Below are 57,671 nucleotides of genomic sequence, written 5' to 3'. Positions count from 1 at the left end.
CAACGGCACGCTGCTGTTCATGGTCATGGCCAGCCGTGTCGGCTACGGCCTTGCAGAAGCGGGACTTCTGCCCCGTGCTTTCGGCCGTGTGCTGCCGAAGCGACGCACTCCGGTGGTCTCGATCCTCGTCGTCGCCGGGTTGACCATCGGGCTGACCCTCCTGGGGGATGTCTCGACACTGGCCGAGACCACCGTGCTCCTGCTGCTCCTGGTGTTCCTGTCGGCCAACGTGAGCGTGCTCGTGCTCAAGACGGACATCGTGGAGCACGCCCACTTCAAGGTGCCGCGCTTCGTGCCGGTGCTCGCGATCATCGCCAGCATAGGCTTGCTGACCCAGCAGACCGGAGTCGTCTGGCTCGGTGCCCTCGCCTACGTGGCGGTCGGATCGGTGCTGTTCCTGCTTGCACGGGTCGGGCGCAAGCGCGAGGAGCGCGTCTCGAGCTAGCGGGTAAGGGGAATCATTCCCGGGATCGCCGCAGGGTCGCGTCGTCCGTCAGGTTCGGCCTCCAAGCTGACGAGGGTGCCGTACTGCGGCTAAGAGTGGACGGATGGCTTGTGGGAGGCGCCCCTACTGGACGGAATGTCAGCAGGAGCGCTTCGCCCGGGTCGCGGCTGACGCTCCGTCCACGCGTCCATAGTGCTCGCATGCTGGACATCGGGCATTGTTACTTGCGCGTAGGCGATTGTTACATGCAATAATTCGACACGTGAACACCAACTCACCCGCATCTGCAGCCGCAGTTCCCTCCCAGGACTCCATGTCCCGGATGGACCTCCGCTGTTATCGAATGCACGCGTAACGGTTTTACCCAAACCTTCCTTACGCACTCCAAGCCCAACGGCGGGCATCCTTCTTCATCCCGACCGGGCACATCCCGCATTCGAGCCGCGATGACGGCACACTTCACGGAGTTGTTTCCATGTCAGTAAATTCAGGCTACGTCCATATCTCCCTCCGCTCGCCCCAGGGCCGCCAGGCCCGGCAGCAGTTCGCTCCCGCCTTCGGCCATGACCCGCAGGCGTCCCACCCGCATCGCCTCCAGGTCGTGGCCGGCAGGGATGCGCAACCGCTGACCGCCCCTGTTCCCGTCGTCGCTCCCAATGGAGTTCCCGGTCCGCAGGCCGTCACGGGCGACACGACAGCGCGCGGCTTCGTGCTCTACGTCGCGTTGGACGAGGCCACGGCCGCCGAGGCCGGCACCACCTTCTCGAAGCTCGCACAGGACGTCCGTGCGTATGTCCGGTCGCTCGTTCCGACGGCGGAGAGCCATGCGGCTGTGGCACTGGCCCCGGCCGACGCTCCCGGCTCGGACATCGACGTCGTCCGTGCCGCGCTCGGCGACCCTACGGTCGCACGACGTTCCCGTGCTGATGCCGTATCCATGCAGGCGCAGGCCCAGCCCGCGCGGCCTACCGGTGTACTCATCGACCTGTCCCGGCGGGAGGTCCACCTCGACGGCGAGACGCTGAACCTCACGTTCAAGGAATTCGAGCTCCTCAACTACCTCGTCGAGAACGCGACCCGCACCGTCGGCCGCGAGGAGCTCCTCAGCGGACTGTGGCGGAACGCGGACGAAGTTCCGAACGAGCGCACCATCGATGTCCACATCAGGCGGTTGAGGTCGAAGCTGGGACGCCTGGCGAATACGGTACGGACCGTGCGCGGCCAGGGCTACCGTTTCTACGACCACCCGGAGGTCGTCGTGTGGGCAGCTCCGGAGTACTCCATCTAGCCTGCCGGCGGACTTGTGGAAGGCCATAGACTTCGGGGATGGCCTCCCACCACCTGAAGAAACTCATGCTCCTGCGCCATGCGAAGGCGGAGTTCCAGGAGGGCGTACCGGACCATGAGCGGTCGCTGAGCTCGCGCGGTCACGCTGATGCCCCGCTGGCCGGCCGCTGGATGCTCGAGCATGACGTCGTGCCCGACTTCATCCTCGTCTCCACGGCGCTCCGCACCCGGCAGACGTGTACCTGGATCTGCAAGGAACTGGGAGACAAGGCACCGACACCCAAGCTGGAGGACGACCTCTATGCCGCCCACTCCACCGAGATACTCACGCTCATCAACCACGTACCGCCGACCGTCACGAGCCTCCTGGTGATCGCGCACAACCCTGGTATCCAGGAGTTGGCCATGCGCCTCGCCTCCGTTCGGTCCAGCGAGCCTGCCGTGATGGACCTCGCCACGGACTACCCGACGGCGGGCTTGACCGTGATGACGTACGACGGCGAATGGGCGTCGCTCGACGGCCGCGATGCCGATGTCACCGATTTCGTCGTGCGCCGAGCCTCCAGCCTGCGGTAACGGCCGCCGGCAGGGCCTACATGCCGTATTTCTCGAGCAGCCGCAACCACACCTCGCTGACGGTTGGGTACGCGGGAACCGCATGCCACAGGCGGTGCATCGGTACCTCGCCGACGACGGCGATGGTCGCGGAGTGCAGCATCTCCGAGACTTCGGGCCCGGCAAATGTCACGCCGACGAGTACCTTGCGGTCCTCGTCCACCACGATCTGCGCCCAACCCTTGTAGTCGTCCCCATGGAGGGCGGAGCCACCGACGGCGATCGGCAGGGACGTTTCCGACGCGTTGACGCCGTCCTTCCGCGCCTGCTCGAGCGTCCGGCCGACCATTGCAATCTCCGGGTCGGTGAAGACCACCTGCGGGACGGCAACATCGTCTGCCGTCGCAGCGTAGGGGCTCCAGTCCTCCGCGGAGTCACCGAGGGTGCCGTTGGCGCGGGCAGCGATCGCGTCACCGGTCATGCGTGCCTCGTACTTGCCCTGGTGTGTCAGCTGTACCCTGCCTCCGGCGTCTCCGACGGCGTAGAGCCAGCCCCCGGCGTCGGGCACGCGTCCCGTCGCGTCGCTGACGATCTTCCTGACGTCCAGTCCGAGGTCTTCGAGGCCGAGGCCGTCCGTGTGGGGGTGGCGTCCGGTGGAGACCAGCAGGCGCTCGGCGGTTACGGTCCGGCCGTCCCCGACGTCGAGCAGGAACATGCCGTCCTTCTTCCGGACCGCGCTGGTGGCGGTGTCCGTCAGGATGGTGATGCCTTCGGCGCGCAATGCCTCGAGGACGAGATCAGTGGCTTCCTTCGGGTAGTTCCCGAGGATGCCGCTGCGGGCAATGACGGTGACCTCCGAGCCGAGCCGGGAGTAGGCCTGGGCGAGCTCCACCCCGGCGACGCCCCCGCCGAGGACCGCCAGACTGGCCGGTACGGCGGCGGCGGAGGTGGCTTCCCGGGTGGTCCAGTAGTCGAGATCCGCGAGCCCGTCGATCGGCGGAACGGTCGGCGTCGAGCCGGTGGCCAGGACGACCGCGTGGGTGGCGCGATAGCGGGTCTTCGTTCCGTCCTTGTGGCTGACAGTCACTTCACGTTCGCCGGAGATGGTCGCCCAACCGCGGTCCAGCGTGATGCCGGCAGAGGCTACCCATTCCTCCTGGGAGGAGTCATCCCAGTCCGAGGTGAAGGAGGTGCGGCGGGCCAGGACCTGCTGGGGATCGAGGGAGCCGGTGATGGCCTCGCGCGCACCGGCCACGGCCCGTGCTGCATTGAGGATGGTGCCGGGTCGGAGCAGTGCCTTGGACGGCATGCAGGCCCAATAGGAGCATTCACCACCCACGAGGTCTGCTTCGACCAGTACTGCCGATAGGCCCTTCTCGGTCACCCTCCCTGCCACGTTCTCACCGACCGCGCCGGCGCCGATGATCAGGACATCCGTAGTCTTCACTTCGCTCATAGGCGAAGCTTTTCACTGACCTGGCAGGGCGGCAAGCCAACGAAGAAAGGCCCCGACCGGAGTCGGAGCCTTTCAGGGGTTCTGGTGAACCGTGGTGCGCGCGAAGGGATTCGAACCCCCAACCTTCTGATCCGTAGTCAGATGCTCTATCCGTTGAGCTACGCACGCATCCGTAGTCCGTCGATCCGCACTGCGAATCCGTCCTACAAGCGGGCCGTTTGGCCGTAGACAACTTTACCGTGGAATCTGCATGTCACCTAATCCAGAGGCGATGCACCGAGGAACTGTACCGGTCTAGGTGACCTTCGTCACACGGCAAGCTTACGTAAGCGCAGGACATCGCCGCCGTTTCGGGCTTTGGAAGGCCGACGGCGGCAACGGCCCGTCCGCACCACCCTTGCATGAAACATCCCACATCTAGCATCGGATCACACCGAGCACCCCAACGAAGGGAAGACTGATGGGCGATCCCGTACGACAGATGACGGCCGACACCACCACGACGAGTCCTGAGGATGACGCACAGTCCTATGGTTCCGCGCAGGCAGCGACGAATCATCAGGCGCTGCTTGCATGGGTCCGCGAGGTCCAGCAGCTGACGCAGCCGGCCCAGGTCGTGTGGGTGGACGGCTCCGAGGCGGAGAATACGCGGCTCAGCGACGAGCTCGTCGCCGCGGGGACGTTCGTCCGCCTGAACCCCGAGCTCTTTCCCAACTCCTTCGCGGCGTTCTCGGACCCCAAGGACGTGGCCCGCGTGGAGGAGCAGACGTTCATCTGCTCGAAGAACGAGCGGGAGGCCGGCTTCACCAACAACTGGATGGACCCGGACGAGATGAAGGTGAAGCTCAACGGCCTCTTCTCGGGTGCCATGCGTGGCCGGACCATGTACGTGATCCCCTTCGTCATGGGCCACCTCGACGCCGAGGACCCGAAATTCGGGGTCGAGATCACCGACAGCGCCTACGTGGTGACGTCCATGCGCATCATGGCGACCATCGGGACGGCTGTCCTGGACCGCATGACCCAACTCGACGCCGGCTTCGTCCCGGCCCTCCATTCTCTCGGAGCGCCGCTCTCCGACGGCGAGGCAGACGTCCCCTGGCCGTGCAACGACGAGAAGTGGATCGTGCACTTCCCGGAGGAGCGGTCCATCTGGTCCTACGGCTCCGGCTACGGCGGCAACGCGTTGCTCGGCAAGAAGTGCTACGCCCTGCGCATCGCGTCCGTGATGGCACGCGACGAGGGGTGGCTGGCCGAACACATGCTGATCCTCAAGCTCACCTCCCCGCAGGAGAAGACCTACTACCTCTCCGCTGCCTTCCCCTCCGCCTGCGGCAAGACCAACCTCGCTCTGCTCGACCCGACGATCGAGGGCTGGAAGGTCGAGACCCTCGGGGACGACATCACGTGGATGCGCTTCGGCAAGGAGGGCGAGCTCAGGGCCGTCAACCCCGAGGCCGGCCTGTTCGGCGTCGCACCCGGAACGGGCTGGCACACCAACCCGAACGCCATGCGTGCCATCGCCAAGGGCAACTCGGTGTTCACCAACGTCGCCCTCACCGACGACGGCGGCGTGTGGTGGGAGGGCATGACCGAGGAGGTGCCCGCGCACCTCATCGACTGGCAGGGCCGGGACTGGACGCCTGACATGGACCACCCTGCCGCCCATCCGAACGCACGGTTCTGCACGCCCATCGACCAGATCGACATGCTTGCCGAGGAGTTCAACCGGCCCGACGGCGTCGAGCTCTCCGCTATCCTCTTCGGCGGACGCCGCAAGACGACCGTCCCGCTGGTCACGCAGTCCCGTAACTGGGCCAACGGCATCTTCATGGGTTCGACGCTGTCCTCCGAGACCACGGCCGCCGCCGCGGGAGAGGTGGGCCGCGTCCGCCGCGATCCGATGGCCATGCTGCCCTTCATCGGGTACGACGCCGGTGATTACCTCCGCCACTGGCTCACGCTGAGTGCCGGTGCGGACCAGGCCCGCCTTCCGAAGATCTTCCTTGTCAACTGGTTCCGCCGCACCGCCGCAGGCGGGTTCGCCTGGCCGGGCTTCGGGGACAACTCACGGGTGCTGAAGTGGGTTATCGAGCGGTTGGAAGGCACCGCCGACGCCGTCGAGACTCCTATCGGATTCGTTCCCACCGGGGATGGGATCGACCTGACCGGACTGGACATGACGCCCGCCGAGGTCGAGGCGGCGGTGCACGTCGATGCCGTCGAGTGGGCCCAGGAACTCGAGGGGATCGAGCAGTGGTATGCCGGCTTCGGGGCGTCCCTGCCCGACGAGCTCAAGGGGCAGTTGGAGGAGTTGAAGGAGCGCTTCAGTAACGCCTGACGCCTCTCTATACAGGAACGGCCCCTCCCGGTGGGAGGGGCCGTTCCTATATCGGCTTCCTACTAACAGCTAGTCGCGGATGACGGCGAGGACACGCTGCACGAGGTCCTCGAGCGTCTGCGGGTCCACGGCCTCCGCATTGAGCCGGAGGTAGGGCTCGGTGTTCGAGGGGCGCAGGTTGAACCACCAGTTCCCGTGGTCCGGCGTGAAGGTGAGGCCGTCGAGGTCGTCCACCGCAACACCTTCCTGTTCGAACTCCGTGCGGGCCCGCGCGATCGATGCCTGGAGGTCCTCCACCTTCGAGTTGACCTCGCCCGAGGAGAAGTAGGGCTCGTATTCCCGGCCGAGCTCGGACAGCGGGCCGTCCTGTTCCCCGAGGGCCGCCAGGACGTGCATGGCGGCCAGCATGCCCGTGTCGGCGTTCCAGAAGTCTCGGAAGTAGTAGTGGGCGGAGTGCTCGCCGCCGAATACCGCTCCCTCCTCGGCCATGACGGCCTTGATGAAGGAGTGGCCTACCCGGGTGCGGACCGGGCGGCCGCCGTCGTTCCTGATCAGTTCCGGCACCGCGCGCGAGGTGATCAGGTTGTGGATGATGGCGGGCTCGGAGGTGCCTGCAGCCTGTGCGCGGGCGATCTCGCGGCGCGCGATCATCGCGGTGATGGCGCTCGGCGAGACGGCCTCGCCCAATTCGTCGATGATGAAGCAGCGGTCGGCGTCGCCGTCGAACGCGATGCCGATGTCCGCACCGTGCTCGACCACTGCGGCCTGCAGGTCGCGGAGGTTCTCCGGCTCGAGCGGGTTGGCGGGGTGGTTCGGGAACGAGCCGTCGAGCTCGAAGTACAGGGGCACGATGTCGAAGGGCAGCGCGGGCAGGAGGCGGTCGCCGAGAACAGCGGGCGTGGTGAGGCCGGCCATGCCGTTGCCGGCGTCGACCACGACCTTGAGCGGGCGCGACGACGATAGGTCCACCTGCGCGCGGAGGAATCGCGAGTACTCCTCCAGGATGTCGCGCACGCTGGTCCTGCCCTGAACGTCCGCGGCCGGGATCACGCCGTCCGCGAGGTACCGCTCGGCACGCTCCTGGACGTCGTTGAGGCCCGTCTCCGAGGACACCGGGACCGCGCCCGGTCGCGTCATCTTCATGCCGTTGTACTGGGCCGGGTTGTGGCTGGCGGTGAAGGTCACGCCGGCAGCGTTCAGCGTCCCGCTCGCGTAGTACAGCTCGTCCGTGGAGATGAGGTCGAGGAGGAGGACGTCCGCACCGCGGAGGGTGGCTCCGTCGGAGAAGGCCTTGGAGAACTCGGGTGATGACGGGCGCATGTCGCCGCCGACGAGGATCGTCTCACCTGCAAGTCCCAGGGAGTCCACGAAGGCTGCTCCAACCGCCCGCACCGAGTCCACCGTGATGGTCTCGCCGACGATGCCTCGCACGTCATAGGCCTTGAAGGATGCGGAAAGATCGAGGAGTGTAGTCACGCTTGGAAGTGTATCGGGTGGTGTCCGACCACCGGTTGCCCACATAACGTGACCTTCCGGGGTGACTGGGGGAGGCGGCTGGAATACTGAGGACATGTCGTCGACCACCACGCTCAACGAGCAAGCAACCTCCATCCTGCACACACTCGTCGGATCGCCGGACGCGCGGTTCCATGATGGACAGTTCGAGGCCATCGAGGCCCTCGTCGAGGGCGGCCGGCGTGCACTCGTGGTGCAACGGACAGGATGGGGGAAGTCGGCTGTGTACTTCGTGGCGAGCCTGCTCCTGCGCACCAGGGGAGCCGGTCCCACCCTCATCGTGTCGCCCCTGCTCGCTCTGATGCGTGACCAGGTTGCGGCCGCGGCGCGGGCGGGCGTCCGGGCTGTAGCCATCAACTCGGCCAACCAGACCGAGTGGCAGGACATCACGGCCAAACTCCAGGCGGACGAGGTAGATGTCCTCCTGGTGTCTCCCGAACGCCTGAACAATCCGTCGTTCCGCGAGCTGTACCTGCCGGAGCTGATGCGGCGGACCGGTCTCCTCGTGATCGACGAGGCTCACTGCATCTCCGACTGGGGACATGATTTCCGCCCCGACTACCGGCGTCTGCGTGAATTGATCCTGGGGTTGCCGCAGGGCGTTCCCGTGCTGGCCACGACGGCAACAGCCAACTCACGCGTCGTGAAGGACGTCGAGGAGCAGCTCGGAGCGGGTGGCACGGATGTCTTCACGCTGCGCGGGGAGCTTGCACGGAAGTCCCTCCGCCTCGGGGTGCTCCGCCTGCCCAGCCCGCGGTCCCGCCTGGCGTGGCTTCTCACGCACCTCTCCGATCTACCCGGCAGCGGCATCATCTACGCCCTCACGGTCTCGGCCGCAGAAGACACCGCGCGCCTGCTGCGCGAGAACGGGCACGCTGTCCGCGCCTACACGGGCCGCACGGACCCTGCGGACCGCGAGGCTGCAGAGGCGGCGCTCAAGAACAACGAGGTGAAGGCGCTGGTCGCCACGAGCGCCCTCGGCATGGGGTTCGACAAGCCCGACCTGGGATTCGTCGTGCACCTCGGGGCGCCCTCCTCGCCCGTCGCCTACTACCAGCAGGTGGGCCGCGCCGGACGTGGGACTCCGAACGCCGACGTCCTCCTGTTGCCCGGAGCGGAGGACCGCGACATCTGGGAGTACTTCGCCACGGCGTCCATGCCGTCGCAGGATGCTGCCCTCCGCGTGCTCGACGCCTTGGAGCCCGGCGTCGTCTTGTCCACCCCGGCGCTCGAGACACGGGTGAACTTGAAGCGCTCGCCCCTAGAGCTCCTCCTCAAGGTGCTCGACGTCGACGGCGCAGTCCGGAAGGTCACCGGCGGCTGGGAGAGCACCGGCACCCCGTGGACCTACGACGCCGAACGCTACCGGCGGATCAGTGAGGCCCGCATCGTCGAGCAGCGGGCCATGCTCGACTACGAGAACAGCACGGACTGCCGCATGGAGTTCCTCGCAAGGTCCCTCGACGATCCGGCGGCAACACCCTGCGGACGGTGCGACAACTGTGCCGGCCCCTGGTACTCGGACGAGGTGGCGCACGAAGCGTCCGACTCCGCCAATCAGGCCCTCAGCAGGGTCGGCGTGGAACTGGAGCCGAGGGGGCAGTGGCCCAGTGGGATGGACAAGCTGGGCGTGCCCCTGAAGGGGAAGCTGAAACCGGGCGAGGTGAGCCTGCCCGGCCGTGCGCTGGCACGCCTCACGGACCTCGGCTGGGGTAACAGGCTCCGTGAACTCATGGCGGACGCGACGCCCGACGCTCCACTCGATCCCGCCGTCGTGGAGGCGGTCGTCCGGGTACTGGCGCAGTGGGGCTGGGACGAGCGGCCCGTCGCTGTCGTCAGCGTCCCGTCACGACGCCGCCCGCAGCTCATCGGGTCCCTGGCCCAGGCGCTCGCCGGGGTGGGACGCATCCCCTACCTCGGGCAGCTGACCACTCCCCACGGCTTCCCGCAGGGGCAGGCGGGCGGCAACAGCGCCTTCCGCCTGGCATCGGTGTGGGACCACTTCGCCGTGCCCGAGCAGGGTGCTGAGTGGTTCGCCGCCAACCCGGGGCCGGTCCTGCTGGTCGACGACTTCGCGGACAGCCGCTGGACGATCACGGAAGCCGGGCGCGCGCTGCGGTCCGCCGGGGCAACAGGGGTACTTCCCTTCGCGCTGGCACTCAAGGCGTAGTCCAGGTCCGTCACCAGGACCACGCAAAGGACCCCCTGTTTCCAGGGGGTCCTATGGCGGAGACGGGGGGATTTGAACCCCCGGTAGGCTTTAGGCCCACACTTCATTAGCAGTGAAGCCCATTCGGCCGCTCTGGCACGTCTCCATCGGCTATCTCTAGCCTCCCAAGGTTACCCAGAAGGGGACGGCAAGAGCAAAACCGCTGCCGGCAGCATCACCGGCGCCTTCGAGGTGCTCAAGGCGCTCGCCCTGGAATCTCCCGGAATCAGAGGGATCCCGTCAGGGCCCGCCATAGGAACTCGAAGCTCATAGCGTGCATCCTCGCGGCCTGTCGGTTGTCGGCCGCGCCGGCATGACCGCCCTCGAGGGCCTCGTGGAACCACACGTTCTGAAGGCCCATCTCCTTCATCCGGGCTGCCATCTTGCGCGCCTGCACGGGTCCCACACGATCGTCGCTCGTCGCCGTCCAGATCAGCGTCTTGGGGTAGGCGACGTCATCGCGGAGGAGGTGGTACGGCGAGAAGGTCTGCACGTACTCCCATTCCTCGGGTTTGTCCGGGTCGCCGTACTCGGCGATCCAGGAGAATCCCGCAGACAACTTGGTGTAGCGGCGCATATCCAGGAGAGGCACGCCGCAGGAGATCGCTCCGAAGAGGTGCGGGTATGTGGTCAGCATGTTGCCGACCAGCAAGCCACCGTTGCTCCGGCCCGTGCACCCCAGCAGGGCCGGCGACGTCACGCCGCGCTCGACGAGGTCACCGGCGATGGCCGCGAAGTCCTCGTAGGCCCGGTGCCGGTTGGCATGCAACGCGGCGTGGTGCCACTGCGGACCGTACTCGCCGCCACCACGGATGTTCGCCAGCACGTAGACGCCGTGACGCCCGCTCTCCGTCGTCCGCTCGAGCCAGCCGCGCCCGATCACCCCGCTGTAGGCAGGCGTCATCGAATGCTCGAAGCCGCCGTACCCGGACAGCAGCGTCGGATTGTCGCCGTCGAGCTTCAGGTCCTTCGCCCCGATCTGGAAGTAGGGGACGCGTGTCCCGTCGCTCGACACGGCGAAGTGCTGCTCGACGGCGAAGCGGTCCTCATCGAAGTAGGACGGCGAGGACTTGATCGCCGTGTGGTCGCCGCCGATGGTTCCGCGATGGAGCGTCGAAGGCGTCAGGAAGCCGGTGGCGATGAGCCAGTAGTCGTTGCCGGCGTCGTCATCCTCGTCGTCGACCGCGTAGGCATCGACGGAGTGCAGGGGCGGACAGGCATCGAGGATGTCCGATTCCCAGTTCCGGGCCGGATCGAGGATCCGGATCTCGGACGAGACGTCGTGCAGCAGGTTGAGGAGGAGGTAGTCGCGCGTCCAGCTCCACGACTGGAGGGACGTCGCGGGATCGGGCTCGAAGACGGACACGAAGGAGCGGTCGCCGGCAAGGAAGGAATCCAGCCGGACGACGAGCAGGGAACCCGCGCCATAGGTGATGCCGTTATCGGTCCAATCCGTGCGGGGGCGGACGATCAGCCATTCCCGGTGGAGCGATACGCTCGCGTCCTCCGGTACCCCGATGAGGCGCCACGCACCGTTCTGGCGGAGGTACGTGCGGCGGGTGTAGAAGTCGATGCTGTCCACGGCGATGTCACGCTCGAACCCCGGGGTGGAGTCGTGCAGCACGAGCGCCGTCATATGGTTCTCATCCACCTCGAAGTACTGCTCCGCCGTGTCGAGGTCGCCTCCGCGCGGGAGTATGCGGACCATCCGGGGGTAGGAGCTGGACGTCAGGGAGCCCGGTCCGAAGTCCGTGCCGACGTAGAGCGTGTCCGGGCCGGCCCAGCTGATCCGGCTCTTCGCCGTCGGGATGTCGAAGCCACCCTCGACGAAAGTAAGGCTTTCGAGGTCGAATTCGCGGTAGCGGGCAGCGTCTCCGCCATCAGGAGAGAGGACGAGGAGGACCCGCTGGTGGGGGTCGCCCTTCTCCGGACGCAGGAAGAGGGCCCCGGACCAGACCCACTCCACGCCCTCGGCGGCGCTGAGGGCATCGACGTCGAGGAGGAGGTCCCACACCGGATCCTCGGAGGCGTAGCTGTCCCACGTGGTACGCCGCCAGATGCCCTGCCGGTGCTCCGCGTCACGCCAGAAGTTGTAGTAGTGCTCGCCGTGCTTGCCCGCCATGGGGATGCGGTCGGTGGAGTCGAGCACCTCGAGGATGCCGCGCTCGCGGCCCTCGAACGCCGAGGTGACGAGTGCGTCCTCCGTCAGGGCGTTCTCGGTGCGCACCCACTCGAGTGGCCTGTCACCGTAGATGTCCTCCAGCCAGAGGAAAGGGTCGTCGGTCGTCGCGGTGGTCTCCATCGGGTGCGTCATCCGCCCATCCTATGCAGGGGTCCTGAGGCGCAGCCATCGCGAATGCAAGCCGTCCGGCGGGAAGCGGCAAGCGTGTTGGATAGTCTTGACGCGTGGAGAACAGGGAGGCGCGGCGGGTGGCCGTCATCGGAGGCGGGCCCCGCGGCACCTCGGTCATGGAGCGGCTTATCGCTTCGCACGCGGCACGAGGCGATGCTGCTCCCGAGCTCGTGATCCACGTCATAGAGCCCTTCACGCCGGGACCCGGACACATCTGGCGGACGGACCAGTCACGCCTGTTCCTCATGAATACACCCTGCCTCTACCCGACTGTCGTGCCCGTCGGCGAGCGCGCCGCAGAGGTGGCGAGGGCGCCCATCGAGCTGTCCTTCGACGCCTGGCGGAAGCGCGTCGAGGACGGCATAATCAATGGCGTCAGCCACGACGACAGGACCGAGAGCGCCGCGCTGGCGCCGAGCGGCTTCCCCAGCCGCGCCCTCTACGGCCGATACCTCACCTGGATGTTCGGTGAGGTGGTGCGGCTCGCTCCGCCGGGCGTCTCGGTGGTACACCACCGCAAGGAGGCGGTAGGCCTCGAGCAATCCACCGATGCCTCCGGCCATCGGTGGTGCATCCGCTTCGACGACGGCGAGACACTCGACGCCGACGACGTCGTCCTGGCAGTGGGGCACCTCGCCGCGACCCTCACGCCCGAGCAGGAGAAACTCCAGGATGCCGCGCCGCGGCACGGTCTGCAGTACTGGCCGCCGGCCGTCCCCGCAGACGTGGCATGGAACCGCCTGCCGGCCGGGGCGCCGGTCCTGATCCGGGGACTGGGGCTGAATTTCTTCGACGCGATGATCCAGGTGACCGAGGGACGCGGAGGGCGTTTCTCGCAGCTGGGCGACGGCCGGCTCGACTACGCGCCGTCGGGCAAGGAGCCGCGCCTGGTCGCGGCGTCCCGTCGCGGCGTCCCCTACAGGGCCAAGGCATCTCTCGACTCGTACATCCCGCGCAGTGTCGTCCTGAGGTTCTGCACCCCGGATCGCGTGCTCGCCTTCCGGAAGTCCGGTGTGCAGCCAGGGTTCGACCACGACCTCTGGCCGCTGCTGCACCGCGACACCCTGTGGGCCTACTATTCGACCCTGTGCATGTCGGCCGGTGACACTCTCGAAGGCCCGGTCGAGGTATTCCTCCGCGATCTGGACGCCGCTCTCGGTATCGATGGTCCCGCGTGGGAGGCGGCCGCCGCGGCTGCCATCCAGCGAGCCGTACCGGAGGGCCTCCGGATCGACGTCGAGGGCCTTGCCCACCCCTTTGCCGGACAGCGTTTCGCCGACGGCCAGGAGTTCACCGCAGCCGTTCTCGCCTATCTCGACGCCGATGCAGCGGGTTCCGCCCTGGGTGAGAATGACCCGCTGAAGATGGCGATCGGGGCCATGAACGCAGGTCGCTCGGTCATCAAGGAGGCCGTGGCGGATGGCGGCATTTCCGACTCCTCCTGGGACGCGGAGCTGCAGGGCTGGTTCGAACCACTGGTCGAGGGCCTCGCCAGTGGGCCTCCGCCCGTGCGGATCGCCCAGCTCGCAGCTCTCGTGCGCGCCGGGATCGTGCAGTTCGTCGGCCCGAACCCGAGCTTCGGTTTCGACCCCGACGAGGGCCTGTACCGCGCGGTCTCGCCGTGGGTGCGGGGTGATCTGTTCACGGCACGCTACCTCGTCGAGGCGAGGATGCCCGCGAACAGGGTAGCCACGAGTCTGTCTCCGCTCATGCGGAATCTCCTGCGGCAAGGACTCGTACGTCCGCGAACCTTCATGGCCGAGGATGGCGTTCCTATGACGTCTGCGGGGCTCGACGTCACCGCCCCTCCCTACCGCGCCATCGACCGGAGCGGCAAGGAACAGGAGTCATTGTTCGTAATCGGGCTTCAACTCGCGTCCGTGCAATGGGGGACGGCGATCGCGGCACAAGCGGGAGCGTCGCTGCAGGCGGGCAGCCGGACCCTGCTGGACGCGGACCGGATTGCCGGCGCGATCCTCGACCGGGCGTGAGCCCGGGAAGGCGTGATTCGGGTGGACCCGCCCGGAACCGGCAGCGGCGGGAAGGCCGTCTGGCCGCGACAGCAGAAGGGACCACCACCGGAGCGGTGGTGATCCCTTCTGTTTGTACCCGACCGGGCTGTGCCGCCCGGCTACGAGGACCTAGCGGCCGAGGCAGCGGTAGTAGATCGTGAGCTGCACCGCGTAACGGATCCAGCCGCCGATGTTCCAGAGCTGCGTCGGCGGAGTCGGCTTGACGCATGTCGGCTTTGGTGGCTGCGTCGGGGTGGTCGCCTCCACCGTGACCGGTAGGTTCACCGTCGTCGCGCTCGGTGCCGCGGTCAGGATGATGCGTCCCTGCCCGCTGACCGTCGTCGGGATGGTCAGGTTCACGGTCGCACTGCCGCTGGTGACCGGAACCGATCCGAGTTGCGTGGTGCGCCCATCCGGTGCCACGAAGCTCGCCGCGAGTGTCGTGTTCACCGGGCTGCCGAGCGAGGTGAGGTCCAGCTTCGACACCGTGAAGGAGACGGCGGCGCCGGCCTTCACCGCTGTCGGAGCTCCCTGGACCTGCACGCTGCGACGGTCGAACGAAGGTGACAGTGGGCTGTTGGCCCGGATGTAGTCGATCCACGCATCACGGTCCACGAGGCCCGACTCACGGGTGTCGGCACCTTCGCGGAAGACCGTGAAGTTGTCGCCGCCCTGTGCCAGGAAGCTGAAGGTACCGATGCGGTAATCCTTCGCGGGGTCGAGCGGTGCGCCGTCGATCAGGACCGAGGTGATCCTCGAGCCGCGTGCGAGCGCGGAGTCGTAGGTCACGCTCACGTTGTCCGACAGGCCGAGGGCCAGGAAGGAGCGTGAGCTGCCGTCGGGCTGCCACTGCTGTTCGAGCATGGCCTTGAACTCCGCACCCGTGAGGGTGGTGGTCCAGAGGTCGTTGACGAACGGCAGGACCGCATTGGCCTCGGCGAAGGTCACGACGCCGTCCGGGGCGTAGTAGAGCTCATTCCGGAGCCCGCCAGGGTTGACGACGCCGATCTGCGCCCCGCCACGTTCGGCGGGGGACAGGCTTGCCCGGAGCGAGTCGGCCACGAGGTTACCGAGCGTCGATTCGGATGCGCGATCGTCCCGCGCGGTGCCGGTGAACGCCGTCGTGATGTCCTTCGTGACCGAGCCGACCGGCTGGTTGCCGATGACGGCCGCCTGTGCGAGCGCCGCGTCCACGATGGTCTTGACCTCGGCGACTCGCGGGAACGCGCTGACCAGGGCTGCGTCGGCGTCCGTGGTCCGTGCGACGTTGCGCGCGGTGTAGGACGCGACGTCGCCCGTTGCGGTATCCACGGTCAGGGTGATCTGTCCGATGAACTCACCGTAGGATCCGGTCTGAAGGATGGGGCGCGTTTCGCCGGCTGCACCCGGGATGGGTGCGTCCCACGCGTACTGCTTGTGCGTGTGGCCGGTGAAGATCGCATCCACGAGGGGCGTGGTGTCGTTCACGATCCGAGCGAAGGATCCGCCGGCGGCGATTTCCTGTTCGATCGTTGCACCCTCCACGACCCCGTCACCGGCGCCGTCGTGGTACTCGGCGACGATGACGTCGGCGAGGTCCTGCTCCTCGATCTCGCCGGCAACGCGATTGACGGCCTCGACGGGATCGCCGAAGTCGATGTTCTCGATGCCGCCCGGGCTGACGAGGCTGGCGGTCTCCTCGGTGACGACGCCGATAACGGCGACGTCGATGCCATCGACCGTGTGGATGGAGTATTCGTCGAGTGCGGGCTCGCTGGTGCCCTTCGTGTACACGTTCGCGCCGAGATAGGGGAAATCGGCCGCCTCGGCTACGCGGCCGGTCAGGTCCGCGAAACCACGATCGAACTCGTGGTTACCCACGGCCGAGGCCTTCAGTTCGAGCGCGTTCAGGATGTCGATCGTCGGCTTGTCGTCCTGCAGGGCAGAGGCGAACAGGGACGCACCGATATTGTCACCGGCCGAGAGGAAGGCCGTCTTGTCCTCTCCGAACTCGGCGCGTAGCTTCTCGACGGTTCCGGCGAAGCGGACAGTGTTGGCGTCGATGCGTCCGTGGAAGTCGTTGATGTTCAGCAGGTTGAGCTCGGCGGTGGTGTCGGCCGCCGCGAGGTCGAGCCCGACGATCACGGGATCGTGGTCGCTGGCGCGGTACGGATCGGCGCGGTAGTAGTCGGTGACGTTGTTGTTGAACCGGCTGTACTCGAGGGCGACGGACTCGACGGAGTTGATGTTCCAGGTGTCCACGCCGGACACCGTCGCATCAGCTGTGGTCGACGCCAGGATGTGGTCGAGGGAACCGCTCAGTCCGGAGAAGACGTAGGAGTAGCTGTCGTCCTTCTCGCCCTGGTTCACGTAGCCCGCGTTGTAGAGGACCTGCATGGGGTCCTCCTGGGTGTACGAGTTGAAGTCACCTGTCAGGAAGACCTTGTCCGTCTTCGCCGAGGCCTTCATGGAATCCGCGAAGTCGACGAGCGCCGTGGCCTGGGTGACGCGTGCCGCGTTCCAGGCACCCTGGCCGTCACCGCTGTCGGCGTTCGTACCCGAGCTCGGTCCGGAACCCTTGGACTTGAAGTGGTTGACGATCGCGAGGAACGTCTCCGCTGCTGTGCCGCCGACAGGCTTGAAGGCCTGGGCGAGGGGCTTGCGCGCGTTCGAGAAGGCGACAGTGTCATTGAGGATGACGGATTCGCCGACAGGCTCCGCGACGGCCTTCTTGTAGATCAGGGCCGTGCGGATGAAGTCCTCGTCCGCGAGCGCGGGGAGGGCCTGCGGGGAGCGGACGTAGTCCCAGGTGTCCGGCGACGTCTCGTTCAGTGCGGCGACGAGGGTGGCGAGGGCGGAATCGCGGTCCTTGCCGAACCTGGCTGAGTTCTCGATCTCCATGAGGGTGACGACATCGGCGTCGAGGGCGGTGATGGCAGCGACGATCTTCGCTTCCTGGCGCTCGAAGTTCTCCCTGTCGGCCGCGCCTCGGGCATCACACCCGCCGTTGATGGTGATCGGGTTGCCGGCACGGTCGGTGAAGTACGTGCAACCGGCCAGGTCCTCGCCGGTGGTGGGGAAGTAGTTGAGGACGTTGAAGGATGCGATTTTCAGGTCACCGCCGACCGGCTGAGGGGCGGCCGGGCGTTCGCCCGCGAACTGCACGGGCTGCACGCCCTCCGGGCTGGCTCCGTCGAGCTCCGCGAGCGGCTGGAACTTCCAGGCACTGTTGCGGTAGTCGAGCACCACCGGGGACGTGAAGCCGGCGGTGTAGCCGACACGGACGGGCTGCGAGGCCGTCAGATAGGGAAGGACCTTGCCGCGGTTGGCCTGGTTGAAGAAGTTGGTCGATGCGCCGTCGTCGAGCCGGATACTCCGGGCTGCGTTGTCGGCGATGACCGCTGCGTTTTCCGGGGTACCCGGGCGTGCCACATCGGTGGGCTGGAGCAGGCGTTCTGTGCCTGCGGCCAGAGTGAGTTCGCCGTACTGGTTCACCGTGTAGTTGTCGGCGACGGTGAAGGTGTCGGCGGGCTGGAAGAGCATGCCCTCGGACGCCTCGCGCGCAGCCTCGGTGGCGGGCAGTGCGATGGCGGACGCCTTCGGTTCCTCGGCCGGCTCGGTGAGTTCGACGGTGCCTCCGGCTGCGACGGTGAGCTGCGTCAGGTTGAAGAATTCACCTGCGACGCCGGTGACCTCGACGTAGTCGCCGACGGCGACGGATCCCACTGTCGCGGGGGAGTAGACGAAGAGGGCGTCCGACGCCGTCTGGTCCGCAGCGACCGAGCTGCCGGGGGTTTGGATGTAGAACCCTGCGAAGCCACCCGTGGGGTAGGCCGCAGTGACCTTGCCGCGCGTGGTGACGGTCGCGCCGGACACCGGCGTGGCTGTTCCCGTGCCCTGGATGTCACGGATGGGAGTGACGGCACCCGGGGTCGGAGCCGGAGGAGGAGTGGGGGTGGGGGGAGGTGTGGGAGTTGGTCCGCCCGGGGTGGCGCCGCTGTTGGTCGGCGTCGGGTCCTGGAGCGTGAAGTCCGCCCGGTTGTCATCCGTGTCGGCGAAGCCGGTGCGGTTGGCGGACCTCGTGCTGCCACTGCCTGGCGCAGTGGCCGCTGCGCCCTCGAAGGCGGTCGCGTTGCCATAGCCCAGGGCGTCGACGACACCGGGTGTACCGGCGATCGTCCCGATCGGCAGGACGCCGACGCTGGCTGCCTGGTTCGACAGGACGATCACGCCTCCGCCTGCTCCCGGGGTGAAACTGGTCGCGAGGTCGGGGGTGGGCAGAGCGGCGCCGGTCGTGCCATTGGAGTTGCCCTGGACCAGGAAATAGCCCTTGGCCGGAATGGTGCCTCGGAGCGCGGTGGGCCCCGGTGTGGCGGTGGAGGCCGGGGCGCGGTACTGCAGCGACCAGCCGTCCAGGCTCACCGCGGAATCCGTCGGGTTGTAGAGCTCGATGTATTTATTGACGAAGGGGGTTCCGGCGGAGCCGCCCGTGACATAAGCCTCGTTGATGATGACGCCGTCTCCCGTGACGGACGCCGTGGCCGGTGGTGTCTCCACGGCCCCGGCGGGCAGTGCGATCATCGGTGAGGCGATGAGCCCCACCGACAGCGCCGCACCGAGCGCTCCCTTCCATGACGAATTGATCATCCGTTCGTTCTTCTCCTTGACGATGGCCGCGATGCGGCCGCGAGTGAAGCCCGCCGACCCCCTGATGAGTAGGCGCGTCGGCATGTGCACCGTATGTGACGCAGGTGACATTTCCGTGCACGGAGTAGCCAACCAGAACATCGTTAACAACTGGTTACTAAAAAGCCAGTGGCCCCGGAAGAATCGGGGCCACTGGCCGTTATCCACGGACGAAAGGTGCTATTTGCCCGCGTCCCTGAGCGTTCCGGTCACCTGCGCCTCATTCTCTGCGGCGACGAAGCAGAGGATTTCGCGATTCCCCGCTGACGTCCATGTCTCCTCGACGGGGTAGAAAACGAGTATCTCGAGAACGGATGCGTCGTACTCGAGGCCGACGAAGGTGGAGAATTCCCGTGCGCAGAAGTCGTTGGCCGCAGTGTTCGCGGCGGCGACGCCCGGGTAGTCACCGTCGGGCATCTGGCTGCTCGCGAAGGCCTCGAAGGAGTGGGGCTCACTGCACGGCAGGACGGGGAGATCGGAGACGTCCGTCATCCCGGGGTCGTCGATACAGTCACCGACGGCGATCGAGGTGGTGTCACTCCTGGCCTCGGCAGTGGCGGCGCCCCCGGCTTCGGGTTCGGCGGTGACGGCCTCGGCCTTGGGTTCGGCGGTGACGGCGTCCCCGGCGTCGCCCTCCGGCCCGCTGGAGGAGAGCAGGCCGCACCCCGTGGCGACAAAGAGTGCCAGCACCGATACCGACACAGCTCCATAGCGGAGGAGGCTGCCGTCTCGGCGCGGCGAGCACGTCTGGCGTGGGGGCATTCCCCGTGTGTGCCCACTACGCATTGAGACCCCGTCGTCGGCCACGGAGTCCGTGGCACGGTTGTTGCTCTTCGGGACAGTACAGGACGACGGCGTGCCACACCACGATGGAAGCAGGACCAGTACACCGACAAGGAAAGGGCGGCCCCGCAGTGCGGGGCCGCCCTTTCCAAGCGGAAGGTAAGGGATTCGAACCCTTGAGACGGGGTAACCGCCCACTGGTTTTCAAGACCAGCTCCTTCGGCCGCTCGGACAACCTTCCCGCGGATAGTGTTTCACGAAGGGCAGGCGACGCCCAAATACCCACAGGCTGGAGGAGCGGACATGCGAGCAGTGGTGATCAGGGGTGCCGGCGGGCCGGAGGTGCTCTCCGTCCAGGACGTTCCGGACCCCGTCCCGGCCGAGGGGGATGTCCTCATCGACGTCGTCGCGGCAGGACTGAACCGGGCCGACGTGCAGCAGCGGCGGGGCCTCTACCCGCCGCCCGCCGGGGCATCGGACATTCCGGGCCTCGAGGTATCCGGTCGTGTCGCCGACGCCGGTCGCTCACGCTTCCGCGTGGGGGACGCCGTCGTCGCGCTTCTCTCCGGCGGAGGTTACGCGGAGCAGGTGGCAGTGCCTGCCGGGCAGGTGGTTGGAGCACCCGACGGTGTGGGACTCGTGGAGGCAGCAGGCCTTCCCGAGACGGCCGCGACGGTGTGGTCGAACCTCGTGCTGCAGGCCGGACTCGCGGCGGGCGACGACGTCCTCATCCATGGCGCGTCCGGGGGCATCGGCGTCATGGCGATCCAGGTGAGCCTTGCCCTCAGCGCCGTGCCCCACGTGACCGCGGGATCGGCGGCGAAGCTCGACGTCGCCCGGTCGCTGGGCGTGCGCACCCTGATCAACTATCGCGACGAGGACTTCGTCGCGAGGGCGAAGGCCGCAACGGACGGTCGTGGAGCGGACGTGATCCTCGACGTCGTCGGCGCGGAATATCTGGCCCGCAACATCGAGTCCCTCGCGACCGGCGGGCGCCTCGTCGTCATCGGACTGCAGGGAGGTACGACCGCGGAGCTGAACCTCGGGGTGCTCATGGGCAAGCGTGCAAGTGTGGCCGGTACGACCCTCCGGGGTCGTCCTTCAGCGGAGAAGGCGGCCATCCTGGCTGCCGTCGAGGACCGGGTATGGCCGCTGGTCGCGTCCGGTGCCGTCCGCCCCTTCGTGGACCGGACCTTCCCGCTCGCGCAGGCAGTGGAAGCGCACACCTACTTCGACGCCGGGGCCCACACCGGCAAGATCCTGCTGACGATGGACTAGACGGGTTCCCTGGAAACGCGTTGCCGCAGATGCAGCGCGAGCACCAGCGCTATGCCGACGAACGCCCCGATCAGGGTCTCGACCGCGCGATCGGCGAGGAGCACGGTTGCGTCGGTCGGGTGCGCCAGTTCCGCGGCGACGAGGGCCAGGGGTGTCACGAAGGCCTGGGCGAGGGCGTATTGCCGCAGGATGAACATCTCCGCCGCGAATTGGGCGCCGGCGATCACGAGAACGAGCTGCCAGGCTTCAAGGTCCGGGAGCAGGATCAGCGCCGTCAGGACCAGACCGGCGAACGTCCCGAGGATGCGCTGCAGGCCCCTGGTCACGCGCGCCCGTGCGGACTGTCCCACGAGCGGCACGGTCGCGGCGACCATGGCCCAGTACGTGTGGCCGATACCGAGCAGCGTGGCCAGGCTCCCTGCCAGGAGGGCGGCGGCGAGATAGAGCCCGGACTCCCTGGCGAGGGACGCGATGTGCCGGGAGGTGATCCGGTCGGCCGGAATGTGCCGCAGCCATGCCGTCCGGTACCTCGGCCACAGGTTCCCGGCCTGCCCGAGGATCACGGCGATGACCACGGTTGCCGCCGCCGTCGTGATCCCCTGCCACAGGGGTGGTTGCGCGGGCACGGAGGCGATCGCCGCGAAGGCGAAGATATGGAACAGGGAGCCCCCAGGCCGGAGGCGGAACAGCCCTGCGAGGAAGGTGCCGAGCCCGGCGACCGCGCTTGCAAGCAGGACCAGGCCCCACGGCCCGACGTCGGCCCGGGCCGTCAGCGCAGCCACCAGGACCACCGCCAGCATGAGGCCGCCGCCGCGCAGCTGGGTGGCGAGGCGACGGCAGTGCGGTTCGTTCCGTCCGTAGATGCCGGCGAATGCACCGAAGGTCGCGAACACCGCGAGGTCGAGCCGTCCCAACAGCAGGACAGCCAGCAGCGGGATGCCCACGCCGACGGCGCAGCGAAGCGCGGGGTGGTGGTCGCGGGCGGATGGAGCCATGCTCACGAGGTCGCGGAGGAGGGTCACGTACTGCGGCTCCCGGTCGGAGGGATCGACGGCGCCGCTGGCATCGGGTGGCCAAATACCACCGACCAACCTTACTCCCGTCCGCGCCCCGACGGGGAGTCACAGACGATCATCGGCATGCTTTCGAGCACTGCGGCACTGTGCGAGGCTGGCAGGACGGACAACGGAAGGAGCGCAGCGGTGGACACCACGGATCACGGCCACGCGGAACACGAGGGCGGTCTGGCACAGGCGGCCGACAGCTTCGCCGAGAACCTCGGCGACCAGGTGCCCGACGGCATCGACAACGGACCGACGGATGACGCGGACGAACCCGCCGACGGTCGCACGAGGACGCACTCGAGCATCAGCGAGGGCATGAATGCGAACGACGACGACGAACCTCCCGCTGTGCTCGAAGGCGGTTCCGACGGCGAACACCCAGGTTCCTGACCGGGTGCCACCCGGAGCCCCGGCCGTTCGGCGCAGGTCGGTGCGCGTTCGGCGCATCCTGGTGACTGGCAGGCTTGCCATGTGACGCGGGCCTCACTAGGTTGCTACCTTCGTGTGCATCACACACTCGCACTCGAGGAGCATCATGAGTAAGAAGCAGAACGGGTCCCACCGGCACGATGACGTGCTGGTGACGGATCCCGACCTGCCCGCCGTCGCCGTCGACGCGCAGCAGGCTGAAGCAGAAGACCGCCGTTGGACACCGGCCAGGATCGCACTCTGGGTCGGAATCGCCCTCCTCGGAGCTATCGCATGGACGATGCTGGCCATCGTCCGCGGTGAAACCGTCAACGCCGTGTGGTTCGTCTTCGCCGCCGTCTGTACCTACCTCATCGCGTACCGGTTCTACTCGAAGTTCATCGAGCGGAACCTCCTCAAGCCCGATGACCGGCGCGCGACTCCCGCCGAGTACAAGGCTGACGGCAAGGACTACGCGGCAACGGATCGGCGTGTGCTCTACGGCCACCATTTCGCCGCCATCGCAGGAGCCGGACCGCTCGTGGGCCCGGTGCTCGCAGCGCAGATGGGCTACCTGCCCGGAACGCTCTGGATCATCATCGGCGTCATCTTCGCGGGCGCCGTCCAGGACTACCTCGTCATGTTCTTCTCGATGCGCCGTGGCGGCCGTTCCCTCGGCCAGATGGCCCGCGAGGAGCTGGGAGTCATCGGCGGTACCGCTGCGCTGATCGCCACCCTCGCCATCATGATCATCATCGTCGCCATCCTGGCGCTCGTCGTCGTGAACGCCCTCGGAGAGAGCCCGTGGGGCGTGTTCTCCGTCTCGATGACCATCCCGATCGCCCTCTTCATGGGCGTGTACCTGCGCTTCCTGCGTCCGGGACGGGTCACCGAGGTGTCCCTCATCGGCTTCGCCCTCCTGCTGCTCGCCATCATCGGCGGCGGCTGGATCTCCGAGACGGCCTGGGGTGTGGAGCTGTTCACGCTGGACCGCATCACCATTGCCTGGGGCATCATCATCTACGGATTCATCGCCGCGATCCTGCCGGTCTGGCTCCTGCTCGCACCGCGCGACTACCTCTCCACCTTCATGAAGATCGGCACCATCGTGATGCTCGCCGTCGCGATCGTCATCACCCGCCCGGAGATCAGCGTCCCCGCCATCACCCCCTACGCGACGTCCGGAACCGGACCCGTCGTCGCGGGCACCCTGTTCCCCTTCCTCTTCGTGACCATCGCCTGTGGCGCCCTCTCCGGGTTCCATGCGCTGATCGCCTCGGGCACCACCCCGAAAATGATCGAGAAAGAACGCCAGACCCGCTTCATCGGGTACGGCGGCATGCTCATGGAGTCCTTCGTCGCCATCATGGCGCTCGTCGCGGCCCTGTCGATCGATCGCGGCATCTACTTCGCCATGAACTCCTCGGCGGCCGCAACGGGTGGCACCATCGAGGGAGCAGTCGCCTTCGTCAACGGTCTCGGACTCACCGGCGTCAACCTCACGCAGGAAGCCCTGAGCACCATGGCCTCCAATGTCGGTGAGGAGTCGATCGTCTCCCGCACGGGTGGAGCACCGACCCTCGCCGTCGGCATCGCCCAGATCATGCAGGGCGTCTTCGGGGGCTCCGGGATGATGGCGTTCTGGTACCACTTCGCCATCATGTTCGAGGCGCTGTTCATCCTCACCGCAGTCGACGCCGGAACCCGCGTGGCACGCTTCATGCTGCAGGACAGCATCGGCAACTTCGTGCCCCGCTTCCGCGACACCTCCTGGCGAGCCGGGGCGTGGATCTGCACGGCCATCATGGTGGCAGGCTGGGGGGCGATCCTCATCATGGGCGTCACCGATCCGCTCGGCGGCATCAACACGCTCTTCCCGCTCTTCGGCATCGCGAACCAGTTGCTCGCGGCTATCGCGCTCGCCGTCTGCATGGCGATCTGTGCGAAGAAGGGCCTCTTCCGGTTCCTGTGGATCCCGGCACTCCCGCTCGCCTTCGCGTCGGTGGTGACCATCACGGCGTCGTTCCAGAAGATCTTCTCGTCCACTCCCGCGATCGGCTACTGGGCGCAGCACACGGCCTTCAAGAACGCGTTGGCCGCCGGTGAGGAGAGCTTCGGCACTGCCACGACCGTCGCCGCGATGGAGGCCGTGGTCCGCAACACGTTCATCCAGGGCACGTTGTCCATCTTCTTCGTGGTGCTCGCGATCATCGTCATCCTGACGGCGATCCTTGCCACCATCAGGGCCTACCGGCACGGCGGCGGCAAGGAGAACGAGGACGCTGCGGTGCCGTCGCGCACCTTCGCGCCTGCCGGTCTCATCGCCTCTCCGGCAGAGAAGGAGCTGGAGGCACAGTGGGCGGCACTGGAGCCGGGCAAGCGACCTGCGAGGACGGGCCACTGATGGCCGTGCCACAGGTCCTCCACCGCGCTCGCGATACCATGCGCGAACTGGCCTGGGTGTTCAGGGGGGTCATGGGGGAGAACGCCTACCAGACGTACCTCGACCACCACGAGCGCACCCATGCCGGCGGCCTGCCCATGACCGAGCGCGAGTTCTGGCGGGACAAGACCGACCGCCAGGACGCGAACCCGGAGGGCCGCTGCTGCTGACAGCGCCCTTAAGACTGACACCATGAAACCCGGCGCTCCCGCGAGGAGCGCCGGGTTTCGTCGTGCTGGCGAGCATCCTGAACCACGGCAGAACCAAGTCTCCGCTGCCAGGGCGCGCTGGATACCCGTTATGTTCTGGAGCGGCTCCAGGGCCCGGGAGCGGACTGGTTCCTGCCCGGCTCCCGGCGTTGTGGGAGCATAGCGTCATGACGGAACAGCAGCCAGCCAGTCCCTTCGATCCCGCTCCCGGGACTCCGTCGGCTACTCCTGACCCGCCCTCTACCGACGCTCCCGCGGCGTCGGCGGACCAGCGGCCGGTAACGCTCGCGGACCTCGTCGACGAACCCGCCAAGGTCATGCGTATCGGCACCATGCTCAAGCAGTTGCTGGAGGAGGTCCGCACCGCGCCGCTCGACGACGCCGGCCGCACCCGCCTCGCCGCCATCCACGAGCGGTCCGTGAAGGAGCTCGAGGACGGCCTCGCGCCGGAGCTGGTGGAGGAGCTTCACCGCATCAACCTGCCCTTCGACCACGAGGCAGTCCCTACAGACGCCGAACTGCGCGTGGCGCAGGCGCAGCTCGTCGGGTGGCTGGAAGGACTCTTCCACGGCATCCAGACGGCGCTCGCGGCCCAGCAGATGGTCAACCAGCAGTTGGCCGCCCGCCTCCAGCTCCGCGAACTGCCTCCTGGCACCGTCATCGCACCCGGCGTCGTCATCGGTCCGGACGGCGAACCGAAGCGAACCCTGCCTGCCCGCAAGGCCCCGGCGCCACCGCTGGACAGCCACGGGCCCGGCCAGTACCTGTAGCGCAGGTGGCATTCTTCGCGGCGGCGCGGCAGGGACGGAAGGACGACGCCGAACTGGGTACGGGTGTGTGGCGACGCGCCCATGACCGATTCCGCCGCGGCCTCGACCGCTATTACCAAGTCCTCGAGGGCATCGAGGACGACGACGTCTACAACGAACTCGTGGTCATCGCCAACGAACTCGGTGCCATGCTGCCGCGCGTGAGGTCCATCTGCGTGAGCGCGCAGTCGTCGGCCCCGAGCACGGGGCTCGACATCCCGGGCGCCCTGATGCGGGTGCACCGGGCGCTGTCCCGGGCGGGCAACACACTGGCGACGACGGCGGAGGCCGCCGCCATGACCAGGCTCGACGGCGAACGCTGGGGTATCGCGTCGTCGGGCGTCGACAACGTCCGGCGTCGGGCCCAGCTGGTAGCCGACGACGTGGAGGAAGCCGAGCGGGCGATGCCCGACGGCCGCTAGCTGTACCGAACGGTCAGGTCAGTAGAACAGCAGTGTGCTTGCAGGGGCCACCGCGATGTCCCAGACCTCGAGCTCCTGGCCGAGGCATGCGCCGCGTTCGCCGGTCGGGACCCCGCGGATGAACGGTGTCTGCCGGTTGTGGTCCACGTAGGGGTAGCCGCGCTCATTGAGCACGGTCAGGATGTGCGCATCCGCTGCGGAATCACCATCCGCGTCGCTTCGCTCCCGGTAGTAGGCGGAAAAGCCCTCGGGCCAGCGGATGAGTACGGTTCGGCCGTTGAAGTCGAAGATGAAGCAGGCGTCGTTGTCCTCGTACTCCGCCCGGAAGGTGCCGAGGAGGTCGCCCGGCAGGTTCTGGGTGTCCCGCCCCTCGTCCGGTCGGATGCCGATGATCGAGTCCGCATCGAGCGATCCCGGTGCCTGCCCGCTCGTGGCCAACGTGAGCTGGTCCTCGGGCAGGGCATCGATGGCGGCGCGTAGCTCCGCAGGCATCGGTACCGGATCACCTGCCGTCGTCGTCACCTCGGGTGTCCGAAGGTCGCTGAGCGTGAGTACGGAACCCTCGCCCTCGATGGGAGCCAGGATGCCGTCCTGACCGCGCGTGAGGAACATGATCTGGTGGGGCGGGAAGAAGTTCCGGCTGTACGGGCGCTCGAGCGTGCTGCGACCGGTGACATCTACGATCAGCGGATTCTCTTCCTCCTGGCCCTTGACGATCTGAATGACGGACGCGCTCTGCCGCATCCTCACTTCGTTGGAGACCAGGGTTGGTTCGACGCTGGACGCGGACAGGACGGCGACGACGTCGGCCAGCTCGTAGAGGCGCTCCAGCTCACCCGCGGGACCCGGTTCCGTGCGGGGGATGAGGGCTGTTGCCAGGGCCACCACGAGGGCAACCAAGCACACGGCGCCGATGATCGCCTGGAGCTTTCGGCCTCCCTGCACGGGTCCCTGGCTGTCGTCGCGCATCCTGCCGGGGTCGGGAAACTCCTTCTGTGGCGCGAAGGACGTAACTCCGGCGAGCTTCGCCGCAGGGCCGATGCCCGGCCTCGAGGGTAGAGCGCGGCGGCTGCGCTCGAGCTCGTCCCGTGTCACCGAGAGCGCGGGGTCGGCCGATTCGAGGACGACGACGAAGTCCGCGGGCGATCCCACTGGAGGCGAAAGCAGGCGAACGCAGGCCGCGAGGACGGAGGGGAGCTGCCCGGCGTCCTCGCCCGCTGCCCGGCCGGCGTCCTCTGCACCGAGCCTGTCCCAGTAGCGCAGGAGCAGTAACTCGCGCTCACTCGGAGGGAGGGCGGCGAGCGTCGCCTGCAAGCTGCTGTTCCCCCTGATGCGGGGAGGGAGCGACGGCGGCAGGTAGCGTTCGAGGGATGCGCGAGCGGCGGCGATCAGCTGGAGGTGCCGCGACGCGGCGTCGGTCCCGAGCGTCGTGCGCTCGCTGATGTCGCCTGTGGACACCGCGTCGACTGCTTCGACCGCGTCAACCGCTGCCACCGAGGAGAGCCGCGCGGACAATGAGCGCCGGAACGCATAACGGTAGGCGTCGTCATGCAGGGCGTTCCGTGTCGGACCGTCCGTAATCCGCATTCCGCACCTCGCCGCCGCCGGTCGGCCCGCCGGCGTTCCACCAAGCGGAGGAAATGCCACGCAGGCTGATAGTTGTCAGGGGGAACAGAAATAAATGGGCACCACCGTTGGTTCCCGCCTGTATGACTACATCACCAAACCTTACGTTCAACGACGGTCACACCATCCCGCAGCTCGGCTACGGCGTGTGGCAGGTTGAGGACAATGTTGCCGAGGATGTCGTAGGAAAGGCCTTCAAGGCCGGATACCGCCACATCGACACCGCAAAGATCTACGGGAACGAAGCGGGCGTGGGTCGCGCTATCGCCGCATCGGGCCTGAGCCACGACGAGATGTTCATCACCACGAAGCTGTGGAACGCCGACCAGGGCTACGACACCACGCTCAAGGCGTTCGACGCTTCCATGGACCGCCTCGGTCTCGAGACCCTCGACCTCTACCTGATCCACTGGCTGCAGCCCAAGCAGGGCAAGTACCTGGACTCGTGGAAGGCGTTCATCGAACTGCAGAAGCAGGGCCGCGTGAAGAGCATCGGAGTCTCGAACTTCACCGTCGGGGCCCTCACCGAGATCATCGACGCCACGGGAGTGGTCCCGGTCATCAACCAGGTGGAGACCCACCCCTACCTGAGCCAGACGGAGCTTCGCGCATTCGAGGCGGAGAAGGGCATCCTCCACGAATCGTGGTCACCCATCGGTTCCGGCAAGGGCCTGCTCGATGACGCAGTGCTGCAGGACATCGCTCAGAAGCGCAACGCCACTCCAGCGCAGGTCGTGCTCGCCTGGCACCTCGCGCTCGGGAACGTCGTGATCCCGAAGTCCGTCACGGAGTCACGCATCATCGAGAACTGGGAGTCGCTCGATGTGAAGCTCGAGGCCGAGGACATCGAGGCGATCAACGGACTCGACAAGGGCGCGGCCGGTCGTATCGGTGCAGACCCGGCGACCTCCGACTTCGCCTAGGAACATCTGCGGGTAGGACCTGCAGGACCAGACAAGAGCCGCTCCGGGACTGCCGGGGCGGCTCTTTCCTTCGTCCTGGATGCATGGGCGACGACGCCTAACAGACTCCTGGCACGGGGGCGAGCACTCAGGGAGCCCGATTGCGCGTTGCCGCGCCGAATTATCCCGACCTAGCCTGAAGCCACCTGTTCCTACCAAGCATGGAGGTGCCTCATGGCTACTGGCGAGACCGGATTCGACGACGTCTCATTCGACCTCATCTCACTGCAGTACCACTCACTGAAAGCCGGCCACGACTACGGCCAGTACGTCCGTGACGCCCGCAATGCAGGCCGCGACGATATCGCGGACTTCTTCGAGCAGGTCATGGCCCAGGACTCCGAACGTGCCGCGAAGTGCCACGCGTTCCTCGGTGAACTGACGGGGTCCGCAGAGTCCGGTCCGGCACTCAGCTGATTTCCGTCCGGCCCGGTACCGCTCGTCGATCTGGGCGGCACGTGGCGGGCGCCTTCGGGGACCCGCCGCATGTTGCGGTGCCGGCGTGCCTTCCACGTCGCTTGGTGTCCGCTTCGTGAAGATGCCGGGCAGGCGAAAGCCCCGGTGGGCGAACCGTCCGGGGCTTTGGCGGAGCCTCCTGCCAGAGTCGAACTGGCGACCTTCTCATTACGAGTGAGACGCTCTACCGACTGAGCTAAGGAGGCAATGCTTCCCGGTTCGGGCGATACCCGGGCCGATCCACAAGCCTCAACTTTATAGGTAGGTTCGGCTCCCGGTCAAAATGGCTGTTCCTGTCCTCAAATCGGGACGGCTCGCCGTCGGAGCCGGCGTCGTGGTGACTTCGGTGTGCCACCTTCAGCAATGGCTTCCGTCGGATGGTGCGTCGGGTAGGAGCCGGGTGGGATCAGCAGCGCGCGCCGTCCTCGGGGACCGTTCCGTCGATGAAGTAGGCATCCACGAGGTCCAGGATGCAGTCGTTGGACCGGCCGTAGGCGGTGTGGCCCTCGCCCTCCCAGGTGACGTGGACGCCTGACTCGAGCTGCTCGGCCAGTGCGGTCGACCACTCGTAGGGCGTCGCGGGGTCGCCCGTCGTGCCGATGACGACGATGGGGTCAGCACCCGCCGCAGTCAGCGGAGCGGGTTCCATAACGGGCGGGTAGTCCCACGGAGCGCAGGTCACGCCACCGAAGGCCAGGAACCGGCCGAAGGTCGGCGACGCCGAGATCAGCTCCTGCTCGTCCGCCCGCATCTCGCCGGGGTCGCTCGTCATGGGGTAGTCGAGGCAATTGACGGCGAGGAACGCGGCTGTGGAGTTCGAGGAGTACGTTCCGTCCGGCTGTCGCTCGGCGGACAGATCGGCGAGGTAGAGCATGCTGGACGGATCGCCGGCGAGGGCATCGGTCACGGCCTGCGTGAGAGTAGGCCAGTTCCCGTTGTCGTAGAGCGGCAGGATGAAGCCCTGGACGAAGGTGGAGACCGGCACGAGCCGCCCGTCCTTCGCCGTCATCGGCTCGCGCTCCACCGCGGCGAACAGCTCCTGGATCTGGCGGACGCCGTCGTCGACCGTGCCCGTGTAGGGGCAGTCCTGCCGCTGCTGGCAGTCCGTCACGTACGCGCGGACCGCGTTCTCGAATCCGGTGGCCTGGCCGAGGGTGATCTGCTCATTGTCCAATGACGGGTCGATGGCTCCGTCGAGGACCAGCCTGCCGGACCGCTCGGGGAACAGATCCGCGTAGGTGGCACCGAGCTGGGTGCCGTAGGAGAAGCCGAGGTAGTTGAGCTTCGGGTCGCTGACGAGCGCCCGCAGGATGTCCATGTCGCGTGCAGCGGATTCAGTGTCCACGAAACCGAGCAGCTCGCCGGTGCGCTCCGCGCAGAGGTCCGCGTATTCCTGGGCCTCGGCGTCGAGCTGCGCGAGCAGTTCCTCCTCGGAGGCATCCACGGGGTAGGACTCCTGGCGCGCCGCGTCCTGTTCGGCGTCGTTGTAGCAGGTCACCGGGGTGGATCGGTTGACCCCCCGGGGGTCGAAGCCGAGGACGTCGTAGTCCTCGCGCAGGCGCTCACTCGTGACGTAGTCGAGGGAATCCTTCACGATGTTGAATCCAGAAGCACCGGGCCCGCCCGGGTTGATCAGGATGGTGCCCTTCGCCTCGCTCGTGGCGTCCACGCGGATGGCTGCGATCTCGATGTCGCCACGCCCCGGGTCGCCGTAGTTCAGCGGCACGTCGATGGTCGCGCAGGAGAAATCCTCCTCGCAGTCCTCCCACTGCACCTCCTGCTCGTAGAAGCTGCGCAGATCCTCGTCCACGTCGCCCACGGCGGCAGGATCGGCTGTCTCGACACCCGTGGCGCTCTGGTTCGAGGGATCGGCGGGAGGGAGCAGCGTGCACCCCGTCAGGCCCAGCACGACGGCGGCGGACCCGGCGAGGAGAGCCAGGGATCGACGGCGTGGCCGGGGTCGGGTGGAATCGGGCAGTCCGCTGGTCATCGGTCGAGGTCCTTCCGGGACAGGAGGCTCACCGTCATCGCTTCGATGGCGAGAAGGGGTGACACGTTGGTGCTGACGAGCCGCGTGCGGACTTCGTTGATCGTCCCGAGTCGGAGGAGGGTGTCCTCGGCGGACTCGCGTTGCGCGAATTCCTCGAGCTCGGGTCGCAGCGGCTCGTTCACGAGTGCCTGGCCGCTGGCGACCTGGAGCATCAGCACGTCACGGTAGAAGGAGATGAGATCGGTCAGGGCACGGTCGAAGTAGTCGTTCTTCGAGCGCTTTGCCCGTCGCGTCTGGTCCTCCTCCAGCCGCCTGATCTGGGCGCGCAGGGACGGCGGCAGCGTCCCGGTCTCGGGTGCGCCGAGGGTCGCCAGAAGCGCGGCCCTCTCCTCGGCGTCTCGTTGCTCGAAGGAGCTCTGGGCCTCCGCTTCGGCGAGCTTGACGAGGTCGGCGGCTGCGCGCATCGCGCCCGAAACCGAGTGCAGCGTCAGCGGCAGCCGGACGATCTGGTTCCGGCGTTCGCGGGCGCCGTCGTCGGTGGCGAGCCTCTTCGCGATTCCGATGTGGCTCTGTGCCGCCCGCGCTGCCGCCTCCGCCGTCACCGGGTCGATCCCGTCGCGTGCCACGAGCAACTCGGCGACGTCCCGGACCGGCGGCAGCCTGAGGCCCACCGACCGGCAGCGGGAGCGGATGGTCACGAGCACATCGCCCGGACTGGGCGCGCACAGCAGCCAGATGGTACGGGGCGGGGGTTCTTCGATGGCTTTGAGGAGCACATTGGTACTGCGCTCCTGCATGCGGTCGGCGTCCTCGACGATGATGATCCGCCAGCGGCCCGTTGACGGCTTGTCCTGCGCCTTCCGGACGAGCTCGCGTGCCTCGTCGATGCTGATGGTCACTTTCTCCGTCGTGACGTTGGTGAGGTCCGCGTGGACTCCCGAGAGGACCGTTCGGCACGCCTTGCACGCTCCGCACCCCCGTTCGCTCAGGGATACACGCTCGCAGAGGAGTGCCGCCGCGAAGGCGCGTGCGGCGTTGGACCGGCCGGAGCCGGGCGGGCCCGTGAAGAGCCACGCGTGAGTCGGGGCGCCGGATTCCGCGGCTCGGCGCAACTGCTCCACCACCTGCTCCTGCCCGCGCAGGTCTGCCCAGACGCCGGTTGACGGGAGGCTGGGTGTCGTCGTACTCACGCGGAGACCCGGGGGAGGGCTCCGAGGATGGCGACATGCAGATCCTCGGGCGTCCCGGCCGCGGACAGGACGAGGTAGCGCTCGGGCTCCTCGCGTGCGAGATCGAGGAACGCGTCCCGGATGCTCGCGTGGAAATCATCGGGCTCGGATTCGAGGCGGTCCTCCACGGCCGCTCCGGCGGTGCGGCGGCTGCGGCCCTCGGCAGGGTCGACGTCGAGAAGCACCGTGAGGTCGGGCAGGAGCCCATCGGTGGCCCACAGGTTGACGTCGAGGACGGCCCTCGGCCCGAGGTTGCGGCCCGCTCCCTGGTAGGCGACCGACGAGTCGATGTACCGGTCGCAGACGACGACGTCGCCGCGCCTCAGTGCGGGCGCGATCACCTGCTGCACGTGCGCGGCGCGGGAGGCCGCGAAGATCAGCGCCTCGGTCCGGGCATCGATATCACCGTGCCCGTGCTCCAGTACGAGGGACCTCAGCTTCTCGCCGATCGGGGTGCCGCCTGGTTCGCGCGTACGGACCACGGTGCGGCCGCCCTCCTCGAGGGCCCGGCACAGCAGGCCGGCCTGGGTGGACTTGCCGGCGCCGTCACCGCCCTCGAGCGCGATGAACAGCCCGGGAAGCCCGTGCGGGAGGGGATAGGTCACGCGCCAAGCCTACCGAGTGGCGGTGACCATTGCTCCCAGTAACAGTTGCCGGGGAGAAGACTCCCCGGCGCTAGGCTCTGGGCATGGCACTCGAGCACCCCGACCTCGCCCCGGACACCCTCACCGTCGCGGCAGGACGCCCGCCCAGGGAGCACGATGCTCCCGTCAATGTGCCGATCGTCCTCACGACGACCTACCACGAGACCCGCGCGCCGGAGGCCGGCGACCGTATCTACGCCCGTGGTTCGAATCCCACCTGGGACCCCTTCGAGGAAGCGCTCGGCGCCCTCGAGAATGCGACGCTGCCGGCGCTCGTCTTCGCGTCCGGGCTCGGGGCGGCCGCGGCCGCACTGTCCCTGATCCCCACCGGGGGCGCGGTGGTCATGCCGCGCCACGCCTACGCCGGTTCCATCAGCCTTGCGGGGGACCTCGCCGCCCAGGGTCGCTTCGAACTGCGCACCGTGGACATCGCCGATACGGACGCCGTCCTCGCGGAACTCGAGGCACTCACCGCCAGGTTCGACGCCGGGCAGGTGATGCTCTGGCTCGAAAGTCCCACCAACCCGATGCTCGAGGTCGCCGAGCTGTCCGTCCTGACGGACGCCGCGCACGCAATGGGCGCGGTCGTCGTCGCCGACAACACCTTCAACACCCCCATGGTCCACCGGCCGCTGGACGCCGGGGTCGACGTCGTCCTGCACTCCGTCACCAAGTGGCTGGCGGGCCACTCCGACGTCGTCCTCGGGGCCCTCGTCACCTCGGACGCCACGCTCCGGGACAGGCTCCTCGCGCACCGTACTCTGCACGGTGCTATCGCCGGACCGTTCGAGGTGTGGCTCGCGCTCCGCGGATTGCGGACGCTCGCCCTCCGTATGGACCGCAGTCAGGCGACCGCCGCGGCGCTCGCCCACCGTCTGGTCGATCACCCGGCCGTCCGCCGCGTGCGTTATCCGGGCCTCGCATCGGACCCGGGTCACGAACGTGCCGCGGCCCAGTTCAACGGCTTCGGAGGAATTGTCAGCATCGAGCTCGACGACGTCGCGACGGCGGACGCCCTGGTCGCGGCCGTCCGGCTCTGGCTTCCCGCCACATCCCTCGGCGGCGTCGAGTCGCTGGTCGAGCGACGACGGCGCCAGCCGGCCGAGCCGACGACCGTCCCCGAGGCTCTCGTCCGCCTGTCCGTCGGCATCGAGAACCCCGACGATCTCTGGGCGGACCTCGACCAGGCACTCCGCGTCGCAGCCGGCCCGCGCGACGGCGGGCTCTGAATCCCTGGAAGCGCTGGTACGCCTCGCCGCCCGTCCCGCCGGGCGGCTGGTATCACCGGTGCGCCGCTGCGAGCAGGCCCGCTAAGCTGGACCCGTGGCTCTCGTTTACGCAATTCAGTACTACCTGTACTTCGCGCTCGGCTTCGTAGCCCTGGGTATCGAGGTATGGGCCTTCATCGACTGCGTGCGCCATCCGGGCACGGCGTTCGAGGCCGCGTTCAAGCGGACCAAGGGCTTCTGGCTCGCCCTCACGGGCGGCGCCGTCGTGGTCGGTCTGCTATCCGCCTTCGGCGGCGGAGGCTTCAACCTGTTCCAGATCATCGCGATCGTCGCGGCCTGCGTATACCTGGCCGATGTGAAGCCCGCCGTCAGCCAGACCTCGGGTCGCGGCGGCACCTCCGGGCCCTACGGTCCCTGGTAGGAACAGCTAGCCCGGCTTCACCGCTTCCCATGCCACCGTGACCTCTCCGAGGCGCCAGCGTGACGGGCCATCCAGCAGTGGCCAGCCGTCCGCCTTCACCGAAGCGCACATCGCCCTCCATCGCTGTCCGTGCCCGAAGGATGACAGGGCTGCGGCGTCGAGCCAGGCCCGGTCCAGCGCACGCAGGTAGGCATGCACGCGCTCACCCTCGACGTTCCGGTGGATCAGCGCCTTGGGCAGCCGCTCGGCGACGTCGGACGGCAGGGCGAAAGCGCCGAACCTCAGGGAGATGCTGAGGGACACCGGACCCCCGGCGTCGAGAGCTGCCCAGGAGGATCGTCGCCCGATCTCGTCGCACGTCCCGTCGACGAAGATCCCGTCCGGCGCCAGCCGTCCCCGGACCTCGTCCCAGTAGGCCGCGTACTCGTCCTCGCGGTACTGACGGAGCACGTTGAACGCACGCACGGCGACGGGCCGCCGCCCGTCGAGGGGCAGCTCGAAGCCGCCCTGCCGGAAGCTCAGGCCGGGCCGCGCCAGGGGCTTCGCAGCCGCCACCCGCGCAGGGTCTATCTCGATGCCCACGACCTCGACGTCGTCGCGCACCGTCCGTAGACGCGTATAGAGCTCGACGGCGGTCACGGGGGCCGCCCCGTACCCGAGGTCGACGACGAGCGGATCACCCGCCCGGCGCAACCGGAAGGACTGCGGCCCGGCGAGCCAGCGGTCCACGCGACGGAGCCTATTGGGGTTCGTGGTGCCGCGCGTGATGGTGCCCAGGGGCTTCGGGGGACGCTGTCGCGGAGGCACCCGTCAAGGGTAGGCCACGCGCACGCGCTTAATACTGGTGCCACCCGACGCAGCCGGCATGACCGCCGCAGCCCGATGCGGCAGACTGGAATCATGACCTACACACTGATCCTCCTGCGCCATGGGCAGAGCGAATGGAACGAGAAGAACCTCTTCACCGGATGGGTGGACGTCGCCCTCACCGAGAAGGGCCGCGAGGAAGCCACCCGCGGCGGTCATCTCCTCACCGAGGCCGGCATCCTTCCCGACATCGTCTACACGTCGCGGCAGAAGCGGGCCATCATCACCGCGAACCTCGCGCTCGAAGCGGCCGACCGCAGCTGGATCGACGTCAAGCGCGACTGGCGCCTGAACGAGCGCCACTACGGCGCGCTGCAGGGCAAGGACAAGGCCCAGACCCTCGCCGAGTACGGCGAGAAGCAGTTCATGGAATGGCGCCGGTCCTACGACACGCCGCCGCCGCCCCTCGACGACGCGAGCGAGTACTCCCAGGTCGACGATCCGCGCTACGCGGACCTCGGGGACGACGTGCCGCGCACTGAGTGCCTCAAGGATGTCCTCGACCGCTTCCTGCCGTACTGGGAGTCCGACATCACGGTGGACATCAAGGCCGGCAGGACCGTCCTGATCGCCGCGCACGGCAACTCCCTGCGGGCGCTCGTCAAGCACCTCGACGGCATCAGCGACAGGGACATCGCATCGCTCAACATCCCCACGGGTATCCCGCTGGTGTACGAGCTCGACGAGGACCTGGTGCCCGTGAAGGCCGGTGGCACCTACCTCGACGCCGACGCCGCAGCGGCAGCGATCGAAGCGGTGGCGAACCAGGGCAAGCACTGACCCAGCAGCCTGAACGAGAACGACGGCGGCCGGTGGCCGCCGTCGTTCCTGCTTCCGGGTGGCGTCAGTTCAGCGGTGCGCTGGGCTGCCACTCGCCGGTGACGAGGTAGGTGACCTTGCGGGCCACCGAGACGCCGTGGTCGGCGAAGCGCTCGTAATAGCGGCTCGCGAGCGTGACGTCCACGGTGGTCGGCGCGTTCTGGTTCCAGTCCTCCGCGGCGACGGCCTTGAACACGCTGGCGTGCAGCTCGTTGACGCGCGCGTTGGCGGCGTTGATCTCGTTGCTCAGGTCGAGGTTGCGCGTCTCGAGGAGTTCGGTGACCTTGGCCGCGATATCCACGTCGAGTTCGGCGAGCTCGTCGAACGTGGCGCGGATGCTTTCGGGAATGACGTTCGCGGGGAAGCGCAGGCGGGCGAGCTGCGCCACGTGCCGGGCGAGATCACCCATGCGCTCGAGGGAGGCGCTCATCCGCAGCGCGCCCACGATCATCCGGAGGTCGGACGCCACGGGGCCCTGCAGGGCGAGGATATCGATGGCGCGCTCGTCGAGGCTGTTCTGGAGGAAATCGATGCGCGCGTCCGCGGCGATGACTTCCTGCGCGAGCTCGGTGTCGGCACCCTGGAAAGCGCTATTGGCCTTCTGGATGGCTTCGGACACCAACTGCGAGATCTCGATGAGCTCCTCGCCGATCTGGTGAAGCTCGGCCTGAAAAACCTTACGCACGTAGGGGTCCCTCCCTGGAAGTTTCGACTGCAACCGTGTCCACAGTTCTGCCGACGAGCATTCCAGCCAGCGGTGAACTGTTTCCCCGCTTTGTGTGAACGTTAGTTGAACCCCTGACCTATTGCCACCGTATGGGGTGGGGTCGGAATTCGGAGAGCATAAGCTGTGTCCGTGGACCCCCTTCTCCTGACGCTCGTAGCCGGGCTGGTAGGCCTGGGCCTCGGCGTGAGCGGCATGGCGGCGTTCCGTGCAAGCGAGGCGCAGAGGCTCCGGCTCCTCTACGAGGACGAGCCATCCCTGCCCGACGGCGCCGCCGAGGTCCTGTCCATCATCGGCCGTGCCTACGTGATCGTGGACGCCATCGACGGCGTCGTACGTGCCAGTCCCGCAGCGTATGCCTTCGGCCTCGTCCGCGGACACACGGTGGTGCACTCCGAACTCCTCGACCTCACGGCCCGCGTCCGGCGCGACGGCGTGATCGAGCAGCAGCAGCTCGAGCTTCCCCGCGGACCGTTCGGCCAGGGAACCATCGTGGTGCAGGCCCGCGTGGCAGCACTAGGAGCCGAGTACATCCTGATCCTCGCCGACGACCGCACGGAGATCACCCGCAGCGAGGAGATCCGCAACGACTTCGTCGCGAACGTCTCCCACGAACTGAAGACCCCCGTCGGCGCCATCTCCCTCCTCGCGGAGGCCATCCAGGACGCCGCCGAGGACGAGGTCGCTGTCCGCCGCTTCGCCCAGCGCATGCACAAGGAGTCCGGCAGGCTCTCCGCCCTCGTCCAGGACATCATCGAACTCTCCCGGCTGCAGGGCGCCGACGTCGTCCGTCGCGGCAAGGCCGTGGACATCAATGCCGTGGTTGCCGAGGCCGTGGACCGCAACAAGCTGCCGGCCGAGAGCAAGCAGATCGACATCGTCGTCGGTGGTTCGGTTCCCGCCCCGGTGTACGGCGACCGAGACCTGCTGATGACGGCATTCCGCAACCTGATCGACAACGCCATCCGCTATTCGCCCGAGGGCACGCGCGTGGGTGTCGGCGTGCGGTCGCGCGACGGGCTCGTGCAGGTCTCGGTGACGGATCAGGGAACTGGCATCACACCGGAGGAGCAGGAGCGCATCTTCGAGCGCTTCTACCGCATCGACGCCGCCCGCTCCCGACAGACGGGCGGAACGGGACTCGGCCTCAGCATCGTCAAGCACGTCGTGTCCAACCACGGTGGTGAGGTGACGGTGTGGTCCCAGGCAGGCCAGGGGAGCACGTTCACGGTCCGCCTCCCCGAGATGGAGGTATCAGCCGATGACGACACCGCCACGGGTGGGTCCGTTCCGGCCGTCGCGAAGGAGGGCGTAGTGCAGGGTTCCGACAGGAAATCAGTGAAGAAGGGCAGCACCGCTGCCCATGAGCAGGGAGTCAAGGCTTGAGCCGTATTCTGATCGTCGAGGACGAGGAATCGTTCAGCGACCCGCTGTCCTATCTCCTCGGCAAGGAAGGTTTCGAGGTGTCCGTCGTGGACAACGGCCTCGACGCCATCACCGAGTTCGACCGCTCCGGCGCGGACCTCGTGCTGCTGGACCTCCAGCTGCCGGGGCTTTCAGGCACGGAGGTCTGCCGCCAGCTGCGCCAGCGCTCCAGCGTCCCCGTCATCATGTTGACGGCCAAGGACGCCGAGATCGACAAGGTCGTGGGGCTGGAACTCGGTGCCGACGACTACGTGACCAAGCCGTACTCGTCCCGAGAACTCGTCGCCCGCATCCGCGCCGTCCTCAGGCGCCAGGGGGAGCCCGAGGAGCTGATCTCGAACACCATCCAAGCCGGACCCGTCCGCATGGACATCGAGCGGCACGTGGTGAGCGTCGAGGGCGAACAGGTGGCGCTCCCGCTGAAGGAGTTCGAACTGCTCGAGATGCTGCTCCGGAACTCGGGCAGGGTGCTCACGCGGGGCCAGCTCATCGACCGCGTCTGGGGTTCCGACTACGTCGGTGACACGAAGACCCTGGACGTCCACGTCAAGAGGCTCCGCGGCAAGGTCGAGCCGGATCCGTCGAGCCCGCGCTACCTCATCACCGTCCGCGGCCTGGGGTACAAGTACGAGCCCTGAGCAGAGAATGACACTGCCCGCCTCCGATGGTCCGGAGGCGGGCAGTGGTGCGTCGGTGCCGTGGAGCTATTCGCCCTCGGCGGCCTCTTCGGTGGCGGCTGGTTCGCTGGGGCGCGGCGTGTAGCCGCCCGGAACGAACTCGCGGTACTCCTCGAGCGTGCCGTCGAGGACCGGAACCTGGAAGGTCGCGTCCTCGCCCTCCACCTCGAAGTCGACGTCGATGAGGGAGCCGGGAACGTCCTGGAGCCCCTCGAGGGTCGCGTCATCGGCCGTCTCGTCCTCGAACCTGAATTCGCCCTGGCCCTCTATGGTGACGCTCGTCGACGCCCCGCCTGCCCGGATGGAGAGATCGACGGGCTCGTCGCTGGTGTTGAACACGGTTCCGATCAGGCGCCCTGCCGTCTCGTCGTCACGACCGACCACCAGGATGTTGCGCAGCAGCACCGGCCCGACGTCCTTCACGATGCCGTCCGAGGGGGCGTAGGGGGTTGCCGTGAATTGCTCTGCGGTGAAGCTGCAGCCGGAGACGCCCAGCATCATCAGTACGGCGCCGGCAGCAACGGACTGCTGCACTCGGTTCTTCGGTGCATTCTTCACAGCACAAACTCCTGGTGTTCAACAGGTGGGACAGGGACGGAATCCGGTGCGGACCTACAGAACACACTATCGGCTACGCCGTCGAACCGTGGTGTCGGTTTCACGGGCCCGAAGACCCTCAGATCACCAAAAGCGCTTTTCGTCAAGGGGCGGATGATAGCCAATTGCGCTTGTTTCGGCCGTCTGACCTGCGAAAACGCGCCATCGGCGTGTCGCCACCGTGATAAACTGACCGGCGGGAAAGGGGAAAGTCCACATGGTTTTTGAGGTTGGCGAAACAGTTGTTTACCCTCACCACGGCGCAGCGAAGATCGAAGAGATCAAGATGCGCGTCATCAAGGGCGAAGAGAAGATGTATCTCAAGCTCAAGGTGGCACAGGGTGATCTGACCATAGAGGTACCAGCAGAGAACGTTGACCTCGTAGGGGTTCGCGACGTGGTGGGCAAGGAAGGCCTCGAGCATGTGTTCGACGTCCTTCGAGCCGAATTCACGGAAGAGCCGACGAACTGGTCGCGGCGGTACAAGGCGAACCTCGAGAAGCTCGCTTCCGGCGATGTCATCAAGGTCGCCGAAGTAGTCCGGGACCTTTGGCGCCGCGACCACGACCGCGGACTGTCGGCGGGTGAGAAGAGGATGCTCGCGAAAGCGCGCCAGATCCTCATCTCCGAGCTGGCACTCGCGGAGAAGACCGACGAAGAGAAGGCCGCAAGTGTTCTCGACGAGGTCCTCGCCTCCTAGGAGACGGACGACCACGAAGAAGAGGGACCTCCGGGTCCCTCTTTTTTTGTCGCCTGTCGTAGGGTGACGGGGTGTCCGAGAAGAATGCGCAGCACCCCGCCCGAGCCGGAGTCATCGTCGTCGCAGCGGGGTCGGGACAGCGCCTCGGTCACGGCATCCCGAAGGCGCGGGTCCTGTGCGCCGGGCGTACCCTCCTGGAGCACGCACTGGAGTCCGTGATCGCGTCGGGCGTCGCCGGCGCCGTCGTGGTGGTCCTGCCGGCGGGGGACCCCGTCCTGTCCGCCGTCGTCGCGGAGGCGGCGCTGCGCTCGGTGTACCCCACCAGCATCACTGCGGTTGCGGGCGGTGCAACCCGCGCCGCATCCGTCCGCGCGGGCCTCGCGGCGCTGCCGCCGACCGTGGGAGTCGTCCTGGTCCATGATGCAGCTCGGGCCATCACTCCTCCGGCCGTCTTCCAGCGGGTCGCCGCGCTCGTGAGCGCGGGCGCCTCCGCCGTGATTCCCGTGCTGCCCGTCGTCGACACCATCAAGGTCGTGGAGGACGGCATCGTCACGGCGACCCCCGACCGTGCCCTCCTGCGAGCAGTGCAGACTCCCCAGGGTTTCGACGCCGATGCCCTGCGCGCAGCCCACGCCGGCGACGCCGCCGGTGATGCCACGATCACTGACGACGCCATGCTCATGGAAGCAAGCGGAGTACCGGTACGCGTCGTCGAGGGGGATGCTCTCGCCTTCAAGGTCACCACGCCGTTCGACCTCGTGGTCGCGGAGGCCGTGCTGGCGGCCGGGGTTGCGAACGACGCCGCGGGGCCCGCCGGCAGCGTCGACCTTCCCGCACCGGCCCGCACAGGAACCACCCCGACCCCGACCAGCAGGAGCAGCCGTGTACCTCAGTGAGCACCTCCACCTTCCCCGCACCGGAATCGGTGTGGACGTCCACGCGTACGCCGCTGATGACGCGCCGGCGCCGCTCTGGGTCGCTGGCCTGCTGTGGGAGGGGGAGCGGGGGCTGTCGGGCCACTCCGACGGGGACGTCGTCGCCCATGCGGCGGCCGACGCGCTCTTCTCCGCGGCCGGGGTCGGCGATCTCGGGACCCACTTCGGCACCGACCGCCCCGAGTTCGCCGGAGCCTCGGGACACACCCTGCTCTCCGAGGCGGCCCGGATCGTGCGGGCCGCCGGCTTCGATATCGGCAACATCGCCGTGCAGTTGATCGGCAACAGGCCCAAATTCGGCCCTCGTCGTGCAGAGGCGGAGGCCGTCATGGCCGACGCCGCGCAGGCGCCCGTCAGTATCTCGGCTACCACCACCGACGGGCTCGGCCTGACCGGTCGAGGTGAGGGTATCGCGGCCATCGCCACCGCCGTCGTCGTGCGCTCTGCCTCCGCTGATGGGCCATAGCCGGGCGAACCGGAGGTTGCGGCCGCAGGGGCTGGAAGCCGCAGGGTAGGAGGACCCAGGTTCACAGCCCGGAGGATGGAGGGCGCAGCATCGGGAAGGGTGCGGGCGGCCGCCGGGTAATCTGGACCGGTGAGCCTGCGATTCTATGACACAGCCCGCGCCGAGGTGCGCCCGTTCGAGCCGATCGAAGCGGGCAGGGCGAGCCTGTACTACTGCGGTGCGACGGTGCAGGGCATGCCTCACGTGGGGCATGTGCGGTCTGCTATCGCCTTCGACCAGCTCACCCGCTGGCTCGAGGCGCGGGACCTGCGCGTCACGGTCGTCCGGAACGTGACGGACATCGACGACAAGATCCTCGCGAAGTCCCAGGATTCGTTCCGTGAGGGAGCCGCAGGGGCGGACCCGTCGGTGGTCCCGGAGGAACCGTGGTGGGCCCTCGCCTACCGCTTCGAACAGGAGTTCCACCGGGCCTACGCCGCGCTCGGAGTGCGCCGCCCCACCTACGAGCCGCGAGCCACCGGTCACATCCCCGAGATGCACGCCCTGATCCAGCTCCTCATCGACCGCGGCCACGCCTACCCCGCACCCGACGCCTCCGGAGACGTCTACTTCGACGTACGCTCCTGGCCCGCCTACGGCAGCCTGACCCGCCAGCACATCGATGACATGCAGGCAGCGCCCGACGCCGACCCCCGCGGCAAGAAGGACCCGCGCGACTTCGCGTTGTGGAAGGGCTCCCAGGAGACCGATCCGGTGACGGCGTCCTGGTCGAGCCCGTGGGGTACCGGCCGCCCCGGCTGGCACCTTGAGTGCTCGAGCATGGTGACGAAGTACCTCGGCACGGAGTTCGACATCCACGGTGGCGGACTCGATCTCCGATTCCCGCACCACGAGAACGAGATGGCCCAGTCGCAGGCCGCCGGCCATGCTTTTGCCCGGTACTGGATGCACAACGGCATGGTCACCTTCGGCGGCGAGAAGATGTCGAAGTCCATCGGCAACACGGTGACCCCGCAGGAGATGATCGACGCCGCCGGTCCCCGCGTGGTGCGGTACTACCTCGGGCAGGCGCACTACCGCTCCGTACTGGACTACCGCGAGACCTCCCTGCAGGAGGCAGGCGCAGCGGTGGCCCGCATAGACGGCTTCATCGGCAAGGCAGCGACCCGGGTCGGCGCACCTGCCCCCGGGTCCGTCCGCGCCGCCGACCTCCCCCCGGCATTCGCGGACGCCATGGACGACGACCTCAACGTGCCGCAGGCCCTCGCGGTGCTCCACACCACGGTGCGCAGCGGCAACACCGCCCTCTCCGCAGGCGATGACGCCGCCGTGGCAGCCTGCCTGGCCGCCGTCGTCGGCATGACCGGCGTCCTCGGACTCGACGACGCAGGAGAGGCCGCAGGAGGTGGCACAGCGGACGCGGCACTGTCGAAAGCACTCGACACCCTCGTCGGTGACCGCATCGCGGAGCGCATCGAGGCCCGGACCGCGCGGGACTGGGCTCGGGCCGATGCCATCCGCGACGCCCTGGCACGTGCCGGGGTTACTCTCGAGGATTCCGCCGAGGGCGCCCGCTGGTCCTTGTCGGGGAACTAGTGGCGGCGGCAGCGCTGCAGTTCGAACGCCGCTCCACCCGCCTTTTCGAGGCTCCGACGACGGCAGGACGGGATGTGCGGGGGCTTCTCGCCCGCTCCGCGTAAACTGGAGGCGATTCTTCTTCTATATAAAGGTGTTTTTCCATGGCCAGTCACGGACGTCCAGGCGCGGTTCGCAAGTTGAAAAAGGGCCCCACCATCGGCACCGGCGGACACGGACGCAAGTCGCTCGAGGGTAAGGGCCCCACTCCCAGGGCGGAGGATCGCCCGTACCACAAGGCGTACAAGAACAAGGAGCTGGCGGAGCGCTCGGAGGCCAAGCGTGGAGGCGGCAAGAACGCCGGCACCGGTCGCACCAAGGGCAAGGCCGCCGAGGAGGCCGTCACGGGCCGCAACTCCGTCGTGGAGGCTCTGCGCGCAGGAATCCCTGCGAAGGCCCTGCATGTGGCGATCCGCATCGAGATGGACGACCGCGTCCGTGACTCGCTCAAGATGGCTGCGGAACGCGGCATCCCCGTGATGGAGACGGGCAAGGCGGAGCTGGACCGCATGACGGACGGCGCTGTGCACCAGGGCCTCATGCTGCAGATCCCGCCGTACGAGTACGCCGACGCGCTCGACCTCGTGGATGAGACCATCGAGCGGTACCGGCGCGGGCACATCGGGAACGCCCCCCTCTTCGTCGCCCTCGACGGCATCACCGATCCCCGCAACCTCGGCGCCATCATCCGCTCCGCCTCGGCCTTCAGCAGCCACGGCGTCATCGTGCCCGAGCGCCGCTCGGTCGGCGTGACGGCGTCGGCCTGGAAGACCAGCGCCGGTGCCGCCGTCCGCGTACCCGTCGCCCGCGTCGGCAACCTCAATTCGGCGCTGAAGTCCCTCAAGGAGAAGGGCATCTTCGTCCTCGGCCTGGACGGCGATGGTGATGTCTCGCTGCCCGAACTGACCCTCGGCCGTGATCCCATCTGCATCGTCGTCGGTTCGGAGGGCAAGGGCCTCTCCCGGCTCGTCCGCGAGAACTGCGACCAGATCGTCTCCATCCCCATCGACTCCGCCATGGAGTCGCTCAATGCTTCGATGGCGGTGGGCATCACGCTGTACGAGGTGTCACGCCAGCGTTCGTCCTGACCGCGTCGCCATGACGCAGCAGGTACCGTCGCATCCGCGAGGCTCCCGGGAGTTCCCGCTGGGGCTCCACTCCATCAGGGCCGGACGGGGACAGGACGCCCACGCGAATGCGGCGGTCTGGGCCCCGGCGATCGCCTCCATGGATGTGCACTGGCGCCGTGAGGACGGCGCGTGGGCCTCGGAGACCCTGGTGGGTCTCGACGGCGGCGTGCATCACGGCGTGGTTGGTCCCGTGCATCCCGGCGCCCTGTATGCGTTCTGGCCCACCGGCGAGGACCTTCCGGGCGCCATCGGCGAGACCCAACTGCTTCTGGACCCGTACTCCCGCGCGATCGAGGCCATCGACACGGAGTCGGGGACCGACGAGCCGCCGTCGCGCTCCTACTACTCCGTGTTCCTGGAGCACGAGTTCGACTGGGGGATGAGCGAGCGTCCCGGAACCCCGTGGCGGGACACTGTCATCTACGAGGCGCACGTCAAGGGACTCACGAAGTTGCACCCGGACGTTCCCGAGGCACTGCGGGGGACCTATGCGGGGCTTGGCCATCCCGCGATGGTCGGGTACCTGCGGGACCTCGGCGTGACAGCCGTCGAACTCCTCCCGGTCCACTTCCACATCGACGAGCCGCACCTCGAGCCCCTGGGCCTCAGCAACTACTGGGGCTACAACACGCTCGGGTTCTTCGCCGCGCATACCGACTACGCGACGGTGGCAGCACGGGAAGCGGGACCCGCAGCGGTCCTCGACGAGTTCAAGGGCATGGTCAGGGCCCTCCACGAAGCCGGGCTGGAGGTGATCCTCGACGTCGTCTACAACCACACTGCCGAAGGCGACCAGCATGCGCCCGCCCTCTGCTGGCGGGGTCTCGGCGATTTCGACTACTACAGGCACGACGACGCCGGCCGCTACGTGGACACGACCGGCTGTGGGAACACCCTGAACTTCTCCGAACCCCGCGTCGTCGAGTTCGCACTCGACTCGCTGCGCTACTGGGCCGAGGAGTGCCACATCGACGGTTTCCGGTTCGACCTCGCCGTCACGCTGGCCAGGGACGAACGCAATTCGTTCACGCCGAGGCATCCCTTCCTGTTCGCTGCCGGAGCGTCGAAGGCGCTGCGCGGCACCAAGCTCATCACGGAGCCCTGGGACATCGGGCCGGACGGCTGGCAGACGGGGCGGTTCCCCGTCGGATGGGCCGACTGGAACGACCGCTTCCGCGATACGGTGCGTGACTTCTGGCTCCGCGATATCGCGTCGATAGCCGGAGGTGGCGCGGGATCCTCGCCCGGACGCCTGGCGGGCTGCCTCGCCGGATCGGCCGACACCTTTGCGGCATCCGGCCGGAGCGCCCTGGCCTCGGTGAACCTCGTGACGGCCCACGACGGGTTCACGCTCGCGGACCTCACGGCTTACGAGCGCAAGCACAACGAGGCCAACGGCGAGGGCAACCGCGACGGACACAACGACAACCGCAGCTACAACCACGGTGCCGAGGGCAGGACGGAGGACGAGACCATCCTCGCCGCCCGCGAGAAGAGTGCCCGCAACATCATGGCGTCCCTGCTCATCTCGCTGGGCGTCCCGATGCTGACGGCCGGGGACGAGTTCGGCCGCACCCAGGGCGGCAACAACAATGCCTACTGCCAGGACACCGAGCTCGGCTGGGTCCACTGGCCCGACGACACCGCGTCGCGGCGGATGCTCGAGTCCACGCGGACGCTGCTGTCCATCCGGCGCGACTTCCTGGCCGGGCAGCCGCCCACGTTTCCGTCCCGCAGCGACCAGTCGACGCTGCTCTGGTTCAGCGCGGCCGGACTGCCGATGACCGCGTCCGAGTGGAACGACCCGCGGACCAGGACTGTGCAGCTGCTCCTCGGGTCCACGGGCGGCACGGTCAATGGGCTCGTCGTGATCAACGGATCGCTCGAGGACACGCGCATCCATCTGCCCTCCGCCTGGATCCTGCAGGGCGAGGGCGTCGAGGGGGAGCAGCCGCGCTGGTTCAGCCGCACGTTCGACTCGGCGGATGGTGCCACCGTCCAGGGCACCGTCGTCGAGCACCCCCGCCTGCTCTCGGGCGAGGCGGACACGGTTGCCGGTGACTCGGTGCGGATGTACCGCTGCTGAGCGCCCGAGTGGAGCAGTAGGCGCTCACGCCACTGGTTCCACATGACGAAGCCCGGGGCCTTGTGGTCCCGGGCTTCGTCATGTGGGCCCTTGAACAGGCGTCCGCCCGTCAGGCGTTGACGACGAGTCCCAGTTCGGCCTTCGTCACCAGGGTCGAGTGCTTCGGGAGCACGCGCACCGTGTAGCCGAAGGACCCGGAGTGGTCGATCCGGATATCGCCCGTGAACAGGTAGCGTCCGCTGCCGAGGTTCTCGGCGACGTCGAGGTCCTGGACGATGACGTCGCTCAGCTCGTCACTCTCTAGGGCTCGCCCGAACGCCACCTCGACGGCGACGTCATCGGGGTTCAGTCCCCCGAGCGACACGTAGGCGCTGACGCTGAGGGAATCACCGATCTGCGGATCCTCCGAGACGCCCGTGGAGTCCACGTGTTCCACCTGCACGGCCGGCCAGCTGCCCTGGACGCGTGAGCGCCAGGCGGCGGTGCGCTTCGCGAGCGAGAAGGAGTCGGCCACAGCTTCCTGCCCTGCACGCCAGGCCGGACGGTACAGCTTCTCGACGTAGTCCTGCAGCATGCGCTCGGCGGACACCGCCGGGCCCAGGGTCGCCATCGTGTGCTTGATCATCGCGATCCACTGGTGCGGCACGCCGTCGCGCGAGGGCTCCGACGGTCCGGCGGCTCCGGCGCCCTCAGCAGGAACCTGCGAGTAGAAACGTGGTCCCACCTGTGTCTCGAGAAGGTCGTACAGGGCTGCCGCCTCGATGTCGTCGCGCTCGTCGGCCGAGGCGCCGTTGTTGGCCGTCGGGATCGCCCAGCCGTTGTCGCCGTCGTACATCTCGTCCCACCAGCCGTCGAGGACGGACAGGTTCAGCCCACCGTTGATCGCCGACTTCATGCCGGACGTGCCACAGGCCTCGAGCGGACGCAGCGGGTTGTTGAGCCAGACGTCGCAGCCCGGGAAGAGGATGCGGGCCATGGCGATGTCGTAGTTCGGAAGGAAGACGATGCGGTGACGCACCTCGGGATCGTCCGTGAAGCGGACGAGGTCCTGAATCATGCGCTTGCCCTGCTCGTCGGCGGGGTGTGACTTGCCGGCGATGACGAGCTGGATCGGGTGCTCCGGGTGGAGGAGGAGCGCCTTCAGCCTGGCCGGGTTGCGCAGCATGAGCGTGAGGCGCTTGTAGGTCGGCACGCGCCGCGCGAAGCCGATCGTGAGGATGTCCGGGTCCAGCACGGAGTCCGTCCAGGCCAACTCTGCGTCGGCCGCGCCGCGCTTCTTCCAGGAGGAGCGCAGGCGCTGGCGGACGTCGTCGACCAGGTTGGAGCGAAGACTGCGTCGCAGCGCCCAGATCTTCGTGTCCGGGACGTCGTAGACCTTGTTCCACTGGGGATCGAGGACCGACTCGGCACCGAAGTTCGAGAGCGCGAAGTCGGCGATCTCCGGATCCACCCAGCTCGGTACGTGCACGCCGTTCGTGACCGAGGTGATCGGCACCTCATGGGTGTCGAACCCCGGCCACAGGCCGGAGAACATGCCGCGTGACACCTCACCGTGGAGTTTGGCGACACCGTTGGCGCGCTGCGCGAGGCGCAGGCCCATGACGGCCATGTTGAATTTGGTCGGGTCCCCGTCCGTGTAGTTCTCCGCGCCGAGCGCCAGAACGCGATCGGTGGGCACGGCAGGCGCAAGGCCGGCGTGGAAGAAGTGCTCGATCTGTGAACGCTCGAAACGGTCGATACCCGCCGGGACCGGTGTGTGCGTCGTGAACACCGTGGATGCTCGCCCGGCCGTGAGCGCTTCCTCCCAGCTCATGGGTGCCTCGTTCGAGGGGTCCATGAGTTCGCGGATGCGTTCGATGCCGAGGAAGCCTGCGTGCCCCTCGTTGCTGTGGAAGACCTCGGGCGCGGGCGTGCCCGTCAGGCGCTGGAAGATACGCAGCGCCTTGACGCCGCCCATGCCGAGAAGGAGCTCCTGCTGCAGGCGCTGGTCCCCGCCCCCGCCGTAGAGCCGGTCGGTGACGTTGCGGGCGGCGTCGTCGTTCTCGGCGACGTTGGAGTCGAGGAGCAGGAGGGGGACGCGGCCGACGTCCGCGCGCCAGATGTGTGCGGAGAGCTGGCGCCCGTTGGGCAGCGGAAGCACGACCGTCGCGGCCGAGCCGTCCTCCTCGCGGAGCAGGGTCAGCGGCAGTCCGTCCGGGTCGAGGACCGGATAGGTCTCCTGCTGCCAGGCGTCACGCGACAGGGACTGCTTGAAGTACCCGGCCTGATACAGCAGTCCGACGCCCACGAGGGGGACGCCGAGGTCCGAAGCGGACTTGAGGTGGTCACCGGCGAGGATACCCAGTCCGCCGGAGTACTGGGGGAGGACGGCGCTGATGCCGTACTCGGGGGAGAAGTAGGCGATGCTGCGGGGAGCGTCCTCGCCGAGGCCCTGGTACCAGCGCGGTTCGGTCAGGTAGCTCTCGAGGTCGGCTCCGAGTTCCTGGATGCGCCGTACGAGCTTCTCGTCGCCGGCGAGCTGATGGAGCTTCTCGCGGGTGACGGAGCCGAGGAAGGACACCGGATCATGGCCGCTCTCTTCCCATGCGGCGGGATCGATGTCCTCGAAGAGCCGGGAGGTCGGCAGATGCCATGACCAGCGCAGATTGCCCGCGAGTTTGCCGAGCGGGGCGATGCTCTCGGGGAGGACGGTACGGACGGTAAATCTGCGGATGGCCTTCACTCCGATTACGCTAGCGCACTTGCCAGGCCGAGTGGAGGATCACCGCAACCGCTTGCGTAATACGGAGTCGGCCTTGCTGCTACGCAAAGCTCCCTTAGCAATTCAGGCCATTACTCGCTAACGTCGTACGCGTGACGACCACTAGTGACCAGAACCGAAATGCCCAGTATCCCGATGGTCTGCGCTTCGGCCGGATTCCCATCACGGCCGTCAGCCCCGTGGTCGAGGACGGCCGTTTCCCCGCGAAAGCAATTCCCGGCTCGGACATCGCCGTCGGCGCGACGGTCTTCAGGGAAGGCCACGACCAGCTCGGTGTATCCGCAGTGCTTTACGATCCCCGCGGCAAGGAGGTGCAGCGCGTCCGCATGACACCGGTCGGGTCCGGGTTGGACCGCTGGGCCGGCACCCTGACCCCGCGTGCCAGGGGCCTCCATACCTTCACCATCGAAGGGTGGTCCGATGTCTTCGGCACCTGGGAGCACGACGCCACGATCAAGATCGCGGCGGGCGTCGACGTCGAGCTCATGCTTGCCGAGGGTGCCGCCCTCTTCGCGCGTGCGGCAGAGGAGCGTACCCCGAAGGATGCGGCACTGTTCCGCCGCACCTCGGAGGCACTGGCCGACACGACGCAGAGCGTCGAGGCCCGACTCGCCGCCGGCCTGTCACCCCAGATCCACGAGGCCATCGCGCGCCGGCCCATCCGCTCTCTTGTGACCGCGTCCGCCTCGTACCCCATCAACGTCGAGCGCGAGCTGGCGGGCCGGGCCGCCTGGTACGAGTTCTTCCCCCGGTCCGAGGGCGCCACCTACGACCCCGAGACGGCGCAGTGGACCTCCGGGACGTTCCGCGAGGCCACGAAGCGCCTTGATGCCATCGCCGCGATGAACTTCGACGTCGTCTACCTGCCGCCCATCCACCCGATCGGTCGCACGCATCGCAAGGGACCGAACAACACCCTGACCGCGGGTCCCGCCGATCCTGGCTCCCCCTGGGCCATCGGCTCCGCTGACGGAGGCCACGACGCCATCCATCCCGATCTCGGTACCTTCGAGGATTTCGACGCGTTCGTCGCCAGGGCTGCCGAGCTGAACCTCGATGTCGCCCTCGACCTCGCGCTGCAGGCATCACCGGACCATCCCTGGGTGCAGACCCACCCGGAGTGGTTCACCACGCGGGTGGACGGTTCGATCGCCTATGCAGAGAACCCCCCGAAGAAGTACCAGGACATCTATCCCATCAACTTCGACAACGATCCGAAGGGTCTGTCGAAGGAGGTCCTGCGGATCGTCCTGATGTGGATCCAGCACGGCGTCAAGATCTTCCGCGTGGACAATCCCCACACCAAGCCCGTGCAGTTCTGGGAGTGGCTCATCGCGAAGGTGAACAAGAAACACCCCGACGTCATCTTCCTCGCCGAGGCGTTCACTCGTCCGCCGATGATGCATGCCCTGGGACGGGCAGGGTTCCAGCAGTCGTACTCGTACTTCACGTGGCGGAACACGAAGACCGAGCTCGAGGAGTACTTCACCGAGATCAGCAAGGTCTCACCGGCCTACTTCCGCCCGAACTTCTTCGTCAACACCCCTGACATCCTGACCGAGTACCTCCAGTACGGTGGACCCGCGGGCTTCAAGATCCGCGCGGTCCTCGCGTCGATGGCCAGCCCGCTCTGGGGGGTCTACTCAGGCTACGAACTGTTCGAGCACGTGGCCCGCCCGGGTGCGGAGGAATCGATCGACAACGAGAAGTTCCAGTACCGGCCGCGGAACTACGCCGCGGCCGAGGCCGAGGGTCGCTCCCTGGCACCGTTCATCACTCGCCTGAATGCCATCCGGAGGTCCCACCCCGCCCTCGGGGACCTCGAGAACCTCAGCATCCATAGCAGCTCGGACCCCGCCACCTTGGTCTTCGTCAAGCACAAGCGGACGGCAGAGGGCAAGGACACGATCATCGTCGTCGTGAACGTGGATCCCCACAGCACCAGGGAGAGTACGGTATCGCTCGGCCTGCATCAGCTCGACCTCGATGCGGCCGACATCGACGAGAACGGTACGTTCCAGGTGGACGACCTCATCACGGGTCAGACCTTCGCCTGGGGCGAGCACAACTACGTCCGCCTGGACCCCCATGTGGAGCCCGCACACATTCTCTCAATCAGGAGGCAGCACTAGTGCCCAACCCCTTCCAGCTCCACGCACCTGGACTGGCCCACGATCCCCACTGGTACCGCAAGGCGGTCTTCTACGAGGCCCTGGTCCGAGGATTCGCCGACGCGAACGGGGACGGCTCCGGTGATCTGTCCGGACTGATCGAAAAGATGGATTATCTCCAGTGGCTCGGTGTGGATTGCCTCTGGCTACCGCCGTTCTTCAAGTCGCCACTTCGCGACGGCGGCTACGACATCTCGGACTACTACGACGTGCTCGACGAGTTCGGCTCCCTCAGTGACTTCAAGCGCCTCGTGGCCGAGGCCCACGCCCGGGGCGTCCGCGTCATCATCGACCTGCCCGTGAACCACACCTCGGACCAGCACCACTGGTTCCAGGAATCCCGCAGCGACCCCGAGGGCCCGTACGGCGATTTCTACGTCTGGAGCGACACCGACGAGAAGTACGAGGATGCCCGCATCATCTTCGTCGATACGGAGGAATCGAACTGGACGTTCGATCCCGTGCGCCGCCAGTTCTTCTGGCACCGTTTCTTCAGCCACCAGCCCGACCTCAACTTCGAGAACCCCAAGGTGCAGGAGGCGATCTTCGACGTCGTGAAGTTCTGGCTCGACCAGGGCATCGACGGCTTCCGCGCGGATGCCATCCCGTACCTCTTCGAGGAGGAGGGCACCAACTGCGAGAACCTCCCGAAGACGCACGAATTCCTGAAGCGCCTGCGCGCGATGGTGGACGAGAACTACCCTGGACGCGTCATCATCGCCGAGGCGAACCAGATGCCGGATGAAGTGGTGGAATATTTCGGCGACGAGGATGCACCCGAGTGCCACATGTCCTTCCACTTCCCCATCATGCCGAGGCTCTTCTACGCCCTGCGGGACCAGAAGGCCGCCCCCATCATCGAGACGATGAGGGACACCCCGGACATCCCCGCCGGCGCACAGTGGGGTACTTTCCTCCGGAACCACGATGAGCTCACGCTCGAAATGGTGACCAACGAGGAACGCGAGGCGATGCTCGGCTGGTACGCCCCCGATCCCCGCATGCGTGCGAACGTGGGTATCCGCCGTCGGCTCTCACCGCTGCTCGACAACTCGCGGGCCGAGGTGGAGCTGATCCACTCGTTGCTGCTGTCGCTTCCGGGCAGCCCGTTCCTGTACTACGGCGACGAGATCGGCATGGGCGACAACATCTGGCTCGAGGATCGCGATGCATCGCGCACCCCGATGCAGTGGAACCCGGACCGGAATGCCGGCTTCTCTCCGGTGGATCCGGGCAAGCTGTACCTCCCGGTCGTCCAGTCGCTCGTCTATCACTACAACCACGTGAACGTGGAGGCACAGCTGGCGACGTCGAGTTCGTTGCTGCACTGGGTCCGCCAGATGCTCGCCGTCCGCAAGGCCCACCCTGCCTTCGGGCTCGGGAGTTACCGCAACGTTCCCGTCGACTCGGAGAACGTCCTGGCTTTCCTGCGGGAGATCGAGGAGCCCAATACCGAGGGCGAGCCCGCGGAGGCTGTGCTGTGCATCTTCAACCTCTCGCAGCACCCCGTAGCGGCGCGGATGCACCTACCGGAGTTCGCGGGCCGCGGCCTGCGAGATCTCTTCGGTGGGGCGATCTTCCCTGCGTTCGCGCAGGACGGCGAGATCACGCTGACGCTCGGCAGCCATGACTTCTTCTGGTTGCGTGTCCGCTCGGCGCACTCGAACGTGTCCTCGCCGCACACCCAGGCGATGCCCGTCATCCCCCTCCCGGAGGCGATCAGATAATGGCCACCCACATACCCTTCATCCCGGAGGTCCTCACCGAATGGCTCCCGTCGCAGCGGTGGTTCCCGGCTAGGGCGCAGTCCGTGGAACTGACGGTGGTCGGGGGAACGATCCTGGAGGATCCGACGGGCGCGGCGGGGTTCGAGGTGCACTTCCTCGCCGTCGAGTCCGGTCGGCGCACCGACGTCGTCAGCGTGCCGATCAGCTATCGCCGTGCGCCGCTCGACGATGCCGCGGCAGGCCTGATCGGCCAGGTGGAGCACCCCGAGCTTGGTACGCGATGGGCCTATGATGCAACGCACGACGCCGATTTCGTGCGCCTGTGGGTGGACTTCATCCTGACGGGCGGCAGTACGCCGGACGGACGCCTGAAGGGTGTCGCAGTCAAGCCGCCTGCACACCAGGAGGCCGGGGTGGCCCAGCCCGTCAAGGTACTCCAGGGCGAGCAGTCGAACACCTCGGTGGTCTACGGTGCCGGCCCCGGCTCCATGATCGTGAAGTTCTTCCGGGTCCTTGCCGCCGGCGAAAGCCCTGACGTGCAGATCAGCGCCGGGCTCACCGCCGGCGGATCGACGGACACACCGGACACGTTCGGGTGGGTCACCGGCGAGTGGCAGCAAGCACACGGCGAACCCGGGCGCCATGTCACCGGCCACGTCAGTGTCCTGCGCGACTTCGTCGAGGGAAGCACCGATGCCTGGCGCACGGCATCGCAGTCTGCTTCCACCGCCGCCGACTTCACCGAGGAGGCGCGTGGCCTGGGCCAGGCCGTGGCCCGCATCCACAAGCAGCTCGACCGCGCCTTCGGCAGCCGTACGGCGACCGACGCCGAGGAGAAGGAATTCAAGAACGCGCTCGCGGACCGCATCCGCTGGGCCTGGGAGGAAGCCGGCGGCGTCGTCGGGCCCCTGGGCGCCGAAGTCGACAGCATCCTGCGCGACATCGAGGGTCTGAAGGACATTCCGCCGCTGCAGCGCATCCATGCGGATCTCCACCTCGGTCAGGTCCTGCAAGCACCCGACGGCACGTGGCTCATCATCGACTTCGAGGGCGAGCCGCTTCGTCCCACCGCCGAACGCAGCGTCCCGGACGTCCCCGTCCGGGACATCGTCGGCATGGTCCGTTCACTCGAGTACGCTGCTGCGTCGCGAGGGGCGGCTCCGGTCGGCTCACCCGAAGCAGCGGCGACAGAGCAGTGGTCCGACGCCGCCCGCCAGGCCTTCCTTGAGGGCTACTCACAGGAGAGTGGCACGCCCGTCGAGACCGACGGTCCACTCTTCCGGGCGCTTTGGCTCGACAAGGCCCTGTACGAGGTCGTCTACGAAATCCGCAACAGGCCGGACTGGGTCGAGATGCCCGTCCGCGATGTCCGACGCGCCCTGGGTGCACAGCCCGGCGCGGACGCTACGAAAGCAGCTGACATGAAATCTCCGAAGAAGGCCGGGCCGGGCGAGGGCACAGGCGACAAGAAGTTCGCCGCCAAGGCGGCCGAGGCCGTCGCTGGAACGGCGAAAGCAGTCGCCGACAAGGCGAGGAACGCCACTGCGGGTCTGGCCGGGAAGGCGAAGGACGCCGGCATCACGCCGTCGGCTTCCGCTGGGTCTGCGGGGCCCGCTGGTTCTGCGCCCGCTGCGCCGGCCGCCATGGTGCCGGTCGAGGTGGAGCAGTCCATCCTCCACCAGGTGTCCGAGGGCGCGTACCGCCAGCCCCATGCCGTTCTGGGGGCTCACCTCAGTGACGACGACGTCGTCACGATCCGCACGCTGCGGCCCCTGGCGCGGTCGGTCGTCGTCCTCACAGGCACGGGCCGCACCGAGCTGCGGCACGAACACAACGGCATCTGGGTCGGCGCCCTGCCGGCAGAAACACCTGGCCACGTCCCCGACTACCGGCTCGAGATCACCTACGACGGTGAGCCGATCACGGTCGATGACCCGTATCGCTTCCTGCCCACACTCGGCGAGATCGACATGCACCTGATCGGCGAAGGCCGGCACGAGACGCTGTGGACCGCGCTCGGCGCACACGTCCGCCATTACTCGTCCCTGCTCGGCGATATCGAGGGTGTCTCCTTCGCGGTCTGGGCGCCGAATGCCCGTGCCGTGCAGGTCATGGGCGACTTCAACGGCTGGGACGGCAGCGTCCACGCCCTGCGCACGCTCGGGAGCTCCGGCATCTGGGAAATCTTCATTCCCGGAGCCGGCGCGGGCACCTGCTACAAGTTCAGGATCTTGGGCAACGACGGCCAGTGGCGCGAGAAGGCCGATCCCATGGCCCGCGGCACGGAGATCCCGCCGCTCACGGGTTCCAAGGTCGTCGAGTCGACCTACACGTTCGGGGACGACGAGTGGATGACGGCACGTGCAGCCGGCGACCCCCACAACGGGCCCATGAGCGTGTACGAGGTGCACCTCGGGTCGTGGCGTCAGGGCCTCGGGTACCGGGAGCTGGCCGAGCAGCTCGTCGAGTACGTGTCCTGGCAGGGCTTCACGCACGTAGAGCTGATGCCGGTGGCGGAGCACCCCTTCGGCGGATCCTGGGGCTACCAGGTCACGTCCTACTTCGCGCCGACGTCGCGCTTCGGTTCGCCGGACGACTTCAAGTACTTGATCGACCGACTCCACCAGGCCGGTATCGGCGTCCTCATGGACTGGGTTCCCGCCCACTTCCCCAAGGATGCCTGGGCGCTTGCCAAGTTCGACGGCGGCACCCTGTACGAGCACGGTGATCCCTTCCTCGGCGAACATCAGGACTGGGGCACCCTGATCTTCGACTTCGGCCGTCGAGAAGTCCGCAACTTCCTCGTCGCGAACGCCCTGTACTGGCTGGAGGAGTTCCACATCGACGGACTGCGCGTCGACGCCGTCGCCTCCATGCTCTACCTCAACTACTCGAGGGAGGAAGGCCAGTGGCGGCCGAACAAGTTCGGCGGCCAGGAGAACCTCGAGGCCATCTCCTTCCTCCAGGAGGTCAACGCAACCGCGTACAAGCGGGCGCCGGGCATCGTCATGATCGCCGAGGAGTCGACTGCGTTCGACGGCGTCACCAGGGCCACGAGCGCCGGCGGCCTCGGCTTCGGCATCAAGTGGAACATGGGCTGGATGCACGACACCCTCGAGTACATCTCCGAGGATCCGATCAATCGCGTTCACCACCACGGCAAGGCCACGTTCTCCATGGTCTACGCCTACACCGAGAACTTCATGCTGCCGATCAGTCATGACGAGGTGGTGCACGGCAAGGGTTCCCTCCTGCGCAAGATGCCGGGCGACCGGTGGCAGCAACTCGCCAACGTGCGCGCGTACCTTGCCTTCCAGTGGGCGCATCCCGGGAAGCAGCTCATCTTCATGGGGTCGGAGTTCGCACAGGAGGCGGAGTGGGCCGAGCACCACAGCCTTGATTGGTGGCTCACGGAGACGCCGTCCCACAAGGGGGTCCAGGAGCTGGTGCGAACCCTGAACACGCTCTACAAGGAGACGCCGGCGCTGTACGCGCGGGACAACGAGCCCGCCGGCTTCCAGTGGATCGACGAGAACGACGGCGAGCACAACACCTTGTCCTTCATCCGATGGGATCACCAGGGGAATCCGCTGGTCTGCATCGCGAACTTCGCAGGGGGTCCGCACGAGGGCTTCCGGGTCGGGCTTCCCTGGGCGGGAGAGTGGACCGAAGTCCTCAACACCGACTCCGAGGAGTTCGGCGGCTCGGGGGTCGGCAACAGCGGGTACGTCACGGCGCAGGAGGGCGCGCACAACGGCCAGCCTGCTTACGGCGACGTCCGGGTGCCGCCCCTCGGCGTCCTGTACCTGAAGCCGGCGACCTCCTAGGCGCAGGCCGGATCGACAGCGGCGGACGTCCTCGGAAGAGGGCGTCCGCCGCTGTTTTACATCTGGCAGGGGCGGTGTTAGTGTTTATATCCGCGCTGAAGAAGTCATCTGGTCGGCCGACAACCACAGTACTGAGGGTCAGGCTCCACCCGTACGGGTAGAGCAGGGAACCGAGGGGTGTGGGGACGGGCCGATTTGGAGAACGGAAGCGGTGCGGGTAAGCTTGTAAAGTTGCTTCGGAGCGATGACACAGTGTTTTGGTTGTGTTGGGTGCCGGTAGTGCCTGTTGTTTGAGAACTCAATAGTGTGCCAA

42 protein-coding genes and 4 tRNA genes (1 of these 46 running past the window's edge) are annotated in these 57,671 nt (G+C 67.5%); 28 read left to right on the top strand and 18 right to left on the bottom strand.

All coding sequences use genetic code 11. From position 1 onward, the window contains the following. The 3 genes from D6T63_RS08130 to D6T63_RS08120 all read left to right on the top strand — a co-directional run. Positions 1 to 445: the 3' portion of an APC family permease gene (locus D6T63_RS08130; RefSeq protein ID WP_120148524.1), read on the top strand. 893 nt of this gene lie to the left of the window's left edge; 445 of the gene's 1,338 nt are visible here — the last part of the coding sequence; the start codon falls outside the window, past its left edge; the stop codon is at positions 443 to 445. 475 nt (positions 446 to 920) lie between these two features. Next, positions 921 to 1,733, top strand: coding sequence for a winged helix-turn-helix domain-containing protein (locus tag D6T63_RS08125; RefSeq protein WP_120148523.1), 813 nt, complete (start codon positions 921 to 923; stop codon positions 1,731 to 1,733). 38 nt (positions 1,734 to 1,771) lie between these two features. Further along, a complete protein-coding gene (locus D6T63_RS08120) occupies positions 1,772 to 2,308 on the top strand; it encodes a SixA phosphatase family protein (RefSeq protein WP_120148522.1) in 537 nt (178 codons plus the stop codon). Positions 2,309 to 2,324: 16 nt separating this feature from the next. On the opposite strand, the gene D6T63_RS08115 is transcribed toward D6T63_RS08120, so the two are convergent. Together D6T63_RS08115 and D6T63_RS08110 are read right to left on the bottom strand one after the other, a co-directional pair. Then, positions 2,325 to 3,743: a dihydrolipoyl dehydrogenase family protein gene (locus D6T63_RS08115; protein ID WP_120148521.1), complete on the bottom strand. Its 1,419-nt coding sequence runs from the start codon at positions 3,741 to 3,743 to the stop codon at positions 2,325 to 2,327. A gap of 92 nt (positions 3,744 to 3,835) precedes the next feature. Further along, positions 3,836 to 3,911, bottom strand: a tRNA-Arg gene (locus D6T63_RS08110). A 313-nt stretch (positions 3,912 to 4,224) separates the two neighbouring features. Here D6T63_RS08110 and D6T63_RS08105 point away from each other — a divergent pair. After that, positions 4,225 to 6,084 (top strand): phosphoenolpyruvate carboxykinase (GTP), encoded by a 1,860-nt coding sequence (locus tag D6T63_RS08105; RefSeq protein ID WP_120148917.1) that lies wholly within the window; start codon positions 4,225 to 4,227, stop codon positions 6,082 to 6,084. Positions 6,085 to 6,153: 69 nt separating this feature from the next. Here the strand turns inward: D6T63_RS08105 and D6T63_RS08100 are convergent, their stop codons facing one another. Further along, complete coding sequence (locus tag D6T63_RS08100; RefSeq protein ID WP_235830634.1) at positions 6,154 to 7,560, bottom strand: phosphomannomutase/phosphoglucomutase; 1,407 nt, start codon at positions 7,558 to 7,560, stop codon at positions 6,154 to 6,156. Between the two features lie 94 nt (positions 7,561 to 7,654). Between D6T63_RS08100 and D6T63_RS08095 the strand changes: the two genes are divergently transcribed. Beyond that, on the top strand, positions 7,655 to 9,769 hold the full coding sequence (locus D6T63_RS08095) for a RecQ family ATP-dependent DNA helicase (protein ID WP_120148519.1): 2,115 nt from the start codon (positions 7,655 to 7,657) through the stop codon (positions 9,767 to 9,769). A 54-nt stretch (positions 9,770 to 9,823) separates the two neighbouring features. Here D6T63_RS08095 and D6T63_RS08090 read toward each other — a convergent pair. Further along, a tRNA-Ser gene (locus D6T63_RS08090) sits at positions 9,824 to 9,914 on the bottom strand. A gap of 120 nt (positions 9,915 to 10,034) precedes the next feature. After that, a complete protein-coding gene (locus D6T63_RS08085; protein WP_120148518.1) occupies positions 10,035 to 12,122 on the bottom strand; it encodes a prolyl oligopeptidase family serine peptidase in 2,088 nt (695 codons plus the stop codon). A 92-nt stretch (positions 12,123 to 12,214) separates the two neighbouring features. Here D6T63_RS08085 and D6T63_RS08080 point away from each other — a divergent pair, with 92 nt between their 5' ends. Beyond that, positions 12,215 to 14,152, top strand: a complete 1,938-nt coding sequence (locus tag D6T63_RS08080; RefSeq protein ID WP_120148517.1) for an FAD/NAD(P)-binding protein — start codon at positions 12,215 to 12,217, stop codon at positions 14,150 to 14,152. 150 nt (positions 14,153 to 14,302) lie between these two features. On the opposite strand, the gene D6T63_RS08075 is transcribed toward D6T63_RS08080, so the two are convergent. The 3 genes from D6T63_RS08075 to D6T63_RS08065 form a co-directional block, all read right to left on the bottom strand. Next, entirely contained in the window at positions 14,303 to 18,799 is a 4,497-nt protein-coding gene (locus D6T63_RS08075; RefSeq protein WP_120148916.1) for an ExeM/NucH family extracellular endonuclease, read from the bottom strand. 219 nt (positions 18,800 to 19,018) lie between these two features. Beyond that, a complete protein-coding gene (locus tag D6T63_RS08070; RefSeq protein ID WP_147394322.1) occupies positions 19,019 to 19,528 on the bottom strand; it encodes a septum formation family protein in 510 nt (169 codons plus the stop codon). Positions 19,529 to 19,774: 246 nt separating this feature from the next. Beyond that, a tRNA-Ser gene (locus D6T63_RS08065) sits at positions 19,775 to 19,862 on the bottom strand. A gap of 62 nt (positions 19,863 to 19,924) precedes the next feature. On the opposite strand from D6T63_RS08065, the gene D6T63_RS08060 reads away from it, so the two are divergent. Then, positions 19,925 to 20,899 carry an NAD(P)H-quinone oxidoreductase gene (locus D6T63_RS08060; protein ID WP_120148515.1) on the top strand — a complete coding sequence of 325 codons (975 nt, stop codon included), beginning with the start codon at positions 19,925 to 19,927 and terminating at the stop codon, positions 20,897 to 20,899. On the opposite strand, the gene D6T63_RS08055 is transcribed toward D6T63_RS08060, so the two are convergent. Beyond that, entirely contained in the window at positions 20,896 to 21,990 is a 1,095-nt protein-coding gene (locus D6T63_RS08055) for an FUSC family protein (protein WP_235830633.1), read from the bottom strand. The two genes, D6T63_RS08060 and D6T63_RS08055, sit on opposite strands and share 4 nt — an antisense overlap. A gap of 111 nt (positions 21,991 to 22,101) precedes the next feature. On the opposite strand from D6T63_RS08055, the gene D6T63_RS08050 reads away from it, so the two are divergent. The 5 genes from D6T63_RS08050 to D6T63_RS08030 all read left to right on the top strand — a co-directional run bounded on the left by D6T63_RS08050 (position 22,102) and on the right by D6T63_RS08030 (position 26,254). Beyond that, complete coding sequence (locus D6T63_RS08050; RefSeq protein ID WP_120148514.1) at positions 22,102 to 22,353, top strand: hypothetical protein; 252 nt, start codon at positions 22,102 to 22,104, stop codon at positions 22,351 to 22,353. A gap of 145 nt (positions 22,354 to 22,498) precedes the next feature. Beyond that, positions 22,499 to 24,775, top strand: a complete 2,277-nt coding sequence (locus D6T63_RS08045; RefSeq protein WP_120148513.1) for a carbon starvation CstA family protein — start codon at positions 22,499 to 22,501, stop codon at positions 24,773 to 24,775. Then, positions 24,775 to 24,984: a YbdD/YjiX family protein gene (locus tag D6T63_RS08040; RefSeq protein ID WP_407923722.1), complete on the top strand. Its 210-nt coding sequence runs from the start codon at positions 24,775 to 24,777 to the stop codon at positions 24,982 to 24,984. The genes D6T63_RS08045 and D6T63_RS08040 overlap by 1 nt, the downstream gene beginning before the upstream one ends. A 206-nt stretch (positions 24,985 to 25,190) precedes the next feature. Beyond that, positions 25,191 to 25,793 carry a bacterial proteasome activator family protein gene (locus tag D6T63_RS08035; protein WP_120148512.1) on the top strand — a complete coding sequence of 201 codons (603 nt, stop codon included), beginning with the start codon at positions 25,191 to 25,193 and terminating at the stop codon, positions 25,791 to 25,793. A gap of 5 nt (positions 25,794 to 25,798) precedes the next feature. Next, positions 25,799 to 26,254, top strand: coding sequence for a hypothetical protein (locus tag D6T63_RS08030; protein ID WP_120148511.1), 456 nt, complete (start codon positions 25,799 to 25,801; stop codon positions 26,252 to 26,254). An 18-nt stretch (positions 26,255 to 26,272) separates the two neighbouring features. On the opposite strand, the gene D6T63_RS08025 is transcribed toward D6T63_RS08030, so the two are convergent. After that, complete coding sequence (locus tag D6T63_RS08025; RefSeq protein WP_120148510.1) at positions 26,273 to 27,841, bottom strand: hypothetical protein; 1,569 nt, start codon at positions 27,839 to 27,841, stop codon at positions 26,273 to 26,275. A gap of 122 nt (positions 27,842 to 27,963) precedes the next feature. On the opposite strand from D6T63_RS08025, the gene D6T63_RS08020 reads away from it, so the two are divergent. Both D6T63_RS08020 and D6T63_RS08015 read left to right on the top strand, forming a co-directional pair. Further along, on the top strand, positions 27,964 to 28,803 hold the full coding sequence (locus D6T63_RS08020; protein WP_120148509.1) for an aldo/keto reductase: 840 nt from the start codon (positions 27,964 to 27,966) through the stop codon (positions 28,801 to 28,803). Positions 28,804 to 29,016: 213 nt separating this feature from the next. Continuing rightward, the gene (locus D6T63_RS08015; RefSeq protein ID WP_026548814.1) at positions 29,017 to 29,259 is read left to right on the top strand and encodes a hypothetical protein; all 243 of its coding nucleotides are present in this window, start codon (positions 29,017 to 29,019) and stop codon (positions 29,257 to 29,259) included. Positions 29,260 to 29,431: 172 nt separating this feature from the next. On the opposite strand, the gene D6T63_RS08010 is transcribed toward D6T63_RS08015, so the two are convergent. The 4 genes from D6T63_RS08010 to tmk all read right to left on the bottom strand — a co-directional run bounded on the left by D6T63_RS08010 (position 29,432) and on the right by tmk (position 33,122). Beyond that, positions 29,432 to 29,504: transfer RNA gene (locus tag D6T63_RS08010), tRNA-Thr, on the bottom strand. A gap of 200 nt (positions 29,505 to 29,704) precedes the next feature. After that, positions 29,705 to 31,288 carry an alpha/beta hydrolase gene (locus tag D6T63_RS08005; RefSeq protein ID WP_120148508.1) on the bottom strand — a complete coding sequence of 528 codons (1,584 nt, stop codon included), beginning with the start codon at positions 31,286 to 31,288 and terminating at the stop codon, positions 29,705 to 29,707. Continuing rightward, on the bottom strand, positions 31,285 to 32,478 hold the full coding sequence (locus D6T63_RS08000) for a DNA polymerase III subunit delta' (protein WP_120148507.1): 1,194 nt from the start codon (positions 32,476 to 32,478) through the stop codon (positions 31,285 to 31,287). Before D6T63_RS08000 ends, D6T63_RS08005 begins: the two co-directional genes overlap by 4 nt. Then, positions 32,475 to 33,122, bottom strand: a complete 648-nt coding sequence (gene tmk, locus D6T63_RS07995; protein WP_120148506.1) for a dTMP kinase — start codon at positions 33,120 to 33,122, stop codon at positions 32,475 to 32,477. The genes D6T63_RS08000 and tmk overlap by 4 nt, the downstream gene beginning before the upstream one ends. Before the next feature lie 83 nt (positions 33,123 to 33,205). Here tmk and D6T63_RS07990 point away from each other — a divergent pair, with 83 nt between their 5' ends. After that, positions 33,206 to 34,390, top strand: coding sequence for a trans-sulfuration enzyme family protein (locus D6T63_RS07990; protein WP_120148505.1), 1,185 nt, complete (start codon positions 33,206 to 33,208; stop codon positions 34,388 to 34,390). A 94-nt stretch (positions 34,391 to 34,484) separates the two neighbouring features. Further along, positions 34,485 to 34,811 (top strand): DUF2516 family protein, encoded by a 327-nt coding sequence (locus tag D6T63_RS07985; RefSeq protein WP_120148504.1) that lies wholly within the window; start codon positions 34,485 to 34,487, stop codon positions 34,809 to 34,811. Positions 34,812 to 34,817: 6 nt separating this feature from the next. Here D6T63_RS07985 and D6T63_RS07980 read toward each other — a convergent pair whose 3' ends face one another. Continuing rightward, positions 34,818 to 35,618 carry a methyltransferase domain-containing protein gene (locus D6T63_RS07980; protein WP_120148503.1) on the bottom strand — a complete coding sequence of 267 codons (801 nt, stop codon included), beginning with the start codon at positions 35,616 to 35,618 and terminating at the stop codon, positions 34,818 to 34,820. Positions 35,619 to 35,711: 93 nt separating this feature from the next. On the opposite strand from D6T63_RS07980, the gene D6T63_RS07975 reads away from it, so the two are divergent. Then, entirely contained in the window at positions 35,712 to 36,458 is a 747-nt protein-coding gene (locus tag D6T63_RS07975) for a phosphoglyceromutase (protein WP_120148502.1), read from the top strand. Positions 36,459 to 36,522: 64 nt separating this feature from the next. Here the strand turns inward: D6T63_RS07975 and phoU are convergent, their stop codons facing one another. Next, positions 36,523 to 37,182: a phosphate signaling complex protein PhoU gene (gene phoU / locus D6T63_RS07970; RefSeq protein ID WP_120148501.1), complete on the bottom strand. Its 660-nt coding sequence runs from the start codon at positions 37,180 to 37,182 to the stop codon at positions 36,523 to 36,525. Positions 37,183 to 37,353: 171 nt separating this feature from the next. Between phoU and D6T63_RS07965 the strand changes: the two genes are divergently transcribed. Both D6T63_RS07965 and D6T63_RS07960 read left to right on the top strand, forming a co-directional pair. Beyond that, positions 37,354 to 38,607 (top strand): sensor histidine kinase, encoded by a 1,254-nt coding sequence (locus tag D6T63_RS07965; RefSeq protein WP_220725907.1) that lies wholly within the window; start codon positions 37,354 to 37,356, stop codon positions 38,605 to 38,607. Then, positions 38,604 to 39,284 (top strand): response regulator transcription factor, encoded by a 681-nt coding sequence (locus tag D6T63_RS07960; RefSeq protein WP_120148500.1) that lies wholly within the window; start codon positions 38,604 to 38,606, stop codon positions 39,282 to 39,284. Before D6T63_RS07965 ends, D6T63_RS07960 begins: the two co-directional genes overlap by 4 nt. Before the next feature lie 66 nt (positions 39,285 to 39,350). Here D6T63_RS07960 and D6T63_RS07955 read toward each other — a convergent pair whose 3' ends face one another. After that, entirely contained in the window at positions 39,351 to 39,881 is a 531-nt protein-coding gene (locus tag D6T63_RS07955; protein WP_120148499.1) for a hypothetical protein, read from the bottom strand. A gap of 256 nt (positions 39,882 to 40,137) precedes the next feature. Here D6T63_RS07955 and D6T63_RS07950 point away from each other — a divergent pair, with 256 nt between their 5' ends. From D6T63_RS07950 to glgX, 6 genes are all read left to right on the top strand, one after another. After that, the gene (locus tag D6T63_RS07950) at positions 40,138 to 40,620 is read left to right on the top strand and encodes a CarD family transcriptional regulator (protein WP_028280415.1); all 483 of its coding nucleotides are present in this window, start codon (positions 40,138 to 40,140) and stop codon (positions 40,618 to 40,620) included. 71 nt (positions 40,621 to 40,691) lie between these two features. Then, positions 40,692 to 41,516, top strand: a complete 825-nt coding sequence (gene ispD / locus D6T63_RS07945) for a 2-C-methyl-D-erythritol 4-phosphate cytidylyltransferase (protein WP_120148498.1) — start codon at positions 40,692 to 40,694, stop codon at positions 41,514 to 41,516. Next, entirely contained in the window at positions 41,503 to 42,021 is a 519-nt protein-coding gene (gene ispF, locus D6T63_RS07940) for a 2-C-methyl-D-erythritol 2,4-cyclodiphosphate synthase (RefSeq protein ID WP_120148497.1), read from the top strand. The genes ispD and ispF overlap by 14 nt, the downstream gene beginning before the upstream one ends. Before the next feature lie 129 nt (positions 42,022 to 42,150). Beyond that, positions 42,151 to 43,617: a cysteine--tRNA ligase gene (gene cysS / locus D6T63_RS07935; protein WP_120148496.1), complete on the top strand. Its 1,467-nt coding sequence runs from the start codon at positions 42,151 to 42,153 to the stop codon at positions 43,615 to 43,617. A 143-nt stretch (positions 43,618 to 43,760) separates the two neighbouring features. After that, positions 43,761 to 44,744 carry a 23S rRNA (guanosine(2251)-2'-O)-methyltransferase RlmB gene (rlmB, locus tag D6T63_RS07930; RefSeq protein WP_120148495.1) on the top strand — a complete coding sequence of 328 codons (984 nt, stop codon included), beginning with the start codon at positions 43,761 to 43,763 and terminating at the stop codon, positions 44,742 to 44,744. A gap of 10 nt (positions 44,745 to 44,754) precedes the next feature. Next, a complete protein-coding gene (gene glgX, locus D6T63_RS07925) occupies positions 44,755 to 46,872 on the top strand; it encodes a glycogen debranching protein GlgX (protein ID WP_120148494.1) in 2,118 nt (705 codons plus the stop codon). 109 nt (positions 46,873 to 46,981) lie between these two features. Here the strand turns inward: glgX and glgP are convergent, their stop codons facing one another. Then, a complete protein-coding gene (glgP, locus tag D6T63_RS07920) occupies positions 46,982 to 49,594 on the bottom strand; it encodes an alpha-glucan family phosphorylase (protein ID WP_120148493.1) in 2,613 nt (870 codons plus the stop codon). A gap of 131 nt (positions 49,595 to 49,725) precedes the next feature. On the opposite strand from glgP, the gene D6T63_RS07915 reads away from it, so the two are divergent. From D6T63_RS07915 to glgB, 3 genes are read left to right on the top strand one after another with little or no spacing between them, the layout of a single operon-like run. Then, complete coding sequence (locus D6T63_RS07915; RefSeq protein ID WP_120148492.1) at positions 49,726 to 51,765, top strand: alpha-1,4-glucan--maltose-1-phosphate maltosyltransferase; 2,040 nt, start codon at positions 49,726 to 49,728, stop codon at positions 51,763 to 51,765. Then, entirely contained in the window at positions 51,765 to 53,531 is a 1,767-nt protein-coding gene (treS, locus tag D6T63_RS07910; protein WP_120148491.1) for a maltose alpha-D-glucosyltransferase, read from the top strand. The genes D6T63_RS07915 and treS overlap by 1 nt, the downstream gene beginning before the upstream one ends. Continuing rightward, positions 53,531 to 57,358: a 1,4-alpha-glucan branching protein GlgB gene (gene glgB / locus D6T63_RS07905; RefSeq protein WP_120148490.1), complete on the top strand. Its 3,828-nt coding sequence runs from the start codon at positions 53,531 to 53,533 to the stop codon at positions 57,356 to 57,358. Before treS ends, glgB begins: the two co-directional genes overlap by 1 nt. Positions 57,359 to 57,671 lie beyond the last annotated feature (313 nt).

Source organism: Arthrobacter cheniae (genome assembly GCF_003602275.1).
GTDB lineage: Bacteria > Actinomycetota > Actinomycetes > Actinomycetales > Micrococcaceae > Arthrobacter_D > Arthrobacter_D cheniae.
This window is presented reverse-complemented; position numbering and strand designations above follow the sequence as displayed.

Excerpts from the sequence above, each read along its gene's own strand:
- D6T63_RS08125 (WP_120148523.1), top strand. The coding sequence starts at position 921 with ATGTCAGTAAATTCAGGCTACGTCCATATCTCCCTCCGCTCGCCCCAG.
- D6T63_RS08120 (WP_120148522.1), top strand. The coding sequence starts at position 1,772 with ATGGCCTCCCACCACCTGAAGAAACTCATGCTCCTGCGCCATGCGAAG.
- D6T63_RS08115 (WP_120148521.1), bottom strand. The coding sequence starts at position 3,743 with ATGAGCGAAGTGAAGACTACGGATGTCCTGATCATCGGCGCCGGCGCG.
- D6T63_RS08105 (WP_120148917.1), top strand. The coding sequence starts at position 4,225 with ATGACGGCCGACACCACCACGACGAGTCCTGAGGATGACGCACAGTCC.
- D6T63_RS08095 (WP_120148519.1), top strand. The coding sequence starts at position 7,655 with ATGTCGTCGACCACCACGCTCAACGAGCAAGCAACCTCCATCCTGCAC.
- D6T63_RS08085 (WP_120148518.1), bottom strand. The coding sequence starts at position 12,122 with ATGACGCACCCGATGGAGACCACCGCGACGACCGACGACCCTTTCCTC.
- D6T63_RS08075 (WP_120148916.1), bottom strand. The coding sequence starts at position 18,799 with ATGATCAATTCGTCATGGAAGGGAGCGCTCGGTGCGGCGCTGTCGGTG.
- D6T63_RS08060 (WP_120148515.1), top strand. The coding sequence starts at position 19,925 with ATGCGAGCAGTGGTGATCAGGGGTGCCGGCGGGCCGGAGGTGCTCTCC.
- D6T63_RS08045 (WP_120148513.1), top strand. The coding sequence starts at position 22,499 with ATGAGTAAGAAGCAGAACGGGTCCCACCGGCACGATGACGTGCTGGTG.
- D6T63_RS08040 (WP_407923722.1), top strand. The coding sequence starts at position 24,775 with ATGGCCGTGCCACAGGTCCTCCACCGCGCTCGCGATACCATGCGCGAA.
- D6T63_RS08035 (WP_120148512.1), top strand. The coding sequence starts at position 25,191 with ATGACGGAACAGCAGCCAGCCAGTCCCTTCGATCCCGCTCCCGGGACT.
- D6T63_RS08025 (WP_120148510.1), bottom strand. The coding sequence starts at position 27,841 with ATGCGGATTACGGACGGTCCGACACGGAACGCCCTGCATGACGACGCC.
- D6T63_RS08020 (WP_120148509.1), top strand. The coding sequence starts at position 27,964 with ATGACTACATCACCAAACCTTACGTTCAACGACGGTCACACCATCCCG.
- D6T63_RS08015 (WP_026548814.1), top strand. The coding sequence starts at position 29,017 with ATGGCTACTGGCGAGACCGGATTCGACGACGTCTCATTCGACCTCATC.
- D6T63_RS08005 (WP_120148508.1), bottom strand. The coding sequence starts at position 31,288 with ATGACCAGCGGACTGCCCGATTCCACCCGACCCCGGCCACGCCGTCGA.
- D6T63_RS07990 (WP_120148505.1), top strand. The coding sequence starts at position 33,206 with ATGGCACTCGAGCACCCCGACCTCGCCCCGGACACCCTCACCGTCGCG.
- D6T63_RS07975 (WP_120148502.1), top strand. The coding sequence starts at position 35,712 with ATGACCTACACACTGATCCTCCTGCGCCATGGGCAGAGCGAATGGAAC.
- D6T63_RS07950 (WP_028280415.1), top strand. The coding sequence starts at position 40,138 with ATGGTTTTTGAGGTTGGCGAAACAGTTGTTTACCCTCACCACGGCGCA.
- rlmB (WP_120148495.1), top strand. The coding sequence starts at position 43,761 with ATGGCCAGTCACGGACGTCCAGGCGCGGTTCGCAAGTTGAAAAAGGGC.
- glgX (WP_120148494.1), top strand. The coding sequence starts at position 44,755 with ATGACGCAGCAGGTACCGTCGCATCCGCGAGGCTCCCGGGAGTTCCCG.
- glgB (WP_120148490.1), top strand. The coding sequence starts at position 53,531 with ATGGCCACCCACATACCCTTCATCCCGGAGGTCCTCACCGAATGGCTC.